Source organism: Kitasatospora sp. NPDC101157 (assembly GCF_044768255.1).
Taxonomy (GTDB): domain Bacteria; phylum Actinomycetota; class Actinomycetes; order Streptomycetales; family Streptomycetaceae; genus Kitasatospora.
In genome coordinates this window covers 112,059-167,408 of sequence record NZ_JBIWPL010000010.1, presented here as the reverse complement: position 1 = coordinate 167,408, position 55,350 = coordinate 112,059, and the positions used below count along the sequence as shown (strand labels likewise).

Here is a 55,350-nt window from a genome sequence, read left to right as displayed (position 1 = left end):
CAGCTGGCCCACACCCTCGGACTGACCGTCACCGCCGAGGGCATCGAGAGCGCCGCCCAGGCCGAGCGGCTCCGTCTGACCGGCTGCGACACCGCCCAGGGCTGGTACTTCGCCCGCCCCGGCGAGGCCGAGCTGGTCGCGGCGATACTCCGGGAGGGCCGCCCCGCCCCGAGCGGCCGCTAGGCCGACGGGGCGGGGCCGGCACCCGGGTGCCACCTGGTGGCCGACGTCAGGCGGCCGACGTCAGGAGTTCACCGTCAGGCCGTCGCGGTCAGGCCGTACGTCTCGGCGATCAGGCCGTAGGAGCGGAACCGGGCCTCGTGGCCGTGGATGTGCGAGGTGACCATCAGCTCGTCCACCCCGGTCCGCTTGCGCAGGGCCTCCAGCCCGTCCGCGACCTGGCCCGGGGCGCCCAGCACCACGTTGTCGAGCCAGCTGTCGATGAAGTCCGCCTCGGCCGGGCTGTACGGGTACTCCTCGGCCTCCTCCGGGGTAGGGATCGGTCCGGGGTTGCCGCGCCGGAGGCGGAGCATGCCCAGCGCCGCGGAGCGGGCGAGGCGGCGGGCGACGGTCTCGTCGTCGGCGGCGACGGCGCTCACACCGATCAGCGAGTAGGGCTCGCTGAGCACGGCGGAGGGTCGGAAGGACGTCCGGTACAGGTCCAGTGCCGGGATGGTGTTGGCGCTGCTGAAGTGGTGGGCGAAGGCGAACGGGAGGCCCAGGCGGCCGGCCAGCTGGGCGCTGAAGCCGGAGGACCCGAGCAACCAGACCGGTGGACGGCTGTCGCCCTTGGGGACGGCGGTCAGCCGCTCGTACGGGTGGCCGGAGGGGAAGTCACCGTCGAGGAAGTGGGTCAGCTCGGAGAGCTGCAGCGGGAAGTCGTCCGCGCCCTCGGCCAGTCCGCGGCGCAGAGCGCGGGCGGTGGCCGGGTCGGTGCCGGGGGCGCGGCCGAGCCCGAGGTCGATCCGGCCGGGGTGCAGGGCCTCCAGCAGACCGAACTGCTCGGCGATGGCCAGCGGCGCGTGGTTGGGGAGCATGACGCCGCCCGAGCCGAGCCGCAGGGTGGTGGTGTTGGCCCCGAGGTGGGCGAGCAGGACGGCCGGAGTGGAACTGGCCACGCCGGGCATGCCGTGGTGCTCGGCCACCCAGAAGCGGTGGTACCCCCACTGCTCGGCCCGGCGGGCCAGCTCGGTGGTGGCGGCCAGCGCCTGAGCTGGCGTGTAGCCGACGCCGACGGTGGCCAGGTCGAGGATCGAGAGCGGAGCGGGTGCCGTGCCGCGGGCGGTGCCCCGGATCGCCTCACCGGTCCCCGGTCCGGTTCGGTGCTCCTGCTGGTCCTCGGTGGTCATGCCGTCCGCCCTCCTGGCTGTCCTTGTCCGGCTCTCCTCCGAGCCGGCTGTCGTGGGCGGCCGCGCGGGTCTCGGACGCCCCGGCGGTCGCTGCTGCCGAGGGAGGTCAACCACGACCGCGGGCTCACTGTTCCCGGGCGAGCCACTCGGTCCGAGCTGTGACCCGGAGTGCCGGGAGTGGCCGGGCAGCGGGGCGGGGGCAGCCGGGCGGCGGGGCGGGGGCAGCCGGGCGGTGTGCGGGCCGGGGCTGGCCCCGGGTGCTGCCGAGCGGTTCGGCGCGACCGCGCCGACCGGCCGTTCGGATGACGGAGAGCCAGCAGGCCGACACGATTGGCGACTTCACGCCAGGATCGGAAGTCGCCAGCCGGAGCGCTCGCGACCGGCGGCCGGCTTCGGGCAGGCCGGTGATCAGGAACGGGGCACCGAGCGGGTCCGCGTTCCGACGGCAAGATCTTCGGGCTGGACCAGCGCCGAACGATCCCTGCGAGCCCTCGGCGCGGCACCCCGCCCCGGGGGCTCGTCCCATTTCCGAGGGCCTTCTCCCACCCGCTCCGGCTACCTCCTCTCGGGCCGCATCACCGGGGCCGCGAGCTGCGGCCGGCTGCCGTGATCCCCGCCATACCGGGGTGCTTCATGGCATGAAAAGTCGGGACGCTAGCGTTGACCCAGCAGCCACCTGCTCCCCCAGGGCGGCGTGGAGGGAGTAAGGCCTTGAATTTCGTGGCGGCGACCGGATCCTCGTGGATCTGCGCCCTTGCGCTCTTCGCCGTACTCGGCGACGCCCTCCTCCCCTTCATCCCGAGCGGAACGCTGGTCATCCTGGCCGTGCTCAAGACGGCGCAGATCAACGGCGCCCCGGTGCTGCTCGGCCTGGGCGTGGCGGTGGCCTCCTTCCTGGGCGACCTCCTGCTGCTCCACCTCGCCCGGCGCGGGGCCCCACTGCTGCAGCGTCGGCTCGCCCGGCGCCCGAAACTGGCGGCCAGCGTGGCCCGGGTCCAGCAGTCACTGGTCGAGCGCCCGCACGGCGGGGCGGCCGCGATGGTGGTGGTCGCGCGGTTCGTACCAGCCGGACGGACCGTCCTGGACCTGGCCATCGGCCACTCCCCCGCCCATCCGCACCGCTTTCTGCACTGGTCGGCGCTGGCGGCGCTGGTCTGGGCCGCCTACATCGTGACGCTGGGCTGGCTGAACAGCCACTGGTTCAACACCGCCTGGCTGAGTCTGGCGGTCTCCTGCGCGGCGGCCACCGCCGTCAGCACCGCGATCGCCCGAATAGTGCGCCGCAACCGGCGGCTGGCCGCGCTCTGACCGGCCCCGCAGCGGCCGGCGACTTTCGGCCGTGAAAAGCTGTCAGGAGCACAATTTTCCCTTACGGGCGACGGTCAGGACCGAGCGCTGACGAACTCCGACCGGGCCCGGCAGGGCGGCGGTACCGTACTTTCCTGACGTCGCGCAGTGCTAAGCGTCACAGGACCGCAACAGACGACGGCTCCCTGCAGCCCGGCCGGGCACCCCCGACGTGTTCACTGTCGTCGGCGCCCGGGGGCCTTGGTAGCCGCTGCGGCGACATGACATGCTAACGGCGGAATATTCATCAATTGCCCGATTTGACCGGAGCGGCCCAGGGCCGCCCTCACCACCGGCGATCGGCACCCAGGGGAGACCATGACCAGCATCTCGCGCAGGACGGTGCTCAGTGCGACCGCTGCGACCGCGGCCCTCGGCGCGGTCGCCGCTTGTTCCAGCAGCGGATCCGGTTCGGGGCAGGACTCCACCTCACATTCCTCCGGCGGCAGTACGAAGGCCGAGCAGAGCGGCGCCGCCGACCCGACCCAGATCACCGTGCCCAAGGGCACCCCGATCGGCGACGGCTCCAACGCGGACACCGGTCCGCAGCCGAACCAGCCCAAGCCGGAAAAGCTCAAGCCGGGCGAGCGCCCGCCGCAGTTCGTGGTGTTCTCCTGGGACGGCGCGGGCGGCACCGACGACGGCCAGTTCCCCCGCTTCCTCAAGCTGGCGGAGCAGTACAAGGCCACGATGACCTTCTTCCTCTCCGGCATCTACGCCCTGCCCAAGAGCAAGTCCGAGCTGTACCACCCGCCGAAGCACTCGGTCGGCGCCTCCGACATCCCGTACCTCTCGGACGGCGCGGTGAAGAGCACCCTCAAGCTCGTCAGCCAGGCCTGGCTCGCCGGGCACGAGATAGGCACCCACTTCAACGGACACTTCTGCTCCAGCCGCCCGGACAAGAACGGGGTCAACATGTGGACCCCGGACGACTGGCAGAGCGAGATCGACCAGGCCATCGCCTTCGTCACCCAGTGGCGGACCAACACGGGCTTCACCGACGTCGACCCGCTGCCCTTCGACTACAAGAAGGAGCTCATAGGCGGCCGCACCCCGTGTCTGGAGGGCCAGAAGGCGCTGCTGCCGACCATCGCCAAGCTGGGCTGGAAGTACGACGCCAGTTCCTCGGGCGGCCTCCAGATATGGCCGCAGAAGGTGCAGGACGGCAAGATATGGGACTTCCCGCTGCAGTCCATCCCGTTCCCCGGACACACCTTCCAGGTCCTGTCGATGGACTACAACATCCTGGCCAACCAGTCCAACGGCAGCACCAAGGGCGACCCGTCCAAGTACGGCGACTGGCGGACCCAGGCCACCAACTCCTACCTGGCCGGCTTCGAGCGCGCCTACAACAGCAACCGGGCCCCGTTCTTCATCGGCAACCACTTCGAGCAGTGGAACGGCGGCATCTACATGGACGCCGTCGAGGAGACCCTCAAGGCCATCGCCGGCAAGCCCGAGGTCCGGCTGGTCTCGTTCCGGCAGCTGGTCGAATGGCTTGAGGTGCAGGACCAGTCGACCCTGCGCAAGCTGCGCACGCTCAACGTCGGCCAGGCGCCGTCCGGCGGCTGGGAGAGCTTCCTCGGCGCGGCGGGCTGACCCGGCCGGCCCGGCCGACAGGGCGATCGCGCCCCGCCGGCCGGGCCGGTCATCCGGCGGCGTGGACGTCCGTGAGCAGCTTGCCGACGATGCGGTCGGCTCCGGCCTCGCCCCAGAGGATCGAGTAGTGGTTGGTGCCCGGCACGGGTGAGGCGGGCACCCGGTCCAGGTCCAGCCCGGACAGCCCGATCCGCTGGTGATCGTAGAGGCCCTGCGGCTCGTCGAGCAGGCCGCGCTCCGCCCAGAGCAGCTCTGCCGGGCAGGGCAGTCGGTGGACGGCCCCGGCCGCCTCCCGGTCCAGCAGGACCTGGGCACCGTCGGCCCGCACGGCCTCCAGAACGCAGGAGGAGCGCAGCGCGGGCTCGGCTCCGACAAGGTCGCGTTGGATGTAGGCGTCGATCCCGTCGGACCAGTTGCCGGCGAAGGCCGGGTGTCGCTGCCAGAACTCCCGGTAGGCGGCCCGGTCCGGGAAGGTCATCGACAGTCGGGCCAGTGCGGGGCCGAGCACCGCGGCCAGGGCGTCCTCCTCCCGGGCGCCCTCCGGGAGCGGGAAGCTCAGCGCACCGTCCACCAGCAGTACCCGACGGACGAGTTCGGGGTGCCGGACCGCCGTCAGGGCGGTGACCCAGGCTCCCATCGAGTGGCCGACGACCGTCACGGGCGCCGCACCCAGGGAGGCGATCACCGCGGCCACGTCGTCGGCGTGCCGGGCCAGCCCGTACGGTCCGGCGACCGAACGGCTGGCACTGCGGCCCCTCAGGTCGGGCGCGAGCAGGGTGACCCGCCCGGCGAGCCGACGGGCGATCTCGTACCAGGCGAGGCCGTTGGCGGTGATGCCGTGCACCGCCACGACTGTCGGGGCCCCGGGCCGGTCGGCGGGCCACCGCAGGACGGCGAGGTCCCCTCCGGGCACGGGGACGGTCAACTCCTCTGGCTCCAGGGGCGACTGGCTCACGCGGGGGTACCTCCGGTGGGACGGGCGGTGGGCACGCCGGCCGGCGTGCGAACCGCCGAGCGGGCGGATCGGGCGGCGCGGATGCGGGCGGGCAGTCCGGCCAGGCCGCCGGGGAGCAGGTAGACCACGGCGACGAACAGGGCGCCCAGCAGGAACAGGGGCTGGGAGAGCGGCACGCGCAGCACCGCGGGCAGGTCCGCGACGGCGTTCGAGTTGGCGAGGTCGCCGAGCCGGTGGCCGGCCCAGGTGTAGAGCACCCCACCGAGCAACGGCCCCCAGCGGCTGCCGGGGCCGCCGAGGACCACCATGACCAGCAGCGCGAGCGTGGCGTCCGAACCGGCGGCCTGCGGGGCGGCCCCGCCGGTGAGCAGGAGGTAGACAACCCCGCCCAGTCCGGCGAGCGCGCCGGACAGCACGAAGGCGACCAACTTGTAGCCGTAGGGCCGCAGTCCGAGTACCTCGACCCGGCGCTCGTTCTCCTTGATGCCCTCCCAGACCCGCCCTGCCGGGGAGTTGACGGCCCAGTGGACCGCGGCGACCGTCAGTACCAGGTAGCCGACGGCGATCCAGTAGAGGTTTGCGGTGTTCTCGATCCCGAGCAGGCCGGACGGCAGCAGGTCGGCCGGGGCGGACCTGCCCTCCTCGCCGCCGGTGACCCCACCGGGGTTGCGCTGGACGAGGATGGCACCGGCCTGGGCGAAGGCGAGGGTGACCATGGAGAAGCCGATGCCGGTGACCCGCAGGCTCACCGAGCCCAGCAGCAGGGCCAGCAGAACGGTGCAGGTAACGCCGAACGCCGCGGCGGCGGCGAAGGGGAGTCGCAGTTCGAGCATGCCGAGGTCAGTGGCGTAGAGGCCGGTCGCGAAGTAGAGCGCGTGGCCGAAGGAGAGCAGTCCGGTGCGACCGAGCAGGAGGTCGTAGCCGGTGGCGAGGGCTCCGTAGAGCAGGCACAGGGCGATGAGTTGGAGACTTCCCGGGCTGCCGAGCGGGCCGTCGAGCAGTCCCGGGACGGGAAGCGCACTGTATGGGGCGACAAGGAGCGTGATCAGCAGGGCGATCGGCCACCAGCGTAGCGCTGCGTGCATCCGTGTCCAGCGAATAGTGACTGAATCACCTGTTCGAGCGATAGTGTCGGGCTCGTCCGTTTGTTCACCATGGTTCCGGGCAAGGCTGGTGTCAGTCCCCCTTGCCACAGTGGGGGCGTCGGCGGAGCTGGTGTCAGTCCCCTCTGCCGACAAGGCGGTCACGGCAGGGCTGGTGTCAGTCCCCCCTGCCGGGGTGGCGGCGCTGCGGGCGGCCGCGGGGCCACCGGTGCTCGTGATCGGAGTTTCGGCGCTCACGCGAGCCTCCCGGTGAGTCCACGGGGTCGGACCAGAAGCAGCACGGCGAGCAGGACGACGACCGAGAGGTCGCCGAGCCCGGCGCCGGTGTAGTAGTTGGCGAACTGCTGGACGAGGCCGACGCCCACCGAGGCGGCGGCGGCCCCGGTCACCGAGCCCATGCCGCCCATCACCACGACGACGAAGGCGAAGATGAGCAGGCTGGTCCCCTGACCGGGATTGACCGAACCGAAGTAGAGGCCGCCGAGGGCGCCGCCCAGCGCGGCGGCCGCCCCGCCGATGGCGAAGACGAGGGTGAAGGCCCTCCGGACGTCGATGCCGAGCGCCGTGACCATTGCCCGGTCCTCGACGCCGGCCCGGACGATCAGCCCGTAGCGGGTGCGGGCGAGGAACAACCGAAGAGTGAGCAGCAACAGCGCGGCGGCGGCCACGAGCACGAAGCGGTTGACCGGGACGGTCGCACCGAACACGTGCCAGGTGCCGGCCAGCAGGGCCGGCTGGGGGAAGGGGCGGGCGTCCGCGCCCCAGACCCCCATGAGCAGGGCGGGTACGGCGAGCCCGACCCCGACGGTGGCGAGTATCTGGTCGCGCGGACGGCTGTAGAGCGGCCGGATCAGGAGGAGTTCCAGCAGGACGGCCGCGGCCGTTCCGACCAGGGTGCCGAACGGCACCGCGAGCCAGAAGGAGAAGCCGGCCTCCGTGCCGGCCCACCAGGTCGCATAGGCGCCGATGGAGAGCAGGGCGCCGTGCGCGAAGTTGAGCACGTCCATCAGACCGAAGATCAACGAGAGACCGGAGGCGACCAGGAAGTACAGCGCACCGAGGCCGAGACCAGTAAAGGAAAGGAGGACGACGGTGTCCATCAGGGCTTCACCTCCGTGGTGACGACAGCGGTGCCAGTCGGGAAGCCGACCGTGGAGGCGGCGGGTGGCCGGGGTCCACCGGCGAGCGGGTGACGGGAGCCGACACCGAGCAGGCGACGGGCGGCCTCCTCGTCGGCCAGCAGTTCGGCGGTGTCGCCCCGGTGGACGGTCCGGCCGTCGGCCAGGACGGCGCAGGTACCGGCCAGTCGACGAACGAGCGCGAGGTTCTGCTCGACCAGGAGAACGGGCACGGCCTCGGCCGCGCGCGCCAGCACCTCGGCCACCTCGGAGACGATCTTCGGCGCCAGGCCCTTGGTGGGCTCGTCGGCGATGATCAGCCGGTTCCGGTTGAGCAGCGTCCGGCCGATGGCCACCATCTGCTGTTGGCCGCCGGAAAGTGTCCCCGCCAACTGACCTGACCGCTGCTTGAGTTCGGGGAAGAGCTCGTGGACGAGCGCGTAGTCCGGCTCGCCCGCCTCGGCTCCTCCAAGGGCTCCGCGCTCGGCGAGGCGAAGGTTCTCGGCGACCGTCAGGCCGGCGAAGATCCCCCGATCCTCGGGCGCGTAACCGACACCGCGGCGAACCACCAAGTGAGTTGGGAGGGAAGAGATTTCCGCGCCGGCCAGTCGAATGCTCCCGGTGCGAGGAACCAGGCCCATGACGGCCTTCACCGTGGTGGTCTTGCCGGCGCCATTGCGGCCCAGTACTGCGGTGACTCCGGCGGAGGCCACGTCGAAGTCGACGCCGTGCAGGATGTGCAGCCCGTCGATGACCACCCGCAGATCGTGGACGGAGAGGAGGGGCTCGACAGCGGACGCAGGCAAGGCGGACGCAGGCGAGGAGGACGAGGACGAGGAGGACGGATGCAGAGGGAACGACGGAGAGGAGGTCACAACGCCTCACCCAGGTAGGCCTGTTGCACGGTCGGGTCGGCCATCACGGCTTCTGGGGTGTCCAGGGCGAGCAGGGTGCCGTGGTGCATCACCGCCAGGCGGTCGGCCAGGTCGAGCAGGACGTCCATGTGGTGCTCGACCATCAGGACGGTCCGGCCGAGCTCACGGTGCACGGAACGGATCAGTTCGGTCAGAGCCGGCACCTCCTCCGCACTGACGCCGGCCATCGGCTCGTCCAGCAGGATCAGCCTCGGATCGGAGACGAGCAGGACGGCGAGCTCCAGTTTGCGCTTCTCACCGTGGGAGAGCGCTCCGGCCAAGGTGTCGGCGCGATGGGCGAGTTCGGTGCGGCACAGGGTGTCGGCCACCTGCTCCGAGTAGCGGTCGGCGCGGCGCCAGAGGCGGTACGAGGCTGCTGGTCCGGCTGCCGCCTGGGCGGCAAGCCGGACGTGGTCGGCGACGGTCATCCCCGGCCAGAGGGAGGAGGTCTGGAAGGTGCGGCCGAGCCCACCGCGCGCCCGGGCGTGCACGGGCTCGGTGGTGATGTCCACGCCGTCGAGATGAAGGCTGCCGTGGGTCGCCGGACAGATGCCGGAGATCAGATTGAAGAGGGAGGTCTTGCCGGCCCCGTTGGGCCCGATGAAGGCGATGAACTCACCTTCGCCGACCGAGAAGGAGACGTCCTCGACGATCGGCACACCGCGGACGGACCAGCCGAGGCCGTCCAGTCGCAGCACCGGAGCGGAGGAAAGCGGAGGAGTGCGACGCGGAGAGGAGGAACGCGGAGAGGAGGAACGCGGAGAGGAGGAACGCGCCATGAACAAGTGTCGGGCCGAGCCTGGAGAAGCAGCGCCTCGGGAAGTGGAGGCCGGAGGCGTGGAGGCGGCGGGAGCAGGCATCGGGGTCAGCCCGCCATCGGGGTGACCGGGGGCGCCGCCTCGTCGGCGGTCAGGGTCTTCTCCACCGAGGGCTTGGCAGCGGCCCCGATACCGGTCAGCCTGACGTGGAACATCGGCTGGAGGAGGGCGTGGTCCTCGGCGCGGACCGTGGTCCGGCCCTTGACCCCGTCGAAGCTCCACCCCTCCAGCGCCTTGACCAGGGCCGAAGTGTCGTCGGCGGAGCCGTGGTTTGCCTCGACGGCGTGCACGATCATCTGGGCTGCGGTGAAGCCGTCCGGGGTGAAGATGTCGGGCTTGCCACCCCCGGCGGTGACGGCCCCGGCCATGGCCTTCTCCACCGGGGTGCCGGCGGCGCCGTCGAAGTAGTGGTTCAGGAAGGAGATCTTTTCGCCCGCCGGGCCGAACAACGGATAGGAAGCGGCCAGGTCCAGGCCGGTGACGACCTTGGTGTCCGTGAAGACGTCCTGCTGGTTGAGCGCCGTCCACAGGGCCGACGCGGAGTCGCCGGCCCAGGCGACGAACAGCAGGTCGGGCTTGGCGCTCTTGGCCTGGGTCGCGAAGGGGGTGAGGTCGGTGGCGCTCGGCGGGGCGAGCACCTGTTCCACCGTCGCGCCCTGGGCGCCGAGTACGGCCTTCACGGCGGCCACGTTGGCCTGCCCGAAGGCGTTGTCCTGAGCGAGAACGGTGACCTTCCTGCCCTTGGCGTCACCGATGAACGAGGCCGCCGTCCTGATGTCCTGGTAGGACTGGCGGCCGGAACGGAAGGTGTACTTGTTCAAGCCGGTGATCTTGTCGGCGGCGGCCGGACCGCTGATGAAGAGCACCTTGTTCTGTGAGGCGATCGGACCGACCTGGAGGGCGACACCGGAAGCGGTGGAACCCGCCAGGACCTTGTAGCCCTTACCGATCAGGTCCTTGGCGGCGGACACCGCCTTCGCCGGGTCGCCCGCGTCGTCCTGCTCCTCGAACTCGATCTTGTGCCCGTCGACCTCGCCGGTGCCCTTGGTGGCGTAGCTCAGACCGGCCCTGAAGCCGTCCAGGTACTGCTTTCCGTAGGCGGCGAGCGGACCGGTCTTGGAGTAGACCAAGCCCACCTTGACCGGTGCCTTCGCACCACCACCGCCCGGCGAGGCGGTGCCGGCGGTACCGGCCTTGGCGCAGCCTGCGGCGAGCAGGACACACGCGGCAACTGCGGCGAGCTTCCGGGCCGGGCCGCCGGTCAGGGCCTCGTCCGGGTGTGCGCCGGAGGCGGTCCTGGTGGGGACTGTGGTGCTGCGCATGTGACCGACTCCTGAGGGTGCGGCGGGGTGGATGCCGGAACCGTAGGTGTGCGGTGGGACCGGCGACATGTGCCCGGTCGACGTAGCAGCCGGCCGCGATGTGGCTCCGGTCGACATACCACCCGCCCGACGCCGCGCTCCGAACCTCCGGATGTGGACCGCCGACACGGGTCGGCGCCCACCCATGGCGGTGACCGCCATGGCTGCGGTGCCGCGCGTCCGGCGACGGTGGAAAGGGTGCGGTGCCCGGGGGTACGGCTCCCGGCGGGCACTGCTCCCGGCCGACCGGCCCCGCTTCGGCCAGCGCTCTCGGCCAACCCCGCTTCGACCAACCCCCCTCGGCCAACCCCGCTTCGACCAACCCCCCTCGGCCAACCCGCTGCGGCCAACCAGCTTCGACTGGCCCGCTGCGGCCCGCCGCAGCCGGCGACGCCACAGCCCCCGCGTCCTCCCCTCCCCTCTCCCTCCCACATCCCCATGAGGTGATCCCTTGGACAAGGTCCTCGACTCCCCCGCCGCCGCAGTCGGCGACATCCCCGACGGCGCGGTGCTGGCCGTCGGTGGCTTCGGCCTCTGCGGTATCCCGAGCACCCTGATCGATGCCCTGTTGACCGCCGGCACCACCGGCCTGCGCGTGGTGTCCAACAACTGCGGTGTGGACGGCTGGGGGCTCGGCCTGTTGCTGCGGGCGGGCCGAATCGCCCGGATGACCTCCTCGTACGTCGGCGAGAACAAGGAGTTCGCCCGGCAGTACCTCACCGGGGAGCTGGAGGTGGAGCTGACCCCGCAGGGCACGCTGGCCGAGCGGCTGCGGGCCGGCGGTGCAGGCATCCCGGCGTTCTTCACCCCAGCCGGGGTCGGCACCCAGGTCGAGGAGGGCGGGCTGCCCTGGCGCTACGCGGCGGACGGCTCGGTGGCGCTGGCCTCACCGCCCAAGGAGGTGAGGGAGTTCGGCGGGCGCCGGTACCTGCTGGAGGAGGCGATCACTGCGGACTTCTCGCTGGTCCGGGCGGAGGTGGCGGACCGGCACGGCAACTGCGTGTTCCACGCGGCCGCCCGGAACTTCAACCCGCTCTGCGCGGCGGCGGGCCGGGTCACCCTGGTGGAGGCGGACCGGATCGTCGAACCGGGCGAGCTGCCCCCGGACGCGGTGCATCTGCCCGGGGTGTACGTCGACCGGGTCGTGGCCGCCGACCCCGAGGACCGCCGCATCGAGCGCCGGACCGTCCGCCCCGCCCTCCAGGAGGTCTGAACCGATGCCCGCCCCCAGCGACACCACCCTCGCAAGCACCACCACCAGCACCGTCCCCGGTAGCCCCGGTAGCCCCAGCACCCCTGTTCCCGCCGGCACCCCCGTTCCCGCCCGCACCCCCGTTCCCGCCCGCACGAGCGCCCCACCCCGAACGAACACCCCAGCCCCGCTCGACCCCCGCAACGACCTGGCCGCCCGCGCCGCCCGGGAGTTGTCCGACGGGCAGTACGTGAACCTGGGCATCGGCCTGCCCACCCTGATCCCCGACCACCTCCCGCCGGGCGTCCACGTGGTTCTGCACTCGGAGAACGGCGTCCTCGGCGTGGGTCCGTATCCGGTGGAGGGCACCGAGCACCCCGACCTGATCAACGCGGGCAAGGAGACGGTGACGGTCGAGCCCGGGGCGTCGTACTTCGACTCCGCCTTCTCCTTCGGCATGGTCCGGTCCGGCCGGATCGACGTCTCGGTGCTCGGTGCGATGCAGGTGTCCGCCTCCGGGGACCTCGCGAACTGGATGATCCCCGGCCGGATGGTCAAGGGCATGGGCGGCGCGATGGACCTGGTGCACGGCGCCCGGCGGCTGATCGTGGTCATGGAACACACCGCCCGGGACGGCTCGCCGAAGATCGTCCGGGAGCTCTCGCTCCCCGCCACCGGCAGGCGGGTCGTGGACCGGATCGTCACCGATCTGGCCGTCGTCGACGTGACCCCGGAGGGGCTGCGCCTGGTGGAGACGGCCCCGGGTGTCAGCCCCGCCGAGGTGCGGGCGGCCACGGATGCCACCCTCCTGCCGCCGTTCTGACCGTACGCCGCACGCCGTTCCCGGAATTCCGCCGTATTAGCACCATCACGAGCCATGGTGGCCGGGAACCGTGCCATCTTCACGCTTGAGCGGTGATCGTGGCGCGGAGCTGTTGCCATCGGCGTTACGCTCCGGGAGAGTTGAGCAAGCCATGGATCCCACCGCATCCGGAGGGGAAGCTGGACGGTGCGCCGGGATCCCGCATTCGAAGCCGCCGCGCAGGCCCACAACCGAACCGGTCGCACACACTCCACGTGCCGGGTTCCGCTCAGTGGATTCCCGGCACCGGAGTGCGTGTCGGACAGCCCGGAAACTGCGGACGGACCGCAGTTCACCGGGCCGTCTTTCTGCACCGGTCAGTGTTCTGGCGGGGCCGTGTCCCGTCCGGGCGGCTGCGGAGCAAGGCGGGCAACGCCGAGCACAGCACCGCGCAAGACTCCGGGGGGAGCACGCCATGACCAAACCGTCCTCGCGCCGAGGGGACGCCGCACCGGATGGCCGAAGCCAGGGCCACGAGGCGGTGCTTCGCGACGAGCCGGTGCCCGAGGCCCCGTACGACTACGGCCACTTCAGCCGCCTGGCCGGCCCGGCGGTCGATCCGGACGAGGACCGCGAGCTCGGCGGCGGTGTCTACGTCCTCCATCGACCAAGCACTGCCTCGGTCACTGCCACCACCACTGTCACTGACCCGGCTCCGAACCCGACCCTGGAGCCGACTCCGAACCCGGCCCCGGCCCCGGACCCGGCCGCGGACCCGGCCAGGGAGCCGGCCACGCCGTACCGCGTCCAGTACCGCAGCCTGCTGCGCCACGAGCCGCACCGGATCCGGGCCGCCCTGCTGCTGGTGGCCGCCCCGCTGGTGGAGGTGATCCTGCTGGTCTGGCTGCTGTTACCGGAGCACTGGCCGGAGCGCCCCGACGAGACCGATGTCCTGGTGCTGCTCGGCGACAAGGTGATGATCGGGATCATCGCGGTGGTCGAGGTGTTCCGGCTGGTCAACGTCGTCTCCAACACCCACGCCACCCTGGTGGCCCGCGATCCGATACCGGTGACGCCGGAGCCCGGCACCCGGGTCGCGTTCCTCACCACCTGTGTGCCGGGCAAGGAGCCGCCGGAGATGGTCCGGGCCACGCTGGTGGCGGCCCGGGCCGTCCGGCACGAAGGCCCGTACGACATCTGGCTGTTGGACGAGGGAAACGATCCTGCAATGCGGGCCCTGTGCACCGAGCTGGGAGTCCGCCACTTCAGCCGCTCCGGCCGCCCGCACTGGAACCGGCCGAAGGGGCGGTTCCGCGCCGGGACCAAGCACGGCAACTACAACGCCTGGCTCCAGGCCCACGGCGACGACTACGACTTCTGGGTGTCCGTCGACACCGACCACGCCCCGCTGCCCGACTTCTGCGAGCGCATGCTCGGCTACTTCCGCGATCCGGATGTGGCATTCGTGGTCGGCCCCCAGGTGTACGGGAACTACCGCAGCTCCGGATCGGCCGTCACCAAATTCTCCGAGAGCCAGCAGTACCTCTTCCACGCCCTCATCCAACGCGCCGGAAACCGTTACGGCGCACCGATGTTCGTCGGGACCAACAACGCCGTCAGAATCCGCGCACTCCGGTCCATCGGCGGGTTGTACGACTCCATCACCGAGGACATGGCCACCGGTCTGGAGTTCCACCGGAGCCGGAACCCGGAGACCGGAGAACGCTGGAAGTCCGTGTACACCCCGGACGTGCTCGCGGTGGGCGAAGGCCCGTCCTCCTGGACCGACTTCTTCTCCCAGCAACTGCGCTGGAGCCGCGGCACCTACGAGACCCTGTTCACCCAGTACTGGCGGGTGCTCTGGCAACTGTCGCCCGGCCGAATGCTCAACTACTCACTGATGGTGGGCTTCTACCCGATGGCGGCGCTCACCTGGCTGCTCGGCGGCCTGTCCAGCGTGCTCTACCTGGGCTTCGGCGCCTCCGGCGTCCACGTCTCCTCGGAGATCTGGATGATGCTCTACAGCGACGCGGCCGCGCTCCAACTCCTGCTCTACACCTGGAACCGCAAGCACAACGTGAGCCCGCACGAACCGGCCGGCTCGTCCGGGGTCGCGGGCATGGTGATGTCGGCGGTCTGCGGACCGGTCTATGCGGCCTCGCTGCTCCAGGCGCTGTTCCGGGCGCGCAGCCGCTTCGTGGTGACGCCCAAGGGCCGCTCCGCCAGCACCGACCGGATCGGCACCTTCCGCTACCACCTGTTCTGGGCGCTGGTGTTCGGCGGCGCCGTCGCCGCGTCCTTCCACACCGGCTACGACCACGTCGCGATGCGCACCTGGGCCTGCATCGCCCTGGCCCTGACCGTGCTACCGCTGCTGATCTCGGCCGGCGACGCCGTCCGCCGCCTCCGCACCCGGCCCACCGCCACCCTCACCGTCACCGGCGGCCCGTCGGCCACCCCGAGCGTCGTCCTGGAGAAGCGCCGCCCGCGCCACGCCCGCCCCGCACCCACAGCCGGCACCAGCGCCAGCGCCAGCTCCGGACCCCGCACCAGCACCGGCCCTGGCACCGGACCCCGCACCGGCACCACGACGAACAGCGACGCCCCGGCGCTCAACACCCGCGCACCCGGCACCCCCGCACCCGGCACCCCCACGTTCGACGACAGTCCCACCCTCCAGCTCCGCCTGACACCCGCCCCGCCCGACCACGCCGGGAGCGGTACGCCCACCCCCTGAGCCACTCCCGCCCGCCTCCCGAGGGGAGCACCACCGTGAAGATCCACAAGGTCGGCCGCGCCAAGCGCCTCGCCCTCGGCAGCACCGTCGCGCTGACCGTCGCCGGGATGAACGCCCCGGCCGTGCTCGGCTTCGCCGGCGCCCAGTACCACCGGTACGTGATCAACCGCCCCGAGTACAAGGCGCAGTACGGCCACTGGCAGACCCTGACGCTGCCCGCCGAGTTCCGGGTCAACGCCGTCCACGCGGCGCTGCTGCGCACCGGCAAGGTGCTGATCGTGGCCGGTTCCGGCAACGACGAGAAGCAGTTCAACGCGGGCACCTTCAAGAGCCTGCTCTGGGACCCGGCGAAGAACACGTACAAGCTGATACCCACCCCGGCCGACATGTTCTGCGGCGGCCACACCTCCCTCCCGGACGGCCGGGTGCTGGTGGCCGGCGGCACCCAGCGGTACGAGAAGCTGGACGGCGCGGTGAGGAAGGCGGCCGGCGTGATGCGGGTGCGCAACGAGAGCCCAGAGCGCGCCCGCACCTTCCCCAAGGGCACCGTCTTCGTCGCCCCCAACGGCCGCGAGTACGCCAGCACCGTCGAGGTGACCGTGCCCGCCGCGACCAAGACCGGCGCCGGGAAGCAGACCGTGGTCACCGCCGGCGAGCAGCACGTGTTCGTCGAGGCGCGCGGCGAGGGCCCTGACTACGTGTCCACCTCCCCCGCGCAGTACCGGATCAAGGGCCTGACCGGCACCGACGCCCACAACCTGTACGGGCAGAGCGAGAAGCTGACCCTGGACAAGCAGGACTACCAGGGCATCCGCTCCGCCTTCGAGTTCAACCCGGACACCGAGCTCTACGAGCAGGTCACCGACATGGCGCACGCCCGCTGGTACCCGACCCTGACCGGGCTGGGCGACGGCCGGGTGGTCACCGTCTCCGGGCTGGACGACACCGGGCAGATCCTCGACGGCAACGACAACGAGGTCTACGACCCGACGTCCAAGACCTGGGCCAAGGCCCCCGACCGCTACTTCCCGACCTACCCGTCGATCTTCCTGACGGCCACCGGCAAGCTCTTCTACTCCGGTTCCAACGCGGGCTACGGCCCCGCCGGCAAGGGCCGTGAGCCCGGCGTCTGGGACCTGTCGAACAACGCCTTCCAGCCCGTCCCCGGCCTGCGCGACCCCGGCCTGACCGAAACCTCCTCCTCGGTGCTGCTGCCGCCCGCGCAGGCGCAGAGGGTCATGGTGCTCGGCGGCGGCGGGGTGGGCGAGTCCCCGCTGTCCACGGCCCGCACCGACATCGTCGACCTCTCCGCGCCCAAGCCCGTCTTCACCCCGGGCCCGGACCTGCCGGCCGGCGGCACCCGCTACCTCAACAGCGTGATCCTCCCGGATGACACCGTGTTCACCACGGGCGGCTCCAGCGGGTACCGCGGGCGGGGTGACAGCGACCTGCTCAAGGCGCAGGTGTACCACCCGGATTCCAACACCTTCAGCACCGCCGCCGAGCCCGCCGTCGGCCGCGACTACCACTCGGAGGCGCTGCTGCTGCCGGACGGCCGGGTCGCGGTGCTCGGTTCGAACCCGCTGTTCGCCGACAAGGCCGAGACCCAGCCCGGCGGCTTCGAGCAGCGCATCGAGATCTACACCCCGCCGTACCTGTACCACGGCGACCGTCCGGAGGTGACCACCGCACCGCAGTCCGCGAAGCTGGGCACCACCCTGCGGGTCGGCACCGCCCGGCCGGACGCGGTCACCACCGCCAAGCTGATCCGGCCGAGTTCGGTGACCCATGTGACCGATGTCGAGCAGCGCTCGGTCGCCCTGGACGTCACCGGGCGCACCGCCGACGGCGTCTCGCTCACCCTCCCGGGCAACCCCAACCTGCTGCCGCCCGGCTGGTACATGCTGTTCCTGACGGACGCCGCCGGCACCCCGTCGGTCGCCCGCTGGGTCCGGGTCACCGGTTGAGCCCGCGACCGCTCAGTGCACCAACGCCACTCAGGCTCACAACGCCACCGCACGCGGCACCGCCGCTCAGTGTGCCGCCGCCTGCACCAGCCCGAGCGCGTACGGCAGCCAGAACTGACCCGCCGGGGGCTCGCCGCGGCCGCACTGGCCGTCCGACTCCCCGGGGTTCTTGATCCACAGGTAGGCGTCGACCCCGGGCCGCCCGGTCTCGGTGGTCGGCGCCTCGCCGAGCGCCCGGCCCGGCGGGTTGCACCAGGAGTCCGCACCCGCCGAGCCGTTGCCGCTGCGGCTGGTGTCGATGACGAAGTGCTTCCCGCCCAGGGCGGCGGAGAGCCGGTTGCCGTACTCGACGTTCCGGTCGGTCGGGTAGAAGTTGGCGACGTTCACCGCGAATCCGTCGGCCGCGGCAATGCCCGACCTGCGCAGCGCGGCGGCCAGGTCGTCCGGGTTCTGGGCCCAGCCGGGGTTGCCCGCGTCCAGGTAGACCCGGACGTTCGGACGCCTCTTCAACTCCTGCACGGCGAAGGCCAGCAGGCCGTACCGCTCGGCGGCCAGGTCGCCCTTGACCCCGCAGCCGTCCAGGGTGTGGGCGACGGCGTCCGGTTCCAGCACCACCCAGGCCCTGCGGTCGCCGAGGGCCTCGGCGACGCCGGTGATCCAGGAACGGTAGGAGGCGGCGTCCGGGGCGCCACCGGCCGAGTACTGGCCGCAGTCCCGGTGCGGGATGTCGTACGCGACGAAGACCGCCGTCCGGCCCGCCTCGGTGGCCCGTCGGCTCACCTGGTCGGCGATCTCCCGGGCGCCCTGCTCACCGAGCCACTGGGAGGACGGCTGGGCGGCGATCCGCAACAGGGTGTCCGCCTCGGCCGACCGGCCCTGGCTGCGCAGCACGCGGACCTGCTGGGCGGCATTGGTCCGGTCGGATACGTAGAAGGCCTGCCCGGGGAGCTGGTTGAGGACCACCGGCCCGACCGACTGGCTGCCCGCGGGGGTGGTACCGGCACTCGTCCCGCCACCGCTCGAACCCGCACCGCTCGAAACTGCACCGCTCGAAACTGCACCGCTCGAAACTGCACCGCTCGAAACTGCACCGCTCGAACCGGCACCGCCCGTTCCCCCGGCGCGACTCGAACCGTCCGAACCGCTGCAGCCGGACACCGTCAGCACCACCGCGGCGACCAGCGCGGCCCCTCGGAAAGCCCCGACGCTCCGAAACGTTCCTGCCCGACGCACCCCGCGCACGTACCGCCCCTCCGAAGCCCGAAGCCGCCCCCGCCCCAGGACCGGTCCGGCGACCGGTCGGCACCAGCTAAGCACACCCGCCCGCGCCCGACGGCAGCCCTCGGTGAACGACAAGTGGCCGTGGGCGGACGGGAATCCGACCCGTCCACCCACGGCCACCTGAGGCCCCCGAGGTCGAACCCCGGCCCGGCTCCCCTCCCGCCCGGCTCCCCTCCGGTCCGGCGCCGGACCGGCGTCAGCCCTGCTTCAGGTCCGGCACCCGCCAGTCGATCGGCTCGCCGCCGAAGTCGTCCAGCGCCGTGTTGATCTGCGAGAACGGACGGCTGCCGAAGAACAGCTTGGCGGACAGCGGCGACGGGTGCGCGCCCTGCACGACCACGTGCTTCTCGGTGTCGATCAGCGGCAGCTTCTTCTTGGCGTAGTTGCCCCACAGCACGAAGACCACCGGCTCCTCGCGCGCGCTCACCGCCTTGATCACCGCATCGGTGAACTTCTCCCAGCCCTTCGCCTTGTGCGAGTTGGCCTCGTGGGCGCGGACCGTGAGCACCGCGTTGAGCAGCAGCACGCCCTGCTCGGCCCAGTGCATCAGGTAGCCGTTGTCCGGGGCGGGAATGCCCAGGTCGGCGTCCAGCTCCTTGAAGATGTTGCGCAGCGACGGCGGGGTCTTCGTCCCGGGCAGCACCGAGAAGCTCATGCCGTGGGCCTGGCCGTTGTCGTGGTACGGGTCCTGCCCGAGGACGAGCACCCGGACCTTCTCGTACGGGGTGGCCTCCAGCGCCGCGAACTCCTGGCCGCTCGGCGGGAACACCTCGTGCTGCGCGCGCTCGGCCGCCACGAAGGCCGCCAGCTCGGCGAAGTACGGCTTCTCCGTCTCGGCGCCCAGCACCTCGCGCCAGGACTCGGGCAGCTCCAGCCCCCCGCCCGCGCCGGCCTCGACCACGCCCGCCTCGACCGTGTCCGTCACGACATCTACCTCCCACACCGCGGCTGCTGCGCCGCCCGCCCTCTTACACCCCGAACGCTACACAGCCCCACCGACAACTCACTCCACGGGAGCCCGCACGGCAGGACCGGGACCGGGTGCCCGCTCCGCCCGCACCACCCGCAGGTGCTCCACGCCGTTGAGCACCACCAACAGGACCGCCAGCACTCCCAGCACCACCAGCGCCGGCAGCCGCACCATCGCGGGCAGCAGTGCCAGCACCACCACCGCCGCCGCGATCCGGGTCGTCGACACCCGGCGGAACATCATCCAGCGGGTGTACCCGAAGGTCAGCAGGTACAGCCCGCACCCGCCGTACAGCAGCGCCACCGATCCGGCGCCGAGCGCCCGCCACGGGTCCGCGACCGTCTCCTCGAAGCCGACCGCCACCCCGATCACCCCGGCGGCCAGCGCCAGGTGCCCGTACTGGAAGATCCGGCGGACCACGTCCCGCCGCGAGTCGGCGACCTCCACGGCGTGCCGCATCGCGTCCGCCGCGAACACGAAGTACTGCCACCACAGGCCGGCCGAGATGGTGAACGCGGCTGCCACCGCGGCCAGTTCGGGCACGTCCAGCCGGGCAGCGGCGGCCGAGCCGCCGATCCCGACGATCGACTCGCCGATCGCCACCAGGAGGAACAGCGCGAACCGTTCGGGCATGTGCGACGGGTGGTAGGACACGTTCGCGAGCCGCCGCCGGAACACCAGCGGCGCGGACAGGTCGCAGAGCGCGGCCGCCGCCCACAGCGCCAGCCGGGGCCCGTCCGGCAGCAGCCCGCCGACCAGCAGCAACGGTCCGCTGACCAGCACGCCCGCCCCGTACGGGCCGCGCCAGACGCCGGGGACGCGCACCAGCAGGAGCAGCAGCACCACCCGGGCCAGCCAGTACGCGGCGCCGAGCAGCACGCCCCGGCGGCCGTACGCGCCGGGGATCGCGAGCGCCATGAACAGGCCGGTCAGTCCGACCAGCAGGATGCCGAGGCGGTCGCGCAGGGTGTCCACGTCCCGGATGTTGGCCTGCACGGTGGTGCCGACCCAGCACCAGTAGACCGGCACGAACACCACCAGCGCCCGGGCCAGTCCGGTGAGGTCGTGCTGGTGGTGGAGCAGCCCGGAGACCTGGGTGATCGCGAAGACGAAGACCAGGTCGAAGTAGAGCTCAGCCCAGGTGACCCGCTTCTCCCCGCTGCCCGTCGCCTCCCCCGCCCCTGCCCCTTCGTCCGCCACTGCCCCCGTCGCACTCATCCGCGCTCTGCCTCCCCGCCCTGCGGCACACCCACGAGAGGAGCCCCGCCCCGGCGCTCGGCCGGAACGGGGCTCACGACTGCACCGCAGAGGCTAGACCAGCTCGACCAGGTCCGCGATCGACTTGGCCACCCGGGTCGGCCGGTACGGGAAGCGCTCCACGTCGGCGGCGGAGGTCAGGCCGGTGAGCACCAGGATGGTCTCCATGCCCGCCTCCATGCCCGCGACGATGTCGGTGTCCATCCGGTCGCCGATCATCACGGCGGTCTCCGAGTGGGCACCGGCGGTGTTCAGCGCCTCGCGCATCATCAGCGGGTTGGGCTTGCCGACGAAGTACGGCTCGACGCCGGTGGCCTTGGTGATCAGGGCCGCGACCGAGCCGGTGGCCGGCAGCACGCCCTCGGTGGACGGGCCGGTCTCGTCCGGGTTGGTGCAGATGAACCGGGCGCCCGCGTTGATCAGGCGGATCGCCTTGGTGAGCGCCTCGAAGGAGTAGGTGCGGGTCTCGCCGAGGACCACGTAGTCCGGGTTGTTGTCGGTCAGGACGTACCCGGCCTGGTACAGCGCGGTGGTGAGGCCGGCCTCGCCGATCACGTACGCGGTGCCGTTCGGCCGCTGGCTCGCCAGGAACTTGGCGGTGGCCAGGGCGGAGGTCCAGATGCACTCCTCGGGCACCTCCAGGCCCATCCCGGCCAGTCGGGCACTGAGGTCGCGCGGGGTGTAGATCGAGTTGTTGGTGAGGACGAGGAAGGGCTTGCCGGACTCCCGCAGCCTGCGCAGGAACTCCTTTGCGCCGGGAATCGGCGTGCCCTCGTGGATGAGGACACCGTCCATGTCGGTCAGCCAGGACTCGATGGGCTTGCGGTCTGCCACGTGCGTGTCTCCCGAAGTGTTGCAGCGTCTTGCGTGGGGCCCTGACCCGGCACAGCCTAATCCGCACAGCTGACCGGGGACAGGACGTCCCGCTGAGCGGGATACGACGCACCGCCGACGCCCCGACCACGGCCCGGCCACACCCCGGCCACGCCCCCGGCCATGGCCCGGCGGCGCCCCGACAACAGCCGTCAAGCCGCCGGGCAGCAGCCGCCCGACCGAAACCGGGAGCAACCGGACGCCTCGTGATTGAGTAGGCGACATGAATCCGCAGACCCCCCGTGCCCCGCACGACCGCCCGCTGCGCGTCGGCCTGATCGGCTACGGCCTGGCCGGCTCCGCCTTCCACGCCCCGCTCATCGCCACCACCCCGGGGCTGCGGCTGGACGCCGTGGTCACCGCCAACCCGGAGCGCCGCGAGCAGCTGCGGCAGGAGCACCCCGGTGCCCGCGCGGTCGACAGCCCCGAGCAGCTGCTCGCCGACCCGGACGCGCTGGACCTGGTCGTCATCGCCTCGCCCAACCGCACCCACGCCCCGCTGGCCCGCGCCGCCCTGCGGGCGGGCCTGGCCACCGTCGTGGACAAGCCGCTGGCCGGCACCGCCGCCGAGGCGCTGGAGCTGTGCCGGCTCGCCGAGGAGCGGGGCCTCCTGCTCTCGGTGTTCCAGAACCGGCGCTGGGACGGCGACTTCCTCACCGCGAGCCGGCTGGTGCGCGGCGGTGCACTTGGCCGGGTGCACCGCTTCGAGTCCCGCTTCGAGCGCTTCCGCCCCAAGCCCAAGCCGGGCTGGCGCGAACTGGCCGACCCGGCCGAGGTCGGCGGCACCCTGTACGACCTGGGCAGCCACCTGGTCGACCAGGCGCTCACCCTGTTCGGGCCGGTCGAGACGGTGTACGCGGAGATCGACGTGCGCCGCGACGGCGCGGTGGTGGACGACGACGCCTTCCTCGCCCTGACCCACGCCTCCGGCACCCGCTCGCACCTGTGGACCAGCGCCATCACCCCGCTGACCGGCCCCCGGCTGCGGGTGCTCGGCGACACCGCCGGGTACGTCAAGCACGGCATGGACCCGCAGGAGGCCGAGCTGCGGTCGGGCCACCGCCCGGACGGCAGCCACCCGTGGGGCGCCGACCTGCCCGAGCACTACGGCACCCTGGGCACCGACGAGTCCGCGATCTCCCTGCCCACCGACCCGGGCGACTACCCGGCGTACTACGCCGGCATCGCCGCCGCCCTGGCCGTCCCCGGCACCCCTCCCCCGGTCGACCCGCGCGACGCGGTGGCCACCCTCACCGTCCTGGAGGCGGCCCGCACCTCGGCGGCCACCGGCACCGCCGTCCGGCTGGACTGACGGCCGGCGAGCCCGGGGCTCACAAACCGATGACCTCCACCGCCGACCCCAGGCCCCGGAAGTCCGCCACGTTGCGGGTGTACAGCGGCAGCCCGTGGGCGGAGGCGACGGCGGCGATCATCAGGTCGATCCGGCGGGGGCGGGGCTGCCGTCCGGCGGCGATCGTCAGGGTGACGAGGGTCCCGTACCGGGCGGCGGCGGCCGCGTCGAAGGGCAACGGGTCGAAGTCGGCCATCGCCGCGCCCAGCACCTCCAGCCGGGCCGCCCGGCTGACCGGGTCGCGGGCCATCGAGACGCCCTGCTGGAGTTCGGCGAAGGTGATCGCGGTCAGCTCCGGCACGGCGGGCAGGTCGGCGGGGTTCAGCAGTGCCAGGTCGATGTAGACGCAGGTGTCCAGCACCCCGGCGGGCCGCCGCCGGGGTGCTCTCCGGCGCTCAGCCACGCCGCCGCTCGAACGGGTCGTCGCCCTCGTCCCCCAACAGTTCCTCGGGGCCGAAGTACTCCTCGGCCTCCTTGCGCATCTCCTGGTAGTCCACCCGCGGCAGCTTCACGTGCCGCGCCACCAGCTCCTCCGCCGTGAGCCTCCGGCGCCCGGACACCGGCCGCAGCTCCGCGACCTCGACCCCGTTCCTGGTGATGTGGAAGGTCTCCCCGGCCTCCACCGCGTCCATCACCGCGGCGGAGTTGTTCCGGAACTCCCGCTGGGTAATCGTCTTCATGGATCCACGGTAGCCCCGTGTAGCACCGGAGGCTACGGCTCGGCGAGCGCTCGCCGCTCCGCCGGGAACCCGACGCACCGTACGATCGTCCTGCTGTACGACTGGAAGCCTGGAGACAAGAGGGGCGTGTGCCGTGGGCGTCGTGGCCTTCCTGCTCGGCCTGCTCCGGATGTTGACCGGACAGCTGGTGACCGACGGCGGCGCGCTCACGTCCGTGGCCGCCGTGGCGGCCGTGGCCCTGGTGGCCGGTGCGGTCGCGGGCGCCCTGGCCGGGGCGCGGCTGCTGGGGGCACGGGCCCCGGCGGCGGTGCGCAGCGGAGTGCTGCGGCGCCGGGCGTTCCGTACGGCGTTCCTTCCGCAGCGCGATCCGGACGCCAGGGGCAGGCGACGCCCCAGGGCGCCGGGAGCGGCCCCGGCGGCCGCGTAACCCCTCCATCGCCTCACCGGCTTCCCCGGCCTCAGCGCCGTGGACCCTTCGCGGCCGTCCTCCGCCGACCACTCATGTCCTGAGACCCCGGAGGGCTCGCTCCACCATGTCCGTTCTGTCTGTTCTCGACCCGGCCGTCGCCGTCGCCCACGCCGTGGTCTCCGCCATCGCCCACCTCCTGCCGGCCGCGCTGGCGATCGTCCTGTTCGTCCTCGCCGTACGGCTGTGCCTGCACCCGCTGGCGCGGGCGGCGGCGCGCGGCGAGAAGGCCCGTTCGAAGCTGGCGCCGAAGGTCGCCGAGCTGAACAGGAAGCACCGGAACAACCCGGAGAAGGCGCGCGAGGCGCTCGCGGAGCTGTACCGGAAGGAGCAGGTCTCGCCGTTCGCGGGCTGCCTGCCGATGCTGATCCAGATCCCGTTCTTCTCGGTGATGTACCGGCTGTTCACCACCCCGAACGACCTGCTGGACCACACCCTGTTCGGGGTGCCGCTGGGACTGCACGTCGGGAACGCGCACGGCGCCGGGCAGTTCGCGGTGTTCGGCCTGCTGTACGCCGGGCTGGCGGCGGTCGGGTACGTCAACTACCGCCGGGCCCGGCGTGCGGCGGCGGCGCAGACCACCCCTCAGCCGGGAGCGGCGCTGCTGCCGTACCTGTCCTTCGTCTCGGTGCTGTTCGCGATGCTGGTGCCGGTGGCCGCCGGGCTCTACCTGCTGACCACGAGCGTGTGGTCGGCCTCCGAGCGGGCCTGGCTGTACCGGGGCACGCACCAGGCCCCGGCGGCGGCGCTGGCGCTGTGAGACCAGTGGGGCGGCGCCGACGGTTCCCGCCGGGCGCGAACCGTCGGCACCGCCCCGGGCCTCAGAAGTGGCGCAGCAGCTCAGGGAAGGCCGTGAGCTGCAGCGTCGCCTCGTCCGGGCCGAGGTCCGCGTGCTCCAGCACCCAGGTGTGCTCGTGCGGGATGAACACGGTGCGCAGGCCGGCCCGGCGGGCGGGGGCGATGTCGGACTTCGGCGAGTTGCCGATCATCCAGGTCCGGTCCGGATCGAGGCCGAGTTCGGCGGTCAGCTCCCGGTAGGTGTCCACGGACTTCTCGGCCACGATGTGGATGCCGCGGAAGTGGTGGTCGATGGCGGAGGCCGTCACCTTGGCCTGCTGCTCCTCCTGGTCGCCCTTGGTGAGCAGGAGGAGGTGGTGGCGGTCGGCGAGGGCGGTGAGGGTGGCGGCGACGCCCGCGATCAGCTCGACCTCACCGCGCCGGGTGAGCGGGGCCAGCAGCTCGTCGATCCGGGCCAGCTCGGCCGAGGTGGGGGTGCGGTCGTCGTTCAACTGCCGCAGGCAGTCCGCGAGGCTCTGCCGGAAGACGGTGGCGCCGTAGCCGAGGGCGGCGGCGTTGGCTGCCTCGATCCGGTCGAGCAACGTGCGGGCGGCCTCCCGCTCGGCCGGGGCGGCGACCCAGTCCAGGAAGCCGTCGATGACCCGCTCGAAGAGGACGTTGTTCTCCCAGAGGGTGTCATCGGCGTCGAAGATCAGGATCTGGTCGGTGTGCATCAGGGGTCCTCGGAGTCCTTGGGCGGGGGCGGTTCAGCCGAGCAGGCGGGCGGCGCGGTCGAGGGTCTCGCGGAGGTTCTCCTCGGTGGTCCGCCGCCTCGCCTCCTCGACGGTGAGCCACTCCAGCGGCGAGGCGGGGTTCTCCGGCCGGGCGTCGTCCGGGGTGCCGGTGGCCAGCAGGAAGCGCAGGTCGGCGTGTTCGTGGGCGGGCTCGACGGGCGAGGCCGGGACGGGCACCACGGCGAGGTGGACGAGGGCGGCGTCGGGCCAGGGGGTGAGGTCGGTCAGGCCGGTCTCCTCCAGGCCCTCGCGCAGGGCGATGTCCAGCGGCAGGGTCTCCCCCGGGTCGCCGTGGCCGCCCACCTGCAGCCAGGCCTGCTGGCGGACGTGCCAGCGCAGCAGCACCCGGTGGGTCGGCGGGTGGACGATCAGCGCGGAGGCGGTGAAGTGCAGCGGGGTGCCGCGGTCCCAGGCGTCGGGGGCGCCGACCAGGGCGCGGGCCCGGGCGTGGTCGGCCGTCTCGACCGGGCCCTGCGGCCGGTGGGCGGCCAGGAGCCGGGCCAGGTCGGGGCTCTGCGGTGCGGTGCCCGTGGTCACCATGGTGTGTGCTCTCCTCGTTCCGCCCCGGGCCGTGCCGCGCCGCCTCCATCGGGCCGCGTCACGACGGGGAACGCCAACGGGCTTGCGGGAAAGGGCGATCGGGGCCGGGGGCTCCGGTTCCGGTGAACCCGGGAAGCCTAGCCCGGGGGCGGTCGGGTGGCCCACCGGTTTTCTCCGCCCCCCGGGCCGTACCTGCCGGTCGGGGCGCCCGCCCGGAGGCCGTAGCCTGTGGTGATCGTTTCGGGACAGGTGGAGGGATGTCGTCATGGTGGCTGCTCCGGCGCTCGCCGAGCTGCGCGAGGTGTGCCAGCCGCAGGCCAAGCTGCAGAGCCGCAACGGTGAGCACTGGGCGGGTCGGATGTACATGCGGGCGGTCTCGCTGCGCACCACCCGGCAGCTGGTGCGCACCTCGGTCTCCCCGAACACCCTGACCTGGGTGATGGTGGTGTGCGGGGTCGGCGGCGGCGCGGCCCTGCTGATCCCCGGCCTGACCGGCGCAGTGCTGGCGGCGGTGCTGTTCCAGCTGTTCCTGCTGTTCGACTGCGTGGACGGCGAGGTGGCGCGCTGGAAGCGCCAGTTCAGCATGGCCGGGGTGTACGTGGACCGGCTCGGCGCCTATCTGGCGGACGCCGCGCTGATGATCGGCGCGGGCGTACGGGCGGCGCGCGGCGGCTCGGAGCTGTGGGTGTCGGCGGGCCTGGCGGCCGCGCTGGGCGTGGTGCTGCTCAAGGCCTCGACGGACCTGGTGGACGTGGCCCGGGCGCGCAGCGGGCAGCCGCCGGCGGACGAGGAGTCGACCCAGCCGCGCTCCCAGGGCATCGCGACGGCCCGCCGGTTCGCCTCGATCTTCAAGATCCACCGGGTGACGAACGGCATCGAGGCCTCGCTGGTGCTGCTGACGGCGGCCGCCGTGGACGCCGGGCTGCACAACCTGGACGCGACCCGGTGGACGCTCGCCGGGATCACGGTGATCACCTGGGGGATGGTGGTGGCGCACCTGGCGTCGATCCTGTCCTCCTCCCGCCTGCGGTGACACCCGGCCACGGTGACGCCCGGCTGCTGTAGTACCCGGCCACGGTGACACCCGCCTGCGGTGACGCCCGGCCACGGTGACACCCGCCTGCGGTGACGCCCGGCCACGGTGACACCCGCCTGCGGTGGCACCCGGCCGCCGCGACCACCCCGCGACGCGGGGCCGAGAAGCCCCTCCCCCACCGGGGGGAGGGGTTCCGGCGGAAACCCGTCGCCGGGCGGACGCCGGGGCGGCGGCCCGCACCGCAAGGTGGACGCATGACGACGCCCCGGCCCGCCACCGCCGTTCTTCCCCCGACCGTTCCCGCCCCGCCGCGCTGGGCGGTGCACGCCGCCCACGCGGCCGCGGTCACCGCGCTGCCGGCCGGGCTGTGGCGACTCGCGCTGGTCCTGGGCCGGCACGGCGGCTACACCGACGCGGGCTACCACGCGGTGGGCTTCACCGGCTGGGACGCCGTCTGGCCGCTCACCCTGAGCGTGCTCACCGAGGCGCTGGCGCTGCTCACCCTCGGCCTGGTCCGGCCCTGGGGCACCGTGCCGCCGCGCTGGATCCCGTTCCTCGGCGGGCGCCCGGTCGCCCCGCGCCGCGTCGTCCTGGCCGCCTCGCTGGGCGCCGCCGCACTGACGGCGCTCTGGACGCCGTTCCTGGCCTGGTGGGCGGTGCCGCACCCGAACATGACCCCGCTCGGACACCTGCTGGTCGGCTTCCTCTACCTGCCCGCGGTCGCCTGGGGCCCGCTGCTGGCGGCGGTCACCGTCTCGTACCACCGGCGGCACCGCGCGGCCGGTGCCTGACTCCGGCCAGGCCCTACTGGCCGTGCCAGGCCGTCTCGGAGCCGGGTTCGGCGTCGGGTTCCCCGCCCTCCGGCCCGCCCTCCGGCCCGCCGCCGGGCTCGTTGCGGGCGAGCGCGGCCAGGACGGTGTCGAGCAGCCCGGGGAAGCGCCGTTCCAGGTCCACCGTCCGCAGGGCGGAGAACCGGCGGTTGGCCTCCTCGCGCTGGCTGATCACGCCGGACTCGCGCAGCACCTTGAAGTGGTGGCTGAGGGTGGAGGGCGCGACGTCCACCGGGAAGGTGCCGCAAGCCCGTTCGGGCTCGGCCCGCAGAACGCGCACGATGGTCATCCGGGTCGGGTCGGAGAGCGCGTGCAGGACGTCGTACAGGTCGATCTCATCGGTCGCCGGGTGTGCGGGCGCCGGACGGCGGCGGGTGCTGCGGGGCACGGCCATACCTCCTTTGATCTGCGATGTTCGACAAACGACGAAACTAGCTGGTACCACTGTGGCCACGGCAGTTTCGCCGTTCGTCGAACATCGTAGCCGAGGGGGCCCGACATGCGCGCACTGGTGATGACCGCACCCGGTGGAGCCGAGAACTCCGAGATCCGGCAGATCGGGGCACCGCGCCCCGGCCCCGGCCAGGTGGCGATCGACGTCGCCTGGGCCGGACTGAACTTCGTGGACGTGATGGCCCGGCGGGGCGACGCCGGCTACACCGCCGAGTGGCCGTACCTGCCGGGCAAGGAGGTGTCCGGTACGGTCCGGGAGCTCGGCGAGGGCGTCACCGGGCTGGCCGTGGGCGACCGGGTGGTCGCCGCGCCCCCCGGCGGCGGGCTGGCCGAGGTCGTGGTCGCCGACGCCGTACTGACCCTGCCCGTCCCGGACGGCCTGGAGCTCGGCGCCGCCGCGGCCGCCCCGCTCGGCCTCGCCACCGCCGTCCTGCTGCTCACCGACGCGGGCCGGCTGACCGCCGGGGACAACGTCCTGGTCCACTCGGCCGGCGGCGGCGTCGGCAGCGCGGTCGCCCAGCTCGTCCCGCTGCTCGGCGGCGGGGGCACGCTGATCGGCACGGTCGGCCGCCCGGAGAAGGCCGCGGCCGCCGTCGACCTCGGCTACCACCACGCCTTCGCCCGCGACGAGAAGCTCGCCGACGCCGTCCGCACCGCCACCGGTGGCCGGGGCGTCGACCTGGTGCTCGACCCGCTGGGCACCGCCGCGCTGGAGCTCGACCTGACGGTCGCCGCGCCCGGCGCCCGGATCGTCCTGTTCGGCAACGCGGGCGGCGGCGAGGTCGACGACCTGCCCCCGCTCGGCCGCCTGATGGGCGGAAACCTCTCCGTCACCGGCTTCAGCCACCGCGCCTTCGCCGCCACCGCCCCCGAACGCCTCGCCCGGGCCATCCGCACCACCCTCGACCTGCAGGCCCACAGCGGCCTCGACATCCCGCTCACCGAACTGCCGGGCCTGGCGGCCGTACCGGCGGCGCACGACGCGATGCAGGAGGGACGGGCCACCGGCAAGTACGTGGTGCGGATGGGCGGCTGAGCCGCCCGGCGGCACCGGCCGGTCCGGACGCCCGGACGGTCGGACGGTCGGACGGTCGGACGGTCGGACGGTCGGACGGTCGGACGGTCGGAGAACGCTTGCTCGCCCCCCTCCGCAACGGCACCGGCTCACGGCCCCGGAGCTGCCGACGGGCCGGCGGAGGAGGGCTGGTGGCGGGCATAGGCCGGGCCGGGGCGGCGTTGGCCCGGCATGACCAAGACTCTGGTGATCGGCGCGAACGGCACTGTGGGCAGGCACGTCGTGGCCTCGCTGGCCGAAGGCGGCCACGAGGTAAGGGCGTTGGTGCGCAACGCGGCGGGCACCGCACTGCCCGTGGGGGTGGCTGCCGTCCAGGGTGATCTGGCGGCGCCCGAGAGCCTGGCGGCCGCGCTGAGCGGCGGGGTGGAGGCCGTCTACCTGATGTGGCCCGGGATCCCGGTGCGGCCACGGGTGGTGGAGCTGATCGCCGAGCACGCCGAGCGGGTCGTCTACCTCTCGACGGACGTACCGGACCTCGCCGACGACGAAACGCCCGTGATCTTCCACCAGGAGATCGAGCGGCTGATCCGCAGGTCCGGCCTGGCCTGGACCTTCGTCCGGGCGATCGACTTCGCCGGGAACGTGCTCGGCTGGGCCGACCAGGTCCGCGCGGGCGTCGTCCGCTGGCCGTACGGGCAGGCGCGCCGCTCGCTGGTCCACGAGCGCGACATCGCGGACGTGGCCGTCCGGGCGCTCACCGAGGACGGGCACGACGGTGCCAAGTACCTGGTCACCGGCCCCGAATCGATCGCCCACGCCGACCTGGCACGGATCATCGGCGAGGAACTCGGCACCGAGGTGCGCTGGGAGGAACTGGCGCCGGAGACGGCCCGCGAACAGCTGACGGAGGCCTGGGGGAACGCCGCGTTCGTGGAGTCCCGGCTGCGCGCCTGGGAGTCGTTCACCCGTGAGCCGGAACGGGTGACGGGCATCGTGGAGCAGGTGCTCGGCCGACCGGCCCGCAACTTCCGTTCGTGGGTGCGGGAGCACGCGGAGGACTTCCGGTAGTCCGCCGCGCGGCCCGCCCCGCCCGGGGCCCGTACGGCACACCGGGCCCCTGCCGGGGGCGGCGGAGGCCGGGACTCAGGAATCGAAGGTCAGCACCGCCTTGCCGCGTAGCCCCCCGGCGAGGAGGGCCTCGACGGCTCGCGCCGCGCCGTCCCAGCCACCGCGCCAGGTGATACCCGGGTCCAACTCCCCCGCGGCGACCCGGTGGGCGAGCCAGCCGAGGTCCCGGCCCAGGCCGGTGCAGCCGAGCAGGAAAAAGGTCACCAGGCTGCGGTCGTGCCGCTGCTGGTCGCCGAACAGGGCGCCGAACGGGAAGTCCTCCCCCTTCCCCGCGATGTGCCCGGCCGCGACCAGGGTGCCACCCTCGCCCAAGGCGCCGTAGGCCTCGACCAGTTGGGGCCCGCCGACCAGCTCGACCACGCCGTCGACCGGGCGCGAGGCCTGACCCGGAGCACCGACCACCTCGTGGGCGCCCAGCCGTTCCAGCAGCTCCCCGTTCCGCTCCGGTGCGCCGGTGGACGCGATCACGTACGCCCCCGCGGCGCGGGCGAGTTGGACGGCGTACCGGCCGACGCCGCCGGTGGCCGCCGTCACCAGCACGGTGCGGCCGAGCAGCGGCCCGAGGCGGTGCAGGGCGCGCAGGGCGGTGGCACCGGCGACCGGCACGGTGGCGAGCGCCGCCGGGTCGGCACCGGCCGGCGCGACACCGATCAACCCGGTGTCGACGGCCAGCAGTTCGGCCCAGGCCCCGGCGGGCGTCAGGGTGACCACCGGGGTCCCGGCCGGGGGGCCGGAGCCGTCGGCGGCCGCGCGTTCCACGATGCCGGCGGCGTCCCAGCCGAAGACCGTGCCGTCGGGGGCCGCGTCGAGGCCGAAGGCGATCTCACCGTAGTTGAGCGAGGTCGCGGCGACCCGGACCAGGGCCTGGTGCGGCGCCGGTTCGGGATCGGGAGCGGTGCCGAGGCGCAGGCGGCCGGGAGCCGAGCGGTCGACCAGAAGTGCACGCATGGAGGATCCTCCCGTGAATTCTGCCACTGAGTGGCACAAGCCTACAGATGGCAATCGCTGCCCGGATACACTGCCGCGATGACTCCCGAGAACCCGGTACTCCCGCTGCGCGAACGCAAGAAGCTGCGCACCCGTCAGGCGCTGATCGACACCGCGCTGGAACTGTTCGGCGAGCGCGGATTCGACCGGGTGACGCTGGACCAGTTGTGCGAGGCGGTCGAGGTCTCCAAGCGGACGTTCTTCCGCGCCTTCAGCAGCAAGGAGGACGTCGCGGCCGCACCCACCCAGGACCTCTGGACGGCGTTCCTGGAACTGCTGGAGGTCCACCCGCCGCAGGGCCGCCCGCTGGTCTCGCTCTACGAGGAGGTGCTGGTCGAGGCGATCGACCGGATGCCGAGCGGGATATGGGCCCAACGCGTCCTGGCGAGCCGGAGACTGGCCGCCAGGACACCGTCGATGGACGCCCACGGGCTGGCCTTCTGCAACCGCGTCAGCCGGGAGGCGGCGGCGCTCACCGCGCGGCGGTTCACCCTGGACACCGCCCAGAAGGGTACGGCCGAGGAGGGCGTCGCCGAGGAGGGCGTCGCCGCCCTGCGCGTCCGGCTCGCGCTGGACATGCTGGTCTCCGCCTTCCACCAGGCCCTCGCCGCCTGGGTGGCCCAGTCCTCCGGACACACCCGCGAGGACCTCACCCGCCGCCTCCGGGCAGCCTGCGCCGAACTCCCGGGCGCCCTCGCCGCGACGGCGGAGCCGCGCGACGGGGACGCCGCGCGTTAGCGGGCCGCGTCAGTCCCGCTCGACCGCGAGCTCGATCTCCCGGGCCGTCCCGTCACCCGGCACCGGCACGGACACGCCGGAGTGCTTGAAGCCGGCCCGCACGTACATCGCCTCGGCGCGCGCGTTGTCCTCGTGGACGTACAGCCGGACGCGCTGGAGCCGGGGCTCGGTGAGCGACCAGGCCCACTCCTGGGCGGCCTCGATCAGTTCGTGCGCGAGGCCGGTGCCGCGCGCCTCGGGGCGGACGTAGACGCCGACCACATGGGCCTGCGGGACGGTGATGACGTCGCCGGCGAGCGCGCCTTCCGCGCCGGGCCGCTCGACCAGCACGGTCATGGTGCCGAGCCAACGCCCGTCGGCGGCCTCGGCGACCGCCTGCCACACGGACTCGCCCTCGGCGGCCCCGGCGGTGCGCTCCTGCCAGAACTCGTCGGGCCTGCTGGAGGCGTTCTCGTAGGTGTCCAGGAAGGCGAGGTGCGCGATCGGGTCCTGCAGCGCGGCGAGGCGGATCTCCTTGACCCGCTCCCATTCCCCGGTCCGTATCCGTCTGATGATGGTGCTCATCGCACGATCATCACGAGCCCTCGACCGCGGCGGCAACCCCCTTTTCCCCCGGCCGCCGAGCTGACGCGGAATGACGTCCGGCCAGACGATCCGGCGGTCGCGAGCCTCGCGCAGCGGCTGCCGAGCCCTCTCGGCCGGCACCCGGCCTTCACGGCGTCGACCTTCTGCGCACAGGAAGTCGGGCCGGCCGACTTCCTGTGCAAGGCCCCGGGTCAGGCGGTCCTGAGGGTGCCGCCGTCGATGACGTGGTCGGCGCCGTGGACGTTGGCGGCACGGTCGGACAGCAGGAAGGCGACCAGGTCGGCGACCTCCTCGGGTTCGGTGAGGCGCCCCGAGGAGATGCCGAACCGACCGGGCAGCCCCGCGAGCAGGTCTTCGTGCCCCACCCCGGCCGCGGCGGCCACCCTGCCGCCGAAGCCGTCGGGGTCGGTCCACATCGGACTGGCCACGACGCCCGGCGAGACCGTGTTCACGCGGACACCGCGCGGCGCCAGCTCCTCGCTGAGCCGCTTGCCGAACAGGGTCAGCGCCGCCTTGGCCTCCGCGTAGCCGACCGGCGAGCCGTAGGGCGTGCGGGCGTTGACCGAGGAGATGTTCACGATCGCGCCCCGGCGCTCCAGGATGCTCGGCAGCGCCGACTTGGTGGTCCACACCGCGCTGAACAGGTTGAGGTCGAAGAGCCGCTGCCACTGCTCGTCGTCGGTGTCCAGGAACCCGCCGAGGGACAGGCCGTCCGGATCGCCCGCACCGACGTTGTTGACGAGGAAGTCGATCCCGCCGACCGCCGCCAGCGCCCGGTCCACGACCGACCGCGCCCCGTCCCGGGTGCTCAGGTCGACGGCCACGGCGGCGTCCGCGACCTCCTTCAGCTCCGGCGTGACCGTCCGGGCGGCTCCCACCACCCGGACCCCCTCCGCGGCCAGGGTCCTGGCGATGGCGAGGCCGATGCCGCGGCTCGCGCCGGTGACCAGTGCGGTCCTTCCGTTGATGCCGAGGTCCATGCTCTTTCCCCCTACGTGTCGCTACGTGTCAAGTTCTTGAACTGCAGGTCCAAAACGAGGGCGCAAAAAAGGCCACGGCGCGGGGCCGTGCGCCTCAGAGGCCCGCCAGAGCGGTGTCGATGATCCGGAGGAGGACCGGCCGGTCGTAGGTCCTGGTCATGACCCGCAGGCCCGCGAGGACGGTCTGGAGGTACAGGGCCTGCTCCCTGGCGTCGACACCCCGGTCGACGTCGCCGTCCCGCCGACCCCGCTCGATGCGGGCGGCGAACAGCTCGACCATGCGCTCCTCCATGCGGTGCACCGCACGGGTCGCCTCCTCGTCCCGTCCGCCCAGTTCGGTGACGGTGTTCTGGGCCAGGCACCCGCGGCGGACCGGTCCCTCCAGGTCCATGTCCACGAGCAGCAGGAAGTACGCACGGAGGCGGTCCTTCGCGGTACCCGGCCGGGAGAGGAACTCCTCGGTGACCTCCGAACCCATGCGGCCGTAGAGGTCCAGCGCCCGGGCGAACAACTGCCGCTTGGAACCGAAGGAGTGGTAGAGGCTGCCCTTGGCCACCCCGGTCGCCTCGGCGAGGTCGGCCGGGGAGGTCTCGGTGTAGCCCTTGGTCCAGAAGGTCTCCATCGCCCGCGCGATGACGACATCCGGCTCGAAGCTCTTCGGCCTGCCCACGCCGCCACCGTAGTGACTATTTGACCCAGAGGTCAACTACTCCGGACGGAGGTCGCAGCGAGGCCCCGACCGGATGGCGGTCGGGGCCTCGGCGGGCCGAGGAGCCCGGCGCTTCTAGAAGTTCGGCTTGAGGAAGCTGCCGTAGGTGTAGAGACCACCGGCAATCCAGCGCGACGCGTGCAGCGTCGCCGGAGCGGAGGAGCTGCCGTTGAGCTGGAGCGAGGAGTCCACGTAGTAGTAGTCCACGCTCTCCGTCAGGCAGTCGGTCCAGGTGTAGCTACCCGCGGCGAGCTTGACCGTGCTGCTCACGTACGGGGTCGCGCTGTAGAACCCCCAGCCGTAGGAGCCGGCTGCGAGGTCGACGGTGCGCGACGTGCACTTGTGCGACAGGCCCCCGCCGACTGTCGTCGTCGCCGTGTTGTAGAGGGTGGCGGTGGCGGACGCGGACGTGGCGGTGGCGAGGACGCCTGCGGCGGCCACGGCGACCGCCGCCGCGGCGATCTTCCTGGTGAGCATGAGGAACCAACCCCGTTTCGATGGAAATGCTTCGAACTCCGCCTTGTGGAAACGGAGTTCGTCCGATCGCCGACTCTTCCAAGCGCGGTGATCCAGCGTCAAGGCCTCATCGGCCACCACTCCGCCGGCGGCCGCCCCCACCGACCCCGGCGCCGCGATCAGCCTCGCCCGCCTCGCCCGCCGCCGCGGCCGGGCGATCCGCATCGAGGCCCCACACCCCCGACCCGACCGTTCCTCGATTCGGAGCACGGCCGCTGAGCTGCTAGTCTTCTTCTCGTCGCGAGGGAAATGATCTCTCGTCAGGCGTCAGCGGTGCTACCAGAGCACGTCCTACTTTCAGTAGGAAGAGTCCGTGCAACCCGGGCCTGGCGCTCCACGGTCGGACGGGCCCGGCACCTACCCAGGTGCCGGGCCAGTCCGCATTGTGCCGTCCAATCACTCAGGACGGCGTGACGTCCCGGACGCCGGCCGACGCGGGCGCTGCGGCGACCACCGTTCCGCTGACGGCCAGGACGGCGGCAGCGACTGCGGTGGCCTTCTTGGCGGTGAACAAAGGGATGTCTCCTTCTGCGCCCTCCCCTCGGAGCTCATGACCGCGCGTTCGGTCACGCGATTCGGGGGACCCACCCACCCAGGGCCTCCACAGGAGCCGGTAATCCGAATGGAGTCCGCATGCGAACCGGATCGCCCCGAACCGCCCAGCAGGCCCCGGTGCCCCGGTGCCCCGGCCGCGGTTCGGAGTACGGCCGCTGAGCTGCTAGTCTTCTTCTCGTCGCGAGGGAAATGATCTCTCGTCAGGCGTCAGCGGTGCTACCAGAGCACGTCCTACTTTCAGTAGGAAGAGTCCGTGCAACCCGGGCCTGGCGCTCCACGGTCGGACGGGCCCGGCACCTTTCACAGGTGCCGGGCCCGTCCGCGTTGTGCCGGAAAGCCACCAGCGACTCAGGCGGACGGGATTCCCAGGGCGGAGGTGACGACCGCGGTGGCCTTCTTGATGGTGAACAAGGGATCTCTCCTTCTACGGTGTTACCTCGAACGCGCGTGACCGTCCGTTCGGTCACGACCGCGAGGCAACCATCCGCCCCCGGAGCCGGCAAGAGTCAGGTAATCCGACTGGAGTCCGTGTGCGAATCAGATTGCCTCGAATCTCCGCACTCGCGGGAGCTGTTCGAGTTCGTTGAGTACATCCGTCGACGAATCCTCGTCGTTCACCCGGCCTGCCCTGGCCGCTCGGATCGGGACCGGAGGTCCGGGGCCGACGGACTAGGACCAGCGTCCGATGACACCCCGTCACGTGATCCCTAGGCTCACTGCCACCGGGAGCCCGCCCTCCCCTCCCCGTACCCCTGGAGCCAGAACCATGCCGGCCGACGCCACCGCCCACATCCGCATCGCCCGCCCCTCATCGGACTTGGCGGCAGCCGAGCGCTTCTGGGTGTCCGGTCTCGGCCTCGACGTCCTGTACCGGCACACCACGGACGGCACCCCCGGCGAGCACTCGCTCCTCATGGTCGGCTGGCCCAGGGCCGCCTGGCACCTGGAACTCGTCCACGACCCGGCCGCGCCCGTCGAGCCGCGACCCACCGCCGAGGACCTGCTGGTCGTCTACCTCGGGGAGCCGGTGAGCGACGCGATGGTGGAGCGACTGGAACAGCACGGCGGCAAGCGGGTGCCGGCCCACAACCCGTACTGGGACACCTGGGGCGTCACCCTCCAGGACCCGGACGGCTACCTGCTGGTGCTGTCCAGCCGGTCCTGGTCCAACGCGTAGGGCCGCGACCGGCGTTGGACCGGGCGTCCGGGGTCGGGAGCCGGGCGTGCGGAGCCGGGAGCGGGGAATCGGGAGCCGGCGGGGATTCCTGCGTGCCGGAACCGGTGCGAATTCCCGGGATCCGGAGAACGTCCGGATCCCATCGCTTCCGAACGAACCCGACGGAATCCGGTTTTCCGCTCTCGACGGCCGGGGTAGTGCGGAGACGTTCGCGCTCCGACGATGTCCGAGTCCGAAGCGGAGGCGAACCCCTGGAATTTCCACGGAAGGATTTCGCATGAACAGGAACGTCCGCAACGCCCTCGCCGCCGTCGCCGTCGCCGGTGCCCTCACCGCCGCCGTCGCCCCTGCCGCCGTGGCCGCCGACCAGACCCGGTCGGTGGCCGGGGTGCAGGCACAGATCCTCAACCCCAAGACGGTCAAGGCCGCCGCCTACAACCAGGCCCGCAGCATCCTCGCCCAGGCCGGCAGCCAGACGGCCGCCAAGTCCCACCCGGCCCACGGCACCAACGACGTCCCCGTCTCCTACGGCACCAGCCTGCTCGCCGCCGCCCGCGACGAGTTCCGGGCCGCCGACAAGCACCTCCCGGCCGGCCAGAAGAAGTCCGACATGTCGATCCCGCACTACAACGCCATCCACAGCGCCGCGAACACCATGGGCATCGACCGCTGGTGACCCGCCCGGCGTGAGGTTCGCGCCCTCCGGACCGGGCCCGGTTCTCCTCCGAAAGACGGAGAGCCGGGCCCTTCGCCAGCAGGAGGCCCGTGGCCACCTGGCAGTGCGAGCGTGACGCCATGACCCCAACCCGCCTGCCCCGGCGCCGAGTCGGTGCCACGCTCCGCACCGCTGCCGTCACCCTCGCCTCGCTCGCCGTGCTCACGCCGAACGCGGCGGCCGCCCCCGCCAACCCGTCCGCCGCCACCCGGTCACCGGCCGTCGCCGACCTGCAGCCCGAACTGGACGCACTGGTCGACCAGGGCACCAGCACCGCCGCGCTCGCCGAGGTCCGCGACCACGGCCGCGTCACCTGGCGCGGCGCGGCCGGCACCGCCGATCTGGCCACCGGCCGACCGGCCCGCGCCGACGGGCGGTTCCGGATCGCCAGTGTCACCAAGACCTTCGTCTCCACCGTCACCCTGCAGTTGGTCGGCGAGGGCCGGGTCGGACTCGACGACCCGATCGAACACTACCTGCCCGGCGCCGTGCCCAACGGCAGCGCCATCACCGTCCGGCAACTCCTCAACCACACCAGCGGGCTGGGCAACTACCTGGACGACCATCGGGTACGCGAGGACACCGAGGCGGGCAACCGGGAGTTCCTCGCCACCGGACGCTGGATCGAGTACACCCCGGAACGGCTCCTGGCCATCGGCGCCGCCAGGCCGCCGTACTTCGCCCCCGGGCAGGGCTGGCACTACTCCAACACCAACTACGTCGTCGTCGGCATGCTCATCGAGCAGGTCACCGGGCACAGTTGGCGGGACGAGGTGCAGAACCGCATCATCCGGCCACTCGGGCTGCGGCACACCACCCTGCCCACCACCTCCACCGCCGTCCCCGGCCCCCACGCCCACGGCTACTTCAAGCTCCCCGAGGGCCCGGGCGATGTCACCAGGCTCTCCCCCACCATCGCCGACGCGGCCGGCGCGGCCGTCTCCACCACCGACGACCTCACCCGCTTCCACGCGGCCCTCTTCGGGGGACGGCTGCTCGCCCCCGCCCAACTCACCGAGATGACCACCACCGTACCCATCCCCCAGGCACCCGACCACGCCGAGTACGGCCTCGGTGTGGCCCGCTACGACCTCTCCTGCGGCCAGTTCTGGGGCCACACCGGCGAGATCCCCGGCTACTCCACCGGGGTGTTCGGATCACGGGACGGCAGCCGCCAGTACGCCATCTCCTACAACGAGTACGACAAGAGCGACCGCCAGAAGTCCGAGCGGCTCTACCGGGCCTTCGAGGAGAAGGCCCTCTGCGGCGGTCCGGCCGGCAGCCCGACCGCCTCGGGCTGAGCCGCGGCGGGCCCGTCCGTTCAGGCCGCCCGGGTACGCGGGATCCGGTCAGGGCCGCGGAACGCCCTGCGGAGCGGTTGGCGCGGTGGCGAGGACGAAAGCCTGGAGAGGACGAGTGGGTCCTCGGGATTCAGGAGTCCGTTCCGGGGACGGGCTGCTTGGGCAGCTCTCGGGGCTCGCTCAGGCTGCCGTCGGGGTGGACGTCGAAGACGGTGAGCTTCTTGCGGCCGGTCACGGTGATCCGGTCCGGGCCGGACCAGTCGATGCGGACGAAGTCGCCGCCCCTGGTGTTCCAGGTGCCCATGCTCCAGTGGCGGGCGGACCAGCCGGTACCGGTCTCCAGCTCCACCTGGTAGATCGGGTCGATCGAGAAGGCGATGTTGGTGACGGTGAGCACCCGGTCCGGGCGGTCGGGGCTGACGAAGCGGTCCTCCCGGCCCCCGTGGCCGCTGAACACCAGGGACAGGGAGAGCACCGGTACCCCGGCGACGACGAGGGGCACCAGGAGCACTGCGCAGCCGATCTGTGAGAACCGGGTGCGGAACTCCAGCTCGACCACCAGCGAGACCACGATCAGCACCACCGCCGCCCCGATCAGCAGCCTCGGACGGTTGAGCCAGTGCTCGACGACCACCAGGCCGCCCGAGCGGGAGGCGTGCCAGCCCGGCAGGTACGCCAGCAGCGAGACGAGGGCCACGGCTCTCAGCCCCCAGGCAATCCGTCTACGACGCGTCATCGCCATCCGTCCCCCCGGGCGGTCTTTTGCCGATCTTTGCGCGGACTTTACTACAGGGGGCGTCCGCGCCCGGGGCTGTTGACGGCCCGTCCGTTGTGCGACCAGGGCTCGACGGCGGTCACCGCACGCCGGTACGGCCCGGGGGCTGGACTCCCGCCTCCGGGCCGCACCGACGACTACCGGCCGTACCCCCGTCACCGCCGGTAGAAGACGCTCCGCGACCAGACGTAGCCGACCAGGGTGAGGCCGGTGCACCAGGCGAGGGCTGTCCAGCCGCTGTTGCCGATCGCGGTGCCCATCAGCAGGCCGCGCAGGGTCTCGATGATCGGGGTGAAGGGCTGGTACTCGGCGAACCACCGGAGCACGGTCGGCATCGAATCCGGCGGGACGATCGCACTGCCGATGAAGGGCAGGAAGGTCAGCGGCAGGGGCGTGTTGCTCGCGCTCTCCGGGGTCTTGGAGACCAGCCCGATGCCCGCTGAGATCCACGTCAGCGTCAGTGTCACGAAGAGCAGCAGCCCGGCGGCCGCCAGCCACTCCACCGGCCCGGCACTGGAGCGGAACCCCATGGCGAAGGCCGCGCCGATCACCATCACCAGCGCGACCACGGTCTGTATCACGCTCCCGACCACGTGCCCGGTCAGGAAGGCCGACCGCGAGATCGCCATCGTCCGGAACCGGTTGACGATCCCCTCGGTCATGTCGACGCAGACGCCCACCGCCGTGGCGACCGAACCGGCCGTCGCCGTCATCAGGACGATCCCCGGCGTCACATAGTCGATGTAGCTCCCGCCGCCGATGCCGGCTCCCAGCGCTCCGCCGAAGGCGTAGTTGAAGAGCAGCAGCATCATCACCGGCATCACGACGACGGAGAAGGTCATCGCCGGATACCGCTGGGCGCGCTTGAGGTTCCGGCGCAGCATGGTCAGCGAGTCGCTGACCGCGTAGGTCGTCATCGCGCTCATCGCGCACCCTCCCCGGTGAGTTGCAGGAAGACGTCGTCCAGGTCGGCCGTCTCCACGACCAGCGACTGGGCCTGCACGGAGGCGTTGTCGAGCGTGTCCAGCACGGCCTTCACGGTGACCACGGAGTTGTCCCCCGGGATGTCCAGTCGCAGGGCCTCCGTGTCGGCGGTGCCGTAGTCGAAGAGGGAGGCGGCGGTGTCGAGTTGGCGGGAGTCCGCGAACTGGAGGCGGATCCGCCCGCCGGGGACGATCCGCTTCAGCTCCTCGGCCGTGCCCTCGGCGACGATCCGGCCGCCGTCCAGGACGGCTATCCGGTCGGCGAGTCGGTCGGCCTCCTCCAGGTACTGGGTGGTGAGGAAGATCGTCACCCCGTGGTCGGCGACCAGCCCGCGGATGATCTCCCACATGATGCGGCGGCTGCGCGGGTCCAGCCCGGTGGTCGGCTCGTCCAGGAAGATCACCTCGGGGTCGCCGACCAGGGTCATCGCCAGGTCGAGCTTGCGCCGCATGCCGCCGGAGAAGGTGACGACGGGCTTGCGCGCCGCCTCGGTGAGATCGAAGCGCCGCAGCAGTTCCTCGGCCCGCCTCCGCCCCTCCCGACGGCGGAGGTGGTTGAGGTCTGCCATCAGCATCAGGTTCTCCTCGGCGGTGAGGAGGTTGTCCACCGCCGAGAACTGGCCGGTCACCCCGATCGCCCTCCGCACCCCGTCGGCCTCCCGGACCAGGTCGTGGCCGGCCACCCGCACCGAGCCGCCGTCGGCCGGGATCAGGGTGGAGAGGATCTCCACCGTGGTGGTCTTGCCCGCGCCGTTCGGCCCGAGCAGGGCGAACACCGTGCCCGCCGGGATGGACAGGTCGATGCCCCGCAGGACCGCCTTGTCCCCGTAGGACTTGGTCAGCCCGACCGCCGAGATCGCCACCATCAGGCCCTCCGGACGGTGATGCTGCCGACCTGGGTGGTGGCGCGGACCTCGACGGTCTCCCGGGCGTCGCCCGGGCCCTGCGCCGGGCCGAGTTCGTTGCGGACGGCGCCGAACTTGCTGTGCACGTCGAGCCAGGCCGCCGTGCCCTCGGCGATGCCGACCTCGACGTCCCCGACGCCGGCCTGGAGGTTGACCTTGCCCCGGACGATCCGGCCGAGCCGGACGGGCCCGTTCGCCGTCCTGGCCTCCACCCCCGCCTCGGCGGAGCCGACGTGGATCCGGCCGTTGGAGGAGTTGGCCGTCAGTTCGCCGCGCACCTCGTCGATCTCGGTGTCGCCGTTGCTGTTCTTGACCGTCAGCCGGCCGCCGACGGTGCCGACCTCGATCCGGCCGGAGCCGGTCACCTCGGCGTTCCCGGCGGCGGTGCCGAGCCGGATGTCCCCCATGTCGGTCTTGATCCGCGCGTTCTCCGCACGGTCGAGCTGGATCCGGCCCATGGAGGTCTTGATCCGGCAGTCGCCGAGCGGGCCCTCGGTGACGAAGTCCGACATCGGGGACTCGGCGTGCACCTCGGAGCCGACGGGCAGCTCGACCGTGATCTCGATCGAGCCCTTGCGGCTGGAGAACACGGTGCGCTGCTTGGGTCCCTTGAGGGTGAGCCGCCCGCCGGAGAAGTCGACCTGGGTCAGCTCGGCGGCCTTGATGTCGGCATCCCTGGCCGCGCTGGTGGGCCGGACGTCGACCACCACATCGGCGCGCTTGCTCGCCCGGATCCACACCGAGCCGATCTCGAAATCCAGGGCGACGGAGATCGGTCCGTCGGTCTCGTACGTGGGCATGGGTGTCCCGTCCTCTTGGCTCGTGTGGGTGTTCCCGCTGGTCGGAGCGGGGGTGACGTCGCAGGGGCGGATGGTCTGTGGTGCGGAGGTGTCAGTGGACCCAGCCGGTGAAGCCCTGGCCGCCCACGCTGCGCGTGCTGCGACTGCCGAGGTCGGCGGCCGGGCGGGCGGGCGGGCGGCCGCCCTCCACCGCGCCGGCCACGGCCCGGACCAGCCAGGCGTTGAGCGAGAGGCCCTCCTGTCCGGCGGCCTCCTCCGCCCTCGCCTTGAGGTTGGCGGGCAGGCGCAGGTTGATCCGGGCGGTGCCCGCCTCGTCGGACTCCGGCACCACGGGTGGCGCGGATGGTGCCACCAGTGGCACCGCCGACGACGCCACCGACGGCTCGGCGGGCGGCGCATCGCCGTGGAAGGGGTCGGCGCCGGGCGGGGCGGTCACCACGAACTCGGGATCGAGGCCGCGCAGCCGCACGTCCACCGAGCCCGGGGCGAGGTCACGGGTGACTTCGCCCATGGCGGCCGACAGGGCGTTGAGCAGGGTGAGCCGCACGGCCGACTCCAGCGGAAGCGTCAGCCGCTCGGCCAGCGCTCGGGCTTCGTCCCCGCCGGTGGCGGCGGCCACCGCGAGCTCGTTCCGGAGGTTTTCGACGTACGGCGTGAGGTCCATGGCCAGAAGCATGGCACAGCCATGGCGCCATGTCGAGCCATTTGTGGCGCCACTTTGGCACCACAGCCGGGAGCGGGCCGGCGCCACGAACGGAATCGCCCCGCCGACCGGAGTCGACGGGGCGGTTGACCTGCGGAGAGCTCAGCCCTGCTGCCAGCCCGCCAGGTAGGAGTCGATCTCCCCGACCAGCCGCGCCTTGCCCGCCTGCTCCAGGAAGGAGGCCTCGACCGCGTTGCGGGCCAGCGCCGCCACTCCGGTCTCGTCCAGCCCCAGCAGCCGCGCCGCCACCGCGTACTCGGTGTTGAGGTCGGTGCCGAACATCGGCGGGTCGTCGCTGTTGACCGTGACCAGCAGCCCGGCGTCCACCATCCGCTTGATCGGGTGGTCCTCGATCCGCTCGACCGCCCGGGTGGCGATGTTGGAGGTCGGGCAGACCTCCAGCGGGATGCGGTGCTCACCCAGGTGGTCGAGCAGCGCCGGGTCCTTCACCGCCTGGGTGCCGTGCCCGATGCGCTCGGCGCCGAGCTCGCGGATCGCGTCCCAGACCGTCTCCGGCCCGGTGGTCTCACCGGCGTGCGGGACGGAGCGCAGGCCGGTCGCCCGCGCCCGGTCGAAGTACGGCTTGAACTGCGGGCGCGGCACGCCGATCTCCGGGCCGCCCAGGCCGAAGCTGACCAGGCCCTCTGGGGCCAGCTCGGTGGCGAGGCGGGCCGTGACCTCGGCCGCCTCCAGCCCGGCCTCGCCGGGGATGTCGAAGCACCAGCGCAGGACGACGCCGAGGTCCTTCTCCGCGCGCAGCCGGGCGTCCTCGATCGCCTCCATGAAGGCCACGTCGGGGATGCCGCGCCTGACCGAGGAGTACGGGGTGAGGGTCAGCTCGGCGTAGCGGATGTTCTGCCGGGCCATGTCCTCGGCCACGCCGTAGGTGAGCGCGCGGACGTCCTCGGCGTCGCGGACCAGGTCCACCACGCTCAGGTAGACCTCGATGAAGTGCGCGAAGTCGGTGAAGGTGAAGTACTCGGCGAGCGCCGCCGGGTCCGTCGGCACCCTGGAGTTCCCGGCGTGCCGGGAAGCGAGGTCGGCGACGATGCGCGGCGAGGCCGAGCCGACGTGGTGGACGTGCAGTTCCGCCTTGGGCATCCCGGCGATGAACGCCTCGATGCTGCGGTCCGCGGCGCTGCCGCTACCAGTGGGGTTTCCGATCCGACTTCCGTCCGGCTGGACCACGGTGGTTCCCTTCTCCTTCTGCCCCGCGCTTCTACGCGCGTATCGCGAATATCGGCCAAGGATAGGGCCAAACCCGGGCGGCCGGGCCCGGGCTCACCCCCCGAACGCGGCCGCCACGGTGTGGATCAGCAGCCCGGCCAGCGCGCCGACCACGGTGCCGTTGATCCGGATGAACTGCAGGTCCCGCCCGACGTTGGCCTCGATCTTGCGCGAGGCCTCGTCGGCGTCCCAGCCCGCCACCGTCTCGGAGATCAGCGAGGTGATCTCGGCCCGGTAGGTGTCGACCAGGTACTGGGCGGCGTCCTGCAGCCAGCCGTCCACCTTGGCCTGGAGCTTGGCGTCGGTGGCCAGGCGCTCGCCGAAGCGGTGCACGCCGTCGCGGATGCGCCGGCGCAGTTCGCTGTCCTCGTCCTCCGCCGCGCCCATCACCAGGGTGCGCACGGCCGCCCAGGTGGAGTTGATCAGGTCCTGCACCTCGGGGCGGCCCAGTACCTCGACCTTGGCCCGCTCGACCCGCGCGATGGTCTCCGGGTCGGTCTGCAGCTCGGCGGCGAAGTCGGCGAGGAAGTTGTCGATCGCGCCGCGGGCCGGGTGCTCGGGATCGTCCCGGATGTCGGTGACGAAGCGCACCAGTTCCTTGTAGACCCGCTCGCCGACCTGGTGGTCGAGGAACTTGGGCGTCCAGCCCGGCGTCTTCTGGGTGACCTTCCGGACCACGTCCTCGTGGTTGGCGGTCAGCCAGCCGTGCGCCCGGACGGCGACCAGGTCCACCACCCCGTGGTGCCCGCCGTCCGCGACCACCTTGCCCAGCATCCGGCCCATCGGCTCGGCCACCGACGTGGCGGCGGCCCGCCTGGTCACCGCCTCGGAGACCACCGCCCGCACGTCGTCGTCGCGCAGCACCGCGAGCAGGCCGCGCAGCGCCGCCGAGGCCTCCTTGGTGACCCGCTCGGCGCTGCCCGGCGCGGCCAGCCACTCCCCCAGTCGACGGCCGACGCCGAGCGCGGCGAGCCGGCCGCGCACCACGTGGCCGGCCAGGAAGTTGTCGCCGACGAACTCGCCGAGCGAGCGCCCGAAGGCGTCCTTCTTGGTCGGGATGATCGCGGTGTGCGGGATCGGCAGGCCGAACGGACGGCGGAACAGCGCCGTCACCGCGAACCAGTCGGCCAGTGCGCCGACCATGCCCGCCTCGGCGGCGGCCGCCACGTATCCGGACCAGGCGCCGGCACCGGCCGCCTTCGCCCAGGTGGAGAGGGCGAAGACCAGGGTCGCGAAGGCCAGCAGGCCGGTCGCGATGGTCTTCATCCGGCGGACGCCGCGTCTCTTCTGCTCGTCGGCCGCGGTGAACCGGACTCCGGGGCCGGTCCCGCTGAAGGCTTCGTCACTCACCCCGCCAGTCTGCCCGGTGCCCGGCGCGGATGGGGGCGTGCCCCGCGATCACCCCGCCCCGACCCGCGACCGCACGCCCCTGTCGGCAACCGCACGCCCCGAGCGGGCAGTGTCGTGGTGGCGCCCGGCCAGGCCCTCGGCGGGCCACCCGCTTGAGCGCCCCGCCCGAACCCTCCTCCCGGAGGAACGGCGGCACGCCCCGGTCGACGCTCCCCACCACCCGGGGCCGCGCTGTCCGCGCCGATCACCCGGTGGCCCTGCCGCAGCCGTTCGAGAGCGGTCCGGCCGGCCGAACGAGCAGCCGTCCGGCCGGTCATCCCCGGCCTCCGTTCACCGAGTTGGCGAGCCGGCGCCACCCCGGATGGCGCCGCAACCCGCGCCGCACCTGCTCCGGGACGACACCGCGCCACAACTGCTGGGCGAGGTTGAGCGGTGGAGTGGCCTCGAACGGCGGCTCCTCGCGCAGCAGGAACAGCTCGTCCGGCAGGCCGAGCCGGGCGTCCCGGAACGCCGGGTAGCCCGCGTAGTGCCGCCGACCGTCGACCACCACCGGCGGTTCGCCGTGCGCGGCCTCGTAGCGGATCTGGTCGCGCAGCACCTCCGGCCGTCCGGCGACGGCCAGTTCGAGGCGCAGCCGCTCGGAGACGGGCAACCGGTGGTACACCTCGCGGACGCCGAACCGCTCGACCAGTCGGCCGACCTCGGCGCACACCCGCCGCTGCAGCCCGTCGTCCAGCAGCAGGAAGCCGGCCTGGAGCAGCCGGGGCACGTCCCAGGTGAAGCTGCGGACCCGGATGGCGTCCAACTCCTCGCCCGGCTCGACCAGTTCGTCGGCGACCTGCTGCAGTGCGGCGATTCCGCGCAGCCGGTCCAGCACCGAGGCCCGCCCGGTGGCGTTGCCCCGGTCCTCGCGCAGCACCAGGAAGTAGCAGTCGCAGTCCGACAGGACGGGCCCCCGGCCCGCCCGCGGGCAGGCCTCCGGGGCGAGCGGATGGTCCGGGAGGGACTGCAACCCCTCGTCGCCGAGCAGCCCGTGGCACCGGACGATGTCGAGCCGGAGCGGCTCGATGCCGGCCGGTGCCCGGGCCGACGCCGGGTCGGTGCAGCCGACCGACTCGGCATCGGCGGCCGCGACCAGCCGCTCCAGTGCCTCCGGGCCGAGCCGGTCGCCGACGCCGAGGAAGAGCACGAAGCGGCCGCGGGCCATCGCCAGGCCGCGGTCGGCGGGGTCGGCCGGGCCGGCCGGGCCCCCCGAGTCGGGCCGGTGGAGCACCCGGAACAGTCCGGGGTGCCGGGCGGCGTACTCGTCCAGCAGCGCCCCGCCGCCGTCCGTGGAACCGTCGTCGACGACCACCACCTCCAGCCGCCCCGGCGCCAGGGACTGCACGACCAGCGAGTCCAGGCAGGCGGTGAGGTGCGGCACGGCGTTGTGGACCGCGACCACCACGGTCACGTCGGGTACGGGCATCGGGCGGCGCGCCTCCGGGCTGCGGTCGAACAGGACCTCGCCCCGTCAACTCGGCCACCCGCCGGGGAGTCACGTGCCCTCCCCGTACGGGTGGCCGGGATCCGGACGCGCGCACCCCGCACCGACCGGCCCTAACCGATCGCGACCTCCGCGTACATCCGCGCGATCACGTCCTCGATGGCCGGCTCGCGCACCGAGAGGTCCACCAGCGGGTACCGCGCCGCGACCTCCGCGACGATCGGCGCCGCGCTCTCCTGTGCCGGGAAGGCCAGCCACTGGCGCGGCCCCTCGACCTTCACCACCCGCGCCCCCGCCACCTCGATCGGCGGCCGGGCCTCGGCCAGGTCGACCACCAGGGTCCGCTCACTGCGCCCGGCGGCGTGCAGCCCGTCCAGTCCGCCGTCGTGGACGACCCGGCCGTGGTCGATCACCATCACCCGGTCGCAGAGCTGTTCGATGTCGGTGAGGTCGTGGGTGGTGAGCAGCACCGTGGTGCCGCGGTCCCGGTTGACCTCGCGCAGGAACTCGCGCACCTTGCCCTTGCTGACCACGTCCAGGCCGATGGTCGGCTCGTCCAGGTAGAGCACCTGGGGATCGTGCAGCAGCGCGGCCGCGAGGTCGCCGCGCATCCGCTGGCCGAGTGAGAGCTGCCGGACGGGGGTGTCCAACAGGCCCTCCAGGTCCAGCAGTTCGACGCAGCGCCCGAGGTTCTCGCGGTAGCGCCGGTCGGGGATCCGGTAGATCCGGCGGGCGAGTTCGAAGGAGTCGCGCAGCGGGAGGTCCCACCACAGGGTGGTGCGCTGGCCGAAGACGACGCCGATCCGGCGGGCCAGCGCGACGCGTTCGCGGGCCGGGTCGACCCCGGCGACGCGCAGCCGGCCGGAGCTGGGGACGAGGATGCCGGTGAGCATCTTGATGGTGGTCGACTTGCCGGCGCCGTTGGGGCCGATGTAACCGACGCACTCGCCGGCCTCGACGGTGAAGCTGAGCCCGTCCACCGCGCGCACCTCGCGCCTGACCCGGCTGAACCGGCCGGTGCGGGCGCGCACGGTGAAGGTGCGGTGGACGTCCTGGAGTTCGATCAGTGCCATGTCGGTCTTCCTTGCGGAGAAAGGGGTGTTCAACTGCCGGTGCCCCGGTAGGCGCGCAGACCGGCCCGCCAGGCCGTCCCGGCGGCTGCGACGCACAGCACGGCGGCGACCGGGGAGGCGTACTGGAAGGCGGTGGGCAGCCCGAGCGGGTCGGGCCGGTCGAGGATGCGCAGGCTGGGCAGCCAGTTGACGAAGGCCAGCGGGACGCCGAAGACCACCCCGGCGACCAGTTCCTTGGCGAAGATGGTCGGCGGGTAGTGGAGCAGGGTCGCGCCGCCGTAGGTGAAGGAGTTCTGGATCTCCTTGGACTCGCCCCACCAGAACTGGACGGTCGCGCCGCCGACGTAGATCGCACCGAAGATGACGCTGCCGCACACCAGCAGGACCGGCACCAGCAGCACCCGGTCCCAGGTCCAGTGCACGTCCAGGGTGGCCAGTGACCAGCCGAGCACGATCACCGCCTGGAGCGGGCGGCCGAGCCGGCGCAGGCTGAAGCGTTCGGCGCACAGCTGGGAGAGCGCCGGGGCGGGGCGGATCAGCATGGTGTCCAGCGAGCCGCTCACGATCCGCACGCCGAGGCCGTCGGCCGAGCCGACCAGCAGGTTGGCCATGCCGAGGGAGAAGGTCGCGGTGGCGTAGAGGAAGGCGATCTCCGGCAGGCTCCAGCCGCCGAGCCGGTCGGTGTGCTCGAACATGATCACCAGGACGACGAAGTCGAGGGAGTGGGTGACGAGGCTGGCCAGCAGGTTCAGGAGGAAGGAGGCCCGGTAGGCCATCATCGAGCGCATCCACATCCGGGCGCACAGCCACCAGGAGCGGACCGCCCAGGAGGTCCGGGCGAGGAACGACTCGGCGGCGAACGGTTCCGGGGTGAACGACTCCGTGGCGAGCGACTCACCGGCGGACGGCTCGGCGGCGGACGGCTCGGCGGCGGACGGCTCGGCGGAGAACGACTCAGCCACCCTGCACCACCACCCGACGGGTGGCCAGCCACTGCGCGCCCCGCCCGGCGAGCAGCAGCACGACCGCCCAGCCGAGCTGGAAGCCCAGCGCGGGGAGCAGTCCGGCGCCGGCCGCCCGCTCAAGGAAGACGTCGGTCGGCACCTTGACCAGCGCCGCCCAGGGCAGCAGCGGGGCGAGGTCGCCGAGCCGTCCGGGGAAGAGCGCGATCGGCAGCAGCATCCCGGAGAAGAACATCGAGACCACCAGCATCACCGCGCGCACCCCCTCCGAGTCGTGCAGCCAGAAGCCGGTGATCGAGACCAGGAACCGCAGCCCGAAGCTGACCAGCACCGCGAGCAGGACGGAGAGCAGGAAGAACACCCAGGTCAGCGGGTGTTGGGGCATCCGGGTGCGGAACACCAGCGCACCGACCAGCATCGGCACGGTGCCGCGGACCAGCGCCTGGAAGCCGGCCCGGCCGAGGTCGGTGGCCAGCCACCAGCCCTGGAAGTCGACCGGACGGTAGAGGTCGACGGCGATGTCGCCGCTGCGGAAGCGGTCCTGGAGGTCGTCCTGGAAGCCCCCGCCCCAGACGGCGACGGTGACCAGCAGTCCCTGGCTGACCCAGATGTAGGTGACGGCCTGGCTCTGGTCGTAGCCGCCGAGGTGGGGGCGGGCCTGCCAGAGGGCGAGGAAGGAGGAGGCCAGGATGATGCCGAAGACGGTGTTGGTGAAGGCGCCGGCCAGCGTGGCGGCCCGGTAGGTGGAGTAGCGGCGGAAGGCGCCGCGGGCGACGGCGGTGTACAGCCCGAAGGCGGCGTACCACCCGGCGGCAGGTCCGCCGGCGGCGGACCCGGGCGCGGATCCACCGGAGGTATCAGGGGGCCTCGCCCCGACGAGCGCAGCGTTCTGCATATTGTCTCCTTGTCGACAAATACGGGCGGACGGCTGCCCGCAGCCGGCCGCGCACGCCCCAGCGGCTCCGACCGGCCGTACCCGGGGGTACCGGGCGGGCGGGCGGAGCTGTCAGAAGTCGGTGCGCTATGCGATTTGCACCTTTCACCGTACCGCCAGGCCCCACCGCCCGCACCCGGATTTCCGACGCACCCCGGGGCGCACAACACCGCCCGCGCAACCGCGCACCTCAGACCCCCGGCCGCCGCTGAGCCCGCGTCAAATAGCAGATAATCCCGTCATGACCTTGAGCACCCGACGCCAGGCCAAACGGGCCGCCCGCCGCGAAGCCCGCCGCGCCCTCCCCCTCTGGCGCCGGATGCTGCCCACCTGGCGGATCACCCTCGGCACCCTCACCGCGCTGCTGCTGCTCGCCGTCGGCGCCTTCGCCGTGCTCTACGTCATCGTCCCGGTGCCCGACCCCAACGCCCACGCCGTCGCCCAGAACAACATCTACCTCTACGCCGACGGCACCACCGAGATCGCCCGCACCGGCGCCGTCAACCGCACCGACGTCACCATCGACCAGATCCCGCTGCAGACCCAGCAGGCCGTCGTCTCCGCCGAGGACCGCACCTTCTACCAGAACCGCGGCATCGACCTGAAGGGCATGCTCCGGGCCGGCTGGAACACCCTGCTCGGCAAGGGCATGCAGGGCGGCTCCACCATCACCCAGCAGTACGTCAAGAACTACTACCTGACCCAGGACCAGACCTTCGAGCGCAAGGGCCGCGAACTCTTCATCGCCCTCAAGGTCGACCAGCAGCGCAGCAAGAACGAGATCCTCGCCGGCTACCTCAACAGCAGCTACTTCGGCCGCGGCGCCTACGGCATCCAGAGCGCCGCCCACGCCTACTACGGCATCGACGTCTCCCAGCTCACCCTCGGCCAGGGCGCCTACCTCGCCTCCCTCCTCCAGGCCCCCAGCCTCTACGACGTCAAGACCGCCACCCCCGCCAACCGCGAGAAGGCCGTCGCCCGCTGGAACTACGCCCTCGACGGCATGGTCCAACTCGGCTTCCTGACCACCGCCGACCGCAACGCCACCACCTTCCCCGAGCCCATCGACCCCCAGCCGGCCACCGGCCTCGCCGGCCAGGCCGGCTACCTGGTCGGCGTCGCCGACGACTACCTCATCTCCTCCGGCACCATCGACGCCGCCACCCTCAAGGCCGGCGGCTGGCGGATCACCACCACCTTCGAGAAGCCCAGGCAGGACGCCTTCGTCAAGGCCGTCCAGGACGAACTCACCGACGAACTCGACCCCAAGGCCCGCCCCACCACCGACACCGACGTCCGGGTCGCCGGCGCCTCCGTCGACCCCGCCACCGGCCGCGTCGTCGCCGTCTACGGCGGCCCCGACTACGCGAAGCAGCCCTTCAACGACGCCCTGCGCCAGGACAACCAGATCGGCTCCACCTTCAAGCCGATCGACCTCGCGGCCGGCCTGACCGCCCAGCACACCGTCGACGGCCGCCCCATCACCACCGAGACCCGCTACGACGGCACCAGCGAACGCCCCGTCACCGGCGGCCCCACCCCCTACGCGCCCCCCAACGAGGACAACGTCGACTACGGCAACATCACCCTGCGCTACGCCATGGTCAAGTCCGTCAACTCCGTCTACGCCCAGGAAGGCGTCGACGCCGGACTCGCCCGCGTCCGGGACACCGCCGTCAAACTCGGCATCCCCGACAGCGTCCGCGGCATGGACCCGGCCAACACCTCCATGACCCTCGGCACCGCCACCCCCAGCGCCCTCGACCTGGCCGGCGCCTACGCCACCCTCGCCAACCACGGCCAGGCCCACACCCCCTGGTCCGTCCAGAAGCTCGAACGGGTCAACCCCGGCGGCGCCGTCGACGTCCCCAAGATGCCCGACCACAAGGCCACCGACGCCGTCGGCCGCAACGTCGCCGACTCCGTCACCGACGTGCTGCGCGACGTCGTCAGCCCGCGCGGCACCGGCGCCGCCGCCCTCGCCCTCGGCCGCCCCGCCGCCGGCAAGACCGGCACCACCGACGCCAACCTCTCCGCCTGGTTCGCCGGCTACACCCCCGAACTCACCACCGCCGTAGGCCTGTTCCGCGAGAACCCGAAGAGCCACGCCAAGGAACCGCTGGCCGGCACCGCCGGCCTCACCCGGATCAACGGCGGCGCCTTCCCCACCAAGATCTGGACCGACTACATGACCGCCGCCCTCGGCGGCACCCCCACCCAGCAGTTCGACCTCCAGACCGGCCACACCGACCCCGGCCCCGACAACTGGCCCACCACCGGCGCCCCCACCAGCAGCTCCCCCAGCGCCGGCCCCAGCACCACCAGCACCGGCGCCCCCGCCACCACCCCCAGCCACGCCCCCAGCGCCCCCGCCACCACCGAACAGCCCGGCCCCGGCCCCGTCACCCCCAGCCCGCAGAACCCCCAGCCCACCCCCACCCAGGAACAGCCCAGCCCCAGCAGCCGGCCCACCCAGACCCGACCCGCCCGGCCCAGCGAACCGCCCACCGCCACCGCCGGCCCCAGCGGCACCGCGGTCGCCCCGGCCCCGGCCCGATGAACGGGCAGCCGAACCCGAGGCAGGGCCCACGGCAGGGCCCGCTCCCGCCGACGACTCCCGGCCGACCCGCTCGCCGCCGCTACCGCTTGGCGGTCAACTCCCGCTCCAGCGGCGTCCGGAAGCGCGGCGTCACCCGCACCTCACCCAGCCACGCCGCCAACCGCCCCGCCTCCGCCGCGACCGCCCGCTCCGCCTCCGCCCCGACCTCCCGGAACAGCCGCCACACCACCTCGCCGTCCGACCGCTGCGCCCAGCCACCGACCACCTCCCCGCACCACCACACCGTCGGCCCGGCGTTGCCCGCCCGGTCGAACAGCGCCGGCACGTCCTCCGGCCGCAGGTACCAGTCCCGCCCGCGCCAGCCCATCACCGCCGGATCCAGCGCCGGCAGCAGCGCCGCCCACGGCTCCGGGGCCGCCACCGGCTCCTCGTCCCCCGGCAGCACCAGCGCCGCCGCGCCGCCAGCCAGCGCCACGCCCCGGGCCCCCACGTCCGCCAGCGCCGTCCGGACGTCCCCCAGCGTCCAGCCCGTCCACCACTTCACGTCCTCGACCGTGCCCGGACCGTACGCCGCCAGCCAGCGCCGCACCACCTCCGCCTTCGCCTCCCGCACCGGCACGTCCGGCCACTGCGGCACCAGCGCCCACGGATAGCTGCTGCTCAACCAGGACCCGCGCGGACGGCACCGGCGCACGTGCCCGTCCGAGGCCAGCAACCGCAGCAGCCGGCTCCCCACGCTCTGCTTCGCCTCGTACGCCTTGCCCGCCGACATCAGCATCGTCTCGCGCAACTGCGGGACGTCCTCACCGAGTTCCTTGGTCGTCGCCTCCCCGCGCACGGCCAGCGCGGCCAGCACCTCGCGCTCCGTCTGCGCCAGCCGGCCCGCGTCCCAGCCCTCGGCGTGGGCCCGCAGGTGCTTCAGCAGCGTCGCCCGCTCCTTCGCCGCGATCGCCCGCGCCGCCGCCGCGCTCACGTACGGGGCCAGCTCCTCCGTCACCGCGAAGATCGTCCGCCGCATCGACAGCAGCTTCACCAGCGAGACGTCCCCGTACAGCGCCCGGTCCACCTCCGCCGCCGCGGGCTCCGCCAGCCGCGCACACGCCGACAGGTACACCGTCGCCGCGTCCGTCGCGTGCAGGCCGACCACCGCGTCGGCCACGTCCTCCACCCGCGCCGCCCGCACCGAGGGCGCCAACAGCTGCCGACGCCCCAACCGGGCCCGCCGCTCCCCATCACCGATCACCGGGACACTCATGCCCGGACCCTAGCGGCTGCCGCCGACAAAGCCGGCGAACCGGGGACACCACCCCCCGCCCCCGCCAGCTCCACCGCCAACCCCGCGCCGCCCTCCGCCCTCCGCCCTCAGCACCCGCCGCCGCAACGCCTCCGCCGCCGCCAGCATCTGCGGCACCATCGAGGGCCTGGTCCGGGCCCCGGCCGTGGAACCCGCCCCGATCCGGGTCAGCGCCGTCCGGGCAGGCACGGTCGGCACCGCGCTCTGGTACGGCTTCCCGGAGGCCGACCGCGAGCGGCTGTTCGCCGGGATCGCCGGCACCCTCCCGCTCGGCCGGATCGCCGAACCCGAGGAGGTCGCCGAGTCGTCCGTCCACCTGCTGAACCAGCGCTCCGCCACCGGCACGGTCATCACGGTCGACGGCGGCATCCTCCTGGCCTGATCAGGGAGAACCCGACCGCGCCGAACCCGACCACGTCGAACGGGTCCGCCGGCCGCATCCCGGCCGACGGACCCGTCACGGTCACAGGTACAGGCCGGTCGAGCCCTCGGTGTCACCGAAGCGGGTCGCCGCCACCGCGTGCAGGTCGCGCTCGCGCAGCAGGACGTAGGTGGCGCCGCGGACCTCCACCTCCAGCTTGTCCTCCGGGTCGTACAGCACCCGGTCACCCGGCTCCACCGAGCGCACGCTCTGGCCCACCGCCACGGCCTCGGCCCAGGTACAACGCTTGGACAGCTCCGCGGTCGCCGGGATCAGGATGCCGCCGGTCGAGCGGCGCTCGCCCTCGCTGCCCTCGATGCGCACCAGCACGCGGTCGTGCAGCATCCGGATCGGCAGCTTCTCGCCCAACCGGTCGTGCCGCGCGGACTCGTGCTCGTGGTCGGAATGCGTCGGGTTGTCGTTCGTACTCACGATCCCGAAGGTACCGCCCCGGCGTGCCGGGTGTGACGCTGGCCCGGCATGCGGAAGGACCGGCCCCGCCCGACGGCGGCCCGGTCCTCCGGAACCACGGCTCAGTCCTTGCGGCGCTTGCGGGACGAGGCGATCAGCACCACCAGGCCGACGCCGACCAGCGCCGCCGGGACGATCCGCTCCTTGCGCGGCTGCCCCTTCTCGTCCACGAACTGCGTCCTGACCTTCTCGACCAGGCCGCTCGCGGCCACGTACGCCTTGGCCGTCTTCTCCTCAACGGTGGCCATCGCCTTCGCCTTGATCTGGGCGGAGATGGTGCTCGGGTGGACCCGCACGGCCAGCTCGTCCAGGTTCACCGCGAGCCGCTCGCGGGTGCGCTCGATGTCCGCCTCGATCTGCGCAGCCGTCCGCTCCGGCTTGTCCTGCGTGCTCGCACCGCCCACTCGGGCCACCCCATTCACTTGCCGAT

The 55,350-nt window shown here is 72.6% G+C and carries 55 protein-coding genes (1 of these 55 cut by a window edge); 20 read left to right on the top strand and 35 right to left on the bottom strand.

From position 1 onward, the window contains the following. Window positions 1-183 carry the end of a putative bifunctional diguanylate cyclase/phosphodiesterase gene (locus tag ACIRVF_RS21665; RefSeq protein ID WP_402820009.1) on the top strand. Its footprint begins 1,956 nt before the window's first position, so the window shows 183 of its 2,139 coding nt (coding positions 1,957-2,139); the start codon falls outside the window, past its left edge; it ends in the stop codon at window positions 181-183. A 74-nt stretch (window positions 184-257) separates the two neighbouring features. On the opposite strand, the gene ACIRVF_RS21660 is transcribed toward ACIRVF_RS21665, so the two are convergent. Beyond that, window positions 258-1,349 carry an LLM class flavin-dependent oxidoreductase gene (locus ACIRVF_RS21660; protein WP_402820006.1) on the bottom strand — a complete coding sequence of 364 codons (1,092 nt, stop codon included), beginning with the start codon at window positions 1,347-1,349 and terminating at the stop codon, window positions 258-260. Between the two features lie 720 nt (window positions 1,350-2,069). On the opposite strand from ACIRVF_RS21660, the gene ACIRVF_RS21655 reads away from it, so the two are divergent. Then, on the top strand, window positions 2,070-2,657 hold the full coding sequence (locus ACIRVF_RS21655) for a DedA family protein (protein ID WP_402820236.1): 588 nt from the start codon (window positions 2,070-2,072) through the stop codon (window positions 2,655-2,657). Between the two features lie 357 nt (window positions 2,658-3,014). Beyond that, window positions 3,015-4,295, top strand: a complete 1,281-nt coding sequence (locus ACIRVF_RS21650) for a hypothetical protein (RefSeq protein WP_402820003.1) — start codon at window positions 3,015-3,017, stop codon at window positions 4,293-4,295. 49 nt (window positions 4,296-4,344) lie between these two features. Here the strand turns inward: ACIRVF_RS21650 and ACIRVF_RS21645 are convergent, their stop codons facing one another. From ACIRVF_RS21645 to ACIRVF_RS21620, 6 genes are all read right to left on the bottom strand, one after another. Continuing rightward, on the bottom strand, window positions 4,345-5,250 hold the full coding sequence (locus ACIRVF_RS21645) for an alpha/beta fold hydrolase (protein ID WP_402820000.1): 906 nt from the start codon (window positions 5,248-5,250) through the stop codon (window positions 4,345-4,347). Next, the gene (locus ACIRVF_RS21640) at window positions 5,247-6,335 is read right to left on the bottom strand and encodes a branched-chain amino acid ABC transporter permease (protein WP_402819997.1); all 1,089 of its coding nucleotides are present in this window, start codon (window positions 6,333-6,335) and stop codon (window positions 5,247-5,249) included. Before ACIRVF_RS21640 ends, ACIRVF_RS21645 begins: the two co-directional genes overlap by 4 nt. A gap of 251 nt (window positions 6,336-6,586) precedes the next feature. Further along, the gene (locus ACIRVF_RS21635; RefSeq protein WP_402819994.1) at window positions 6,587-7,453 is read right to left on the bottom strand and encodes a branched-chain amino acid ABC transporter permease; all 867 of its coding nucleotides are present in this window, start codon (window positions 7,451-7,453) and stop codon (window positions 6,587-6,589) included. Then, window positions 7,453-8,277, bottom strand: coding sequence for an ABC transporter ATP-binding protein (locus ACIRVF_RS21630; protein ID WP_402819991.1), 825 nt, complete (start codon window positions 8,275-8,277; stop codon window positions 7,453-7,455). Before ACIRVF_RS21630 ends, ACIRVF_RS21635 begins: the two co-directional genes overlap by 1 nt. A gap of 65 nt (window positions 8,278-8,342) precedes the next feature. Then, a complete protein-coding gene (locus ACIRVF_RS21625) occupies window positions 8,343-9,083 on the bottom strand; it encodes an ABC transporter ATP-binding protein (RefSeq protein ID WP_402819988.1) in 741 nt (246 codons plus the stop codon). Window positions 9,084-9,250: 167 nt separating this feature from the next. Further along, window positions 9,251-10,525, bottom strand: a complete 1,275-nt coding sequence (locus ACIRVF_RS21620) for a substrate-binding domain-containing protein (protein ID WP_402819985.1) — start codon at window positions 10,523-10,525, stop codon at window positions 9,251-9,253. Between the two features lie 490 nt (window positions 10,526-11,015). Between ACIRVF_RS21620 and ACIRVF_RS21615 the strand changes: the two genes are divergently transcribed. From ACIRVF_RS21615 to ACIRVF_RS21600, 4 genes are all read left to right on the top strand, one after another. Next, window positions 11,016-11,777, top strand: a complete 762-nt coding sequence (locus ACIRVF_RS21615; RefSeq protein ID WP_402819982.1) for a CoA transferase subunit A — start codon at window positions 11,016-11,018, stop codon at window positions 11,775-11,777. A 4-nt stretch (window positions 11,778-11,781) separates the two neighbouring features. Continuing rightward, window positions 11,782-12,579 (top strand): 3-oxoacid CoA-transferase subunit B, encoded by a 798-nt coding sequence (locus ACIRVF_RS21610; RefSeq protein ID WP_402819979.1) that lies wholly within the window; start codon window positions 11,782-11,784, stop codon window positions 12,577-12,579. Window positions 12,580-13,033: 454 nt separating this feature from the next. Continuing rightward, entirely contained in the window at window positions 13,034-15,295 is a 2,262-nt protein-coding gene (locus tag ACIRVF_RS21605; RefSeq protein WP_402819976.1) for a glycosyltransferase family 2 protein, read from the top strand. Window positions 15,296-15,402: 107 nt separating this feature from the next. Then, window positions 15,403-17,262: a galactose oxidase-like domain-containing protein gene (locus ACIRVF_RS21600; RefSeq protein ID WP_402820233.1), complete on the top strand. Its 1,860-nt coding sequence runs from the start codon at window positions 15,403-15,405 to the stop codon at window positions 17,260-17,262. A 66-nt stretch (window positions 17,263-17,328) separates the two neighbouring features. On the opposite strand, the gene ACIRVF_RS21595 is transcribed toward ACIRVF_RS21600, so the two are convergent. From ACIRVF_RS21595 to ACIRVF_RS21580, 4 genes are all read right to left on the bottom strand, one after another. Beyond that, the gene (locus tag ACIRVF_RS21595; protein WP_402819973.1) at window positions 17,329-18,225 is read right to left on the bottom strand and encodes a glycoside hydrolase family 6 protein; all 897 of its coding nucleotides are present in this window, start codon (window positions 18,223-18,225) and stop codon (window positions 17,329-17,331) included. A 514-nt stretch (window positions 18,226-18,739) separates the two neighbouring features. Further along, window positions 18,740-19,417, bottom strand: a complete 678-nt coding sequence (locus ACIRVF_RS21590) for a uracil-DNA glycosylase (protein ID WP_402820230.1) — start codon at window positions 19,415-19,417, stop codon at window positions 18,740-18,742. Window positions 19,418-19,546: 129 nt separating this feature from the next. Next, complete coding sequence (locus ACIRVF_RS21585; protein ID WP_402819970.1) at window positions 19,547-20,731, bottom strand: low temperature requirement protein A; 1,185 nt, start codon at window positions 20,729-20,731, stop codon at window positions 19,547-19,549. A 93-nt stretch (window positions 20,732-20,824) separates the two neighbouring features. Continuing rightward, window positions 20,825-21,604 carry an HAD-IIA family hydrolase gene (locus ACIRVF_RS21580; protein ID WP_402819967.1) on the bottom strand — a complete coding sequence of 260 codons (780 nt, stop codon included), beginning with the start codon at window positions 21,602-21,604 and terminating at the stop codon, window positions 20,825-20,827. Between the two features lie 262 nt (window positions 21,605-21,866). Here ACIRVF_RS21580 and ACIRVF_RS21575 point away from each other — a divergent pair, with 262 nt between their 5' ends. Continuing rightward, the gene (locus tag ACIRVF_RS21575; protein ID WP_402819965.1) at window positions 21,867-22,955 is read left to right on the top strand and encodes a Gfo/Idh/MocA family oxidoreductase; all 1,089 of its coding nucleotides are present in this window, start codon (window positions 21,867-21,869) and stop codon (window positions 22,953-22,955) included. Between the two features lie 19 nt (window positions 22,956-22,974). On the opposite strand, the gene ACIRVF_RS21570 is transcribed toward ACIRVF_RS21575, so the two are convergent. Further along, on the bottom strand, window positions 22,975-23,397 hold the full coding sequence (locus ACIRVF_RS21570; RefSeq protein WP_033355086.1) for a type II toxin-antitoxin system VapC family toxin: 423 nt from the start codon (window positions 23,395-23,397) through the stop codon (window positions 22,975-22,977). Beyond that, complete coding sequence (locus ACIRVF_RS21565; protein ID WP_402819961.1) at window positions 23,390-23,674, bottom strand: type II toxin-antitoxin system Phd/YefM family antitoxin; 285 nt, start codon at window positions 23,672-23,674, stop codon at window positions 23,390-23,392. Before ACIRVF_RS21565 ends, ACIRVF_RS21570 begins: the two co-directional genes overlap by 8 nt. Before the next feature lie 133 nt (window positions 23,675-23,807). Here ACIRVF_RS21565 and ACIRVF_RS21560 point away from each other — a divergent pair, with 133 nt between their 5' ends. Beyond that, on the top strand, window positions 23,808-24,101 hold the full coding sequence (locus ACIRVF_RS21560) for a DUF6412 domain-containing protein (RefSeq protein ID WP_030290731.1): 294 nt from the start codon (window positions 23,808-23,810) through the stop codon (window positions 24,099-24,101). A 106-nt stretch (window positions 24,102-24,207) separates the two neighbouring features. After that, complete coding sequence (locus ACIRVF_RS21555; RefSeq protein WP_402819958.1) at window positions 24,208-24,900, top strand: YidC/Oxa1 family membrane protein insertase; 693 nt, start codon at window positions 24,208-24,210, stop codon at window positions 24,898-24,900. 61 nt (window positions 24,901-24,961) lie between these two features. Here ACIRVF_RS21555 and ACIRVF_RS21550 read toward each other — a convergent pair whose 3' ends face one another. Continuing rightward, window positions 24,962-25,651: an HAD family hydrolase gene (locus tag ACIRVF_RS21550; RefSeq protein WP_402819955.1), complete on the bottom strand. Its 690-nt coding sequence runs from the start codon at window positions 25,649-25,651 to the stop codon at window positions 24,962-24,964. Window positions 25,652-25,684: 33 nt separating this feature from the next. Next, entirely contained in the window at window positions 25,685-26,251 is a 567-nt protein-coding gene (locus ACIRVF_RS21545; RefSeq protein WP_402819952.1) for an NUDIX hydrolase, read from the bottom strand. Between the two features lie 265 nt (window positions 26,252-26,516). Here ACIRVF_RS21545 and ACIRVF_RS21540 point away from each other — a divergent pair, with 265 nt between their 5' ends. Then, window positions 26,517-27,284, top strand: a complete 768-nt coding sequence (locus ACIRVF_RS21540; protein ID WP_402819949.1) for a CDP-alcohol phosphatidyltransferase family protein — start codon at window positions 26,517-26,519, stop codon at window positions 27,282-27,284. 257 nt (window positions 27,285-27,541) lie between these two features. Further along, complete coding sequence (locus tag ACIRVF_RS21535; protein WP_402819946.1) at window positions 27,542-28,078, top strand: hypothetical protein; 537 nt, start codon at window positions 27,542-27,544, stop codon at window positions 28,076-28,078. A gap of 13 nt (window positions 28,079-28,091) precedes the next feature. Here ACIRVF_RS21535 and ACIRVF_RS21530 read toward each other — a convergent pair whose 3' ends face one another. Continuing rightward, a complete protein-coding gene (locus ACIRVF_RS21530) occupies window positions 28,092-28,505 on the bottom strand; it encodes an ArsR/SmtB family transcription factor (RefSeq protein ID WP_402819943.1) in 414 nt (137 codons plus the stop codon). Between the two features lie 111 nt (window positions 28,506-28,616). On the opposite strand from ACIRVF_RS21530, the gene ACIRVF_RS21525 reads away from it, so the two are divergent. Continuing rightward, window positions 28,617-29,606 carry a zinc-binding alcohol dehydrogenase family protein gene (locus tag ACIRVF_RS21525; RefSeq protein WP_402819940.1) on the top strand — a complete coding sequence of 330 codons (990 nt, stop codon included), beginning with the start codon at window positions 28,617-28,619 and terminating at the stop codon, window positions 29,604-29,606. Between the two features lie 210 nt (window positions 29,607-29,816). Further along, the gene (locus tag ACIRVF_RS21520; RefSeq protein WP_402819937.1) at window positions 29,817-30,653 is read left to right on the top strand and encodes an NmrA family NAD(P)-binding protein; all 837 of its coding nucleotides are present in this window, start codon (window positions 29,817-29,819) and stop codon (window positions 30,651-30,653) included. A 75-nt stretch (window positions 30,654-30,728) separates the two neighbouring features. On the opposite strand, the gene ACIRVF_RS21515 is transcribed toward ACIRVF_RS21520, so the two are convergent. Further along, complete coding sequence (locus tag ACIRVF_RS21515; protein ID WP_402819935.1) at window positions 30,729-31,661, bottom strand: zinc-binding dehydrogenase; 933 nt, start codon at window positions 31,659-31,661, stop codon at window positions 30,729-30,731. 78 nt (window positions 31,662-31,739) lie between these two features. Between ACIRVF_RS21515 and ACIRVF_RS21510 the strand changes: the two genes are divergently transcribed. Then, window positions 31,740-32,438, top strand: a complete 699-nt coding sequence (locus ACIRVF_RS21510) for a TetR/AcrR family transcriptional regulator (RefSeq protein ID WP_402819932.1) — start codon at window positions 31,740-31,742, stop codon at window positions 32,436-32,438. Window positions 32,439-32,447: 9 nt separating this feature from the next. Here ACIRVF_RS21510 and ACIRVF_RS21505 read toward each other — a convergent pair whose 3' ends face one another. The 4 genes from ACIRVF_RS21505 to ACIRVF_RS21490 form a co-directional block, all read right to left on the bottom strand. Further along, window positions 32,448-33,002 carry a GNAT family N-acetyltransferase gene (locus ACIRVF_RS21505; protein ID WP_402819929.1) on the bottom strand — a complete coding sequence of 185 codons (555 nt, stop codon included), beginning with the start codon at window positions 33,000-33,002 and terminating at the stop codon, window positions 32,448-32,450. Window positions 33,003-33,214: 212 nt separating this feature from the next. After that, window positions 33,215-34,003: an SDR family oxidoreductase gene (locus tag ACIRVF_RS21500; RefSeq protein ID WP_402819926.1), complete on the bottom strand. Its 789-nt coding sequence runs from the start codon at window positions 34,001-34,003 to the stop codon at window positions 33,215-33,217. Window positions 34,004-34,097: 94 nt separating this feature from the next. Next, window positions 34,098-34,673 (bottom strand): TetR/AcrR family transcriptional regulator, encoded by a 576-nt coding sequence (locus tag ACIRVF_RS21495; protein WP_402819923.1) that lies wholly within the window; start codon window positions 34,671-34,673, stop codon window positions 34,098-34,100. Between the two features lie 114 nt (window positions 34,674-34,787). Then, entirely contained in the window at window positions 34,788-35,189 is a 402-nt protein-coding gene (locus ACIRVF_RS21490; RefSeq protein WP_402819920.1) for a hypothetical protein, read from the bottom strand. Between the two features lie 1,360 nt (window positions 35,190-36,549). Between ACIRVF_RS21490 and ACIRVF_RS21485 the strand changes: the two genes are divergently transcribed. The 3 genes from ACIRVF_RS21485 (at window position 36,550) to ACIRVF_RS21475 (ending at window position 38,976) form a co-directional block, all read left to right on the top strand. Beyond that, window positions 36,550-36,960: a VOC family protein gene (locus tag ACIRVF_RS21485; protein ID WP_402819917.1), complete on the top strand. Its 411-nt coding sequence runs from the start codon at window positions 36,550-36,552 to the stop codon at window positions 36,958-36,960. A 277-nt stretch (window positions 36,961-37,237) separates the two neighbouring features. Further along, window positions 37,238-37,636: a hypothetical protein gene (locus ACIRVF_RS21480; protein WP_402819914.1), complete on the top strand. Its 399-nt coding sequence runs from the start codon at window positions 37,238-37,240 to the stop codon at window positions 37,634-37,636. 119 nt (window positions 37,637-37,755) lie between these two features. After that, on the top strand, window positions 37,756-38,976 hold the full coding sequence (locus ACIRVF_RS21475; protein WP_402819911.1) for a serine hydrolase domain-containing protein: 1,221 nt from the start codon (window positions 37,756-37,758) through the stop codon (window positions 38,974-38,976). A 130-nt stretch (window positions 38,977-39,106) separates the two neighbouring features. Here the strand turns inward: ACIRVF_RS21475 and ACIRVF_RS21470 are convergent, their stop codons facing one another. The 11 genes from ACIRVF_RS21470 to ACIRVF_RS21420 form a co-directional block, all read right to left on the bottom strand. Further along, window positions 39,107-39,712 (bottom strand): hypothetical protein, encoded by a 606-nt coding sequence (locus ACIRVF_RS21470; protein WP_402819908.1) that lies wholly within the window; start codon window positions 39,710-39,712, stop codon window positions 39,107-39,109. Between the two features lie 194 nt (window positions 39,713-39,906). Further along, window positions 39,907-40,668, bottom strand: coding sequence for an ABC transporter permease (locus ACIRVF_RS21465; RefSeq protein WP_402820227.1), 762 nt, complete (start codon window positions 40,666-40,668; stop codon window positions 39,907-39,909). A gap of 5 nt (window positions 40,669-40,673) precedes the next feature. Continuing rightward, window positions 40,674-41,600, bottom strand: coding sequence for an ATP-binding cassette domain-containing protein (locus ACIRVF_RS21460; protein ID WP_402819905.1), 927 nt, complete (start codon window positions 41,598-41,600; stop codon window positions 40,674-40,676). Further along, on the bottom strand, window positions 41,600-42,439 hold the full coding sequence (locus ACIRVF_RS21455; protein ID WP_402819902.1) for a DUF4097 family beta strand repeat-containing protein: 840 nt from the start codon (window positions 42,437-42,439) through the stop codon (window positions 41,600-41,602). Before ACIRVF_RS21455 ends, ACIRVF_RS21460 begins: the two co-directional genes overlap by 1 nt. 91 nt (window positions 42,440-42,530) lie before the next feature. After that, window positions 42,531-43,103 carry a toxin-antitoxin system HicB family antitoxin gene (locus ACIRVF_RS21450; RefSeq protein ID WP_402819899.1) on the bottom strand — a complete coding sequence of 191 codons (573 nt, stop codon included), beginning with the start codon at window positions 43,101-43,103 and terminating at the stop codon, window positions 42,531-42,533. Window positions 43,104-43,244: 141 nt separating this feature from the next. Beyond that, on the bottom strand, window positions 43,245-44,264 hold the full coding sequence (locus ACIRVF_RS21445) for an adenosine deaminase (protein WP_402820224.1): 1,020 nt from the start codon (window positions 44,262-44,264) through the stop codon (window positions 43,245-43,247). A gap of 159 nt (window positions 44,265-44,423) precedes the next feature. After that, window positions 44,424-45,719, bottom strand: a complete 1,296-nt coding sequence (locus tag ACIRVF_RS21440) for a DUF445 domain-containing protein (protein WP_402819896.1) — start codon at window positions 45,717-45,719, stop codon at window positions 44,424-44,426. A 313-nt stretch (window positions 45,720-46,032) separates the two neighbouring features. After that, on the bottom strand, window positions 46,033-47,187 hold the full coding sequence (locus ACIRVF_RS21435) for a glycosyltransferase (protein ID WP_402819893.1): 1,155 nt from the start codon (window positions 47,185-47,187) through the stop codon (window positions 46,033-46,035). A gap of 131 nt (window positions 47,188-47,318) precedes the next feature. Then, a complete protein-coding gene (locus ACIRVF_RS21430; RefSeq protein WP_402819890.1) occupies window positions 47,319-48,278 on the bottom strand; it encodes an ATP-binding cassette domain-containing protein in 960 nt (319 codons plus the stop codon). A gap of 29 nt (window positions 48,279-48,307) precedes the next feature. Further along, entirely contained in the window at window positions 48,308-49,240 is a 933-nt protein-coding gene (locus tag ACIRVF_RS21425; RefSeq protein WP_402819887.1) for an ABC transporter permease, read from the bottom strand. Next, the gene (locus tag ACIRVF_RS21420; RefSeq protein ID WP_402819884.1) at window positions 49,233-50,135 is read right to left on the bottom strand and encodes an ABC transporter permease; all 903 of its coding nucleotides are present in this window, start codon (window positions 50,133-50,135) and stop codon (window positions 49,233-49,235) included. Before ACIRVF_RS21420 ends, ACIRVF_RS21425 begins: the two co-directional genes overlap by 8 nt. A gap of 280 nt (window positions 50,136-50,415) precedes the next feature. On the opposite strand from ACIRVF_RS21420, the gene ACIRVF_RS21415 reads away from it, so the two are divergent. Beyond that, entirely contained in the window at window positions 50,416-52,734 is a 2,319-nt protein-coding gene (locus ACIRVF_RS21415) for a transglycosylase domain-containing protein (RefSeq protein WP_402819881.1), read from the top strand. A gap of 79 nt (window positions 52,735-52,813) precedes the next feature. Here ACIRVF_RS21415 and ACIRVF_RS21410 read toward each other — a convergent pair whose 3' ends face one another. Continuing rightward, window positions 52,814-53,989 (bottom strand): winged helix DNA-binding domain-containing protein, encoded by a 1,176-nt coding sequence (locus ACIRVF_RS21410; RefSeq protein WP_402819878.1) that lies wholly within the window; start codon window positions 53,987-53,989, stop codon window positions 52,814-52,816. 16 nt (window positions 53,990-54,005) lie between these two features. Between ACIRVF_RS21410 and ACIRVF_RS21405 the strand changes: the two genes are divergently transcribed. Continuing rightward, complete coding sequence (locus tag ACIRVF_RS21405) at window positions 54,006-54,410, top strand: SDR family oxidoreductase (RefSeq protein ID WP_402820221.1); 405 nt, start codon at window positions 54,006-54,008, stop codon at window positions 54,408-54,410. A gap of 81 nt (window positions 54,411-54,491) precedes the next feature. Here the strand turns inward: ACIRVF_RS21405 and ACIRVF_RS21400 are convergent, their stop codons facing one another. Then, window positions 54,492-54,794, bottom strand: a complete 303-nt coding sequence (locus tag ACIRVF_RS21400) for a co-chaperone GroES (RefSeq protein ID WP_079136310.1) — start codon at window positions 54,792-54,794, stop codon at window positions 54,492-54,494. A 188-nt stretch (window positions 54,795-54,982) separates the two neighbouring features. Further along, window positions 54,983-55,324, bottom strand: a complete 342-nt coding sequence (locus ACIRVF_RS21395; RefSeq protein ID WP_402819875.1) for a DUF3618 domain-containing protein — start codon at window positions 55,322-55,324, stop codon at window positions 54,983-54,985. Window positions 55,325-55,350: the final 26 nt, after the last annotated feature.

Coding starts and splice junctions, on each gene's coding strand:
- ACIRVF_RS21550 (WP_402819955.1), bottom strand. CDS start 25,651: ATGCACACCGACCAGATCCTGATCTTCGACGCCGATGACACCCTCTGG.
- ACIRVF_RS21575 (WP_402819965.1), top strand. CDS start 21,867: ATGAATCCGCAGACCCCCCGTGCCCCGCACGACCGCCCGCTGCGCGTC.
- ACIRVF_RS21485 (WP_402819917.1), top strand. CDS start 36,550: ATGCCGGCCGACGCCACCGCCCACATCCGCATCGCCCGCCCCTCATCG.
- ACIRVF_RS21410 (WP_402819878.1), bottom strand. CDS start 53,989: ATGAGTGTCCCGGTGATCGGTGATGGGGAGCGGCGGGCCCGGTTGGGG.
- ACIRVF_RS21585 (WP_402819970.1), bottom strand. CDS start 20,731: ATGAGTGCGACGGGGGCAGTGGCGGACGAAGGGGCAGGGGCGGGGGAG.
- ACIRVF_RS21455 (WP_402819902.1), bottom strand. CDS start 42,439: ATGCCCACGTACGAGACCGACGGACCGATCTCCGTCGCCCTGGATTTC.
- ACIRVF_RS21640 (WP_402819997.1), bottom strand. CDS start 6,335: ATGCACGCAGCGCTACGCTGGTGGCCGATCGCCCTGCTGATCACGCTC.
- ACIRVF_RS21500 (WP_402819926.1), bottom strand. CDS start 34,003: ATGGACCTCGGCATCAACGGAAGGACCGCACTGGTCACCGGCGCGAGC.
- ACIRVF_RS21620 (WP_402819985.1), bottom strand. CDS start 10,525: ATGCGCAGCACCACAGTCCCCACCAGGACCGCCTCCGGCGCACACCCG.
- ACIRVF_RS21635 (WP_402819994.1), bottom strand. CDS start 7,453: ATGGACACCGTCGTCCTCCTTTCCTTTACTGGTCTCGGCCTCGGTGCG.
- ACIRVF_RS21605 (WP_402819976.1), top strand. CDS start 13,034: ATGACCAAACCGTCCTCGCGCCGAGGGGACGCCGCACCGGATGGCCGA.
- ACIRVF_RS21610 (WP_402819979.1), top strand. CDS start 11,782: ATGCCCGCCCCCAGCGACACCACCCTCGCAAGCACCACCACCAGCACC.
- ACIRVF_RS21565 (WP_402819961.1), bottom strand. CDS start 23,674: ATGAAGACGATTACCCAGCGGGAGTTCCGGAACAACTCCGCCGCGGTG.
- ACIRVF_RS21525 (WP_402819940.1), top strand. CDS start 28,617: ATGCGCGCACTGGTGATGACCGCACCCGGTGGAGCCGAGAACTCCGAG.
- ACIRVF_RS21660 (WP_402820006.1), bottom strand. CDS start 1,349: ATGACCACCGAGGACCAGCAGGAGCACCGAACCGGACCGGGGACCGGT.
- ACIRVF_RS21480 (WP_402819914.1), top strand. CDS start 37,238: ATGAACAGGAACGTCCGCAACGCCCTCGCCGCCGTCGCCGTCGCCGGT.
- ACIRVF_RS21600 (WP_402820233.1), top strand. CDS start 15,403: ATGAACGCCCCGGCCGTGCTCGGCTTCGCCGGCGCCCAGTACCACCGG.
- ACIRVF_RS21545 (WP_402819952.1), bottom strand. CDS start 26,251: ATGGTGACCACGGGCACCGCACCGCAGAGCCCCGACCTGGCCCGGCTC.
- ACIRVF_RS21470 (WP_402819908.1), bottom strand. CDS start 39,712: ATGACGCGTCGTAGACGGATTGCCTGGGGGCTGAGAGCCGTGGCCCTC.
- ACIRVF_RS21515 (WP_402819935.1), bottom strand. CDS start 31,661: ATGCGTGCACTTCTGGTCGACCGCTCGGCTCCCGGCCGCCTGCGCCTC.
- ACIRVF_RS21415 (WP_402819881.1), top strand. CDS start 50,416: ATGACCTTGAGCACCCGACGCCAGGCCAAACGGGCCGCCCGCCGCGAA.
- ACIRVF_RS21435 (WP_402819893.1), bottom strand. CDS start 47,187: ATGCCCGTACCCGACGTGACCGTGGTGGTCGCGGTCCACAACGCCGTG.
- ACIRVF_RS21430 (WP_402819890.1), bottom strand. CDS start 48,278: ATGGCACTGATCGAACTCCAGGACGTCCACCGCACCTTCACCGTGCGC.
- ACIRVF_RS21535 (WP_402819946.1), top strand. CDS start 27,542: ATGACGACGCCCCGGCCCGCCACCGCCGTTCTTCCCCCGACCGTTCCC.
- ACIRVF_RS21475 (WP_402819911.1), top strand. CDS start 37,756: ATGACCCCAACCCGCCTGCCCCGGCGCCGAGTCGGTGCCACGCTCCGC.
- ACIRVF_RS21420 (WP_402819884.1), bottom strand. CDS start 50,135: ATGCAGAACGCTGCGCTCGTCGGGGCGAGGCCCCCTGATACCTCCGGT.
- ACIRVF_RS21465 (WP_402820227.1), bottom strand. CDS start 40,668: ATGACGACCTACGCGGTCAGCGACTCGCTGACCATGCTGCGCCGGAAC.
- ACIRVF_RS21520 (WP_402819937.1), top strand. CDS start 29,817: ATGACCAAGACTCTGGTGATCGGCGCGAACGGCACTGTGGGCAGGCAC.
- ACIRVF_RS21460 (WP_402819905.1), bottom strand. CDS start 41,600: ATGGTGGCGATCTCGGCGGTCGGGCTGACCAAGTCCTACGGGGACAAG.
- ACIRVF_RS21650 (WP_402820003.1), top strand. CDS start 3,015: ATGACCAGCATCTCGCGCAGGACGGTGCTCAGTGCGACCGCTGCGACC.
- ACIRVF_RS21490 (WP_402819920.1), bottom strand. CDS start 35,189: ATGCTCACCAGGAAGATCGCCGCGGCGGCGGTCGCCGTGGCCGCCGCA.
- ACIRVF_RS21400 (WP_079136310.1), bottom strand. CDS start 54,794: ATGCTGCACGACCGCGTGCTGGTGCGCATCGAGGGCAGCGAGGGCGAG.
- ACIRVF_RS21510 (WP_402819932.1), top strand. CDS start 31,740: ATGACTCCCGAGAACCCGGTACTCCCGCTGCGCGAACGCAAGAAGCTG.
- ACIRVF_RS21555 (WP_402819958.1), top strand. CDS start 24,208: ATGTCCGTTCTGTCTGTTCTCGACCCGGCCGTCGCCGTCGCCCACGCC.
- ACIRVF_RS21540 (WP_402819949.1), top strand. CDS start 26,517: ATGGTGGCTGCTCCGGCGCTCGCCGAGCTGCGCGAGGTGTGCCAGCCG.
- ACIRVF_RS21505 (WP_402819929.1), bottom strand. CDS start 33,002: ATGAGCACCATCATCAGACGGATACGGACCGGGGAATGGGAGCGGGTC.
- ACIRVF_RS21450 (WP_402819899.1), bottom strand. CDS start 43,103: ATGGACCTCACGCCGTACGTCGAAAACCTCCGGAACGAGCTCGCGGTG.